Here is a 43153-nt window from a genome sequence, read left to right as displayed (position 1 = left end):
TGACCGCCTGCACGGCGAAGTCGAGCGCCTGCTGGCTCGAGCCGCACGCGCGGTTCACGGTGGTCCCGGGGATGGTCTCCGGCCAGCCGGCGGCCAGGACCGCGTAGCGGCCGATGTTGCTGGACTGGTCGCCGACCTGGGACACACATCCCCAGATCACGTCGTCGACCATCTCCGGGCCGACTCCCGTGCGTTCCAGCAGTTCGTTGAGGACGACGGCCGACAGGTCCGCGGCGTGCATCCCGGCCAGGCCGCCGTTGCGCTTGCCCACCGCGGTGCGCACGGCTTCGACGATGACTGTTTCCCGCATTTCCCTACTCCGCTTCCTTGGATTTCGATAGCGCCCACCGGCCAGTAAACGACGGCTCCCGCCGCTGCGCGAAGGCGGCATAGGCGGCGGACGCGTCGGCCGTCGCGAAATTGCCGACCTGGGCGCGGGCCTCGTTGGCCAGTGCGTCGCGCAACGTGCTGTCCGCACCCTCGTTCAGCAGGGCCTTGGTGTGGGCGAGGGCGATCGGCGGGCCGGCCGCCAGCCGGTGGGCGAGATCGTCGACGAAGGCGTCGATCTCCGCGGCCGGCACCAGCCACGTCACCAAGTTCAGCGCGTGCGCCTCCTCGGCGTCGATCGTCTCGGCGAGCAGCGCGAGCCGCTTGGCCTGTTGCAGGCCAACGAGTTTGGGCAGCAACCACGATCCGCCGAGGTCGATCGACAGACCACGCTTGGAAAAGATCTGGCAGAACTTCGATTCTGGCGTTGCCACGACGAAGTCGCATCCCAGCGCGAGGTTCCATCCCGCCCCGACGGCCACTCCGGCCACCTTGGCGATGGTCGGCATCGCAAGCTCGTGCAGGGCCAGCGCCACGTCGGTCAAACGCTGCAGCTTGTAGGTCGGATGAATGTCGTCGGGGACCGAGATGTCCGCGCCGGAGCAGAAGCTGCCGCCGGAGCCGGTGAGCACGAGCGCGCGCACGCCGCGGTCGTGGCCGGCGGCCTGCAGCGCGTCCCGCAACGCGATCCACAGTTCGGGGTTGATCGCATTCTTGCGGCGCGGGCGGTTGAGCGTGAGCGTGCGTACGCCGTCGCGGTCCTCGGACAGCAGCACGTGCTCGTCGGGCGCGGTCAATAGCTCCTCGGCAGTTTCAACACGTTAGATCCCAGGAAGTTCAGAATCATCTCCTGGCTGACCGGCGCGATCTTCATCAGCCGGGCCTCGCGGAAGTAGCGGGTGATGTGGTACTCCTCCGCGTAACCCATGCCGCCGTGGGTTTGCAACGCCCGGTCCGCGGCGGTGAAGCCGGCGTCGGCGCACAGGTATTTCGCGGTATTCGCCTCGCGCCCACAGGGTTTGCCGTTGTCGTACAGCCAGGTCGCCTTGCGCAGCATCAACTCGGCGGCGTCGAGGCGTGCCAGCGAGTCGGCGAGCGGGAATTGCAGGCCCTGGTTCATGCCGATGGGCCGGCCGAAGACCTCACGCTCGTTGCCGTATTTCACCGCCTTGTCCAGCGCCACCCGGCCGATGCCGAGCGCCTCGGCGGCGATCAGCATCCGCTCCGGGTTGAGGCCGTCCAAGATGTACTGAAATCCCTTGCCCTCCTCGCCGATTCGGTCCTCGACCGGAACCTCGAGATTGTCGATGAACAATTCGTTGGAGCTGACCGCGTTGCGGCCCATCTTGCGGATGGGGCGGACGTCGACCCTGCTGCGGTCGAGGTCGGTGATGAACAACGTCATCCCATCGGTCTTCTTGGACACTTCCTCGTAGCTCTGGGTGCGGGTGAGTAGCAGGATCTTGTCCGACTCCATGGCTTTGGAGATCCACACCTTGCGGCCGTTGACGATGTAGCGGTCGCCGTCGCGTTTGGCGAAGGTGGTGATGCGCGAGGTGTCCAGCCCCGCACCGGGTTCGGTCACGCCGAAGCAGACGTGCACCTCGCCGGTGGCGACCTTGGGCAGCGTGCGCGCCTTGAGTTCGTCGGAGCCGTGCACCACCACCGGTTGCATGCCGAAGATGGACAGGTGAATCGCGCTGGCGGCGTTCATGGCGCCGCCGGACTTCGCGACCTCTTCCAGCAGGATGGTGGCTTCGGTGATCCCGAGGCCGTGACCGCCGTACTCGGCGGGGATCGTCATGCCGAGCCAGCCGCCGTCGGCGATGGCCTGATAGAACTCGGAAGGGAATTCGTGGGCCTGGTCTTTTTCCATCCAGTACTGGTCGTCGAACTTGCGCGCCAGCTCGGCGACGGACCGGCGGATCAGCTCCTGATCATCGGTCAGCTCGAAGTTCATGCCATCGCTGGGCATTGGCGCACCTCCATCAAGCGCGAGCAGACGCAGAATCGCACGATCGCGGCCCGCGCAGTGCGATTCTGCGTCTGCTCGCCCGGGAACGGGACGGTTAATCCTTGTTGCCGCTGAGGGCCTTCGCGTTGGCCGCGAACTCCGCGAAGGACGAGCCGCCCCGGCTGTCCTTGTCGTGGCCCTTCGCCTTGATGGACACGTCGTGCCCCTCGGCGGCCTTACGCAGCGCACCGACCGTCGCCTGTTCGCGCGAAATGTGCGTGAACGGGTCGAACGAGTACCAGCGCATGGCGTTCTCGTGCGTCATCTTGTTGATCTCATCGTCGGGAACGTTGTTGATGCTCAGTACGTCCCACAGCTCTTCCGGCGCGCCCGGCCACATCGAGTCGCTGTGCGGATAGTCGGCTTCCCAGCAGATGTTGTCGATGCCGATCATGTTGCGTAGCGCCACGCCCACCTTGTCGCTGATGAAGCAGGTCAGGAAGTGGTCGCGGAAGACCTCGCTGGGCAGCTTGCCCTTGAAGTTCTGGTGCGTCCAGGCGGAGTGCATCTCGTAGGTCCGGTCGGCGCGCTCGAGGAAGTAGGGGATCCAGCCCGTTCCGCCCTCGGACAGCGCGATTTTCAGGTCCGGGTACTCCTTGATCGGCCGCGACCACAACAGGTCGGCGGCGGCCTGCACGATGTTCATCGGCTGCAGCGTGATCATCACGTCCATCGGCGCGTCCGGCGCGGTGATGGCCAACCGGCCCGAGGACCCGATGTGCACGTTCATCACGGTGTCGGTCTCCACCAACGCTTTCCACAGCGGGTTCCAGTACTCGTCGTGGAAACTGGGATAGCCCATCGCGGCCGGGTTTTCGGTGAAGGTCAGCGCGTGCACGCCCTTCTTCGACACCCGCCGTACCTCGGCGGCGCACGCCTCGGCATCCCAGATCACCGGGATCGCCATCGGGATGAAGCGCGCGGGATAGGCGCCGCACCACTCGTCGATGTGCCAGTCGTTGTAGGCCTGCACCAGCGCGATCGAGAAGTCGTTGTCGTCGGTGGCGAACAGCCGCCCGGCGAAACCCGGGAAGGACGGGAAGCAGATCGAGGCCAGGATGCCGCCGGCGTTCATGTCCTTGACGCGCTCGTCGACGTTGTAACAACCCGGCCGGATCTCGTCGAGCCCCGTCGGCTCGATGCCGTACTCCTCCTTCGGCCGACCGGCGACGGCGTTGAGCGCGACGTTGGGGATGACGGTGTCGCGGAACTTCCACATGTCCGAACCGTCGGCGTTGTGCACCAGCCGCGGCGCGTCGTCCTGATACTTCTTCGGCAGGTGGTTCTTGAACATGTCCGGCGGCTCAACGGTGTGGTCGTCGACGCTGATCAGGATCATGTCTTCTTTGTTCATGGCCGTTGCCCTTCCGTCGGGTCCGCCTATCCGGTTCCGCTCCCACGCAGCCTCGGCGAATCGCTGTCCCGTGCCAAGATCACTGAAATGAAAACTATCTTCTCGCCAAGCGAGAATCAACATCCAGCCGACGCCACGACCGGCTTTCGCCCGCCCCACCGGTGGCGGAACACGCCCATAAACCGCCCGCCCCGGGACGAGGACGCGCCGAGGTAGCTGGCCTCGTTGTCGGCGAGCCCAGCGCGGCCGCGGACATTTTCGCAGGAAGGGAGCCGTTTTGGACGCCGCGTGCGCGCGCGGCATCCCGGCCGGGCGAGACCCCTCCCGCCGGCATTGACCGGCCGCGCGATTCGTGCAACTCTATTGGTTGTAAATGAGAATCTGATTCTCCCTGGCCGAGAGGTGGCGGGGAGGATGGCGAGAGGAGAGCTCGGATGCGGTTGCCGCCGCTGCCGGCCGATCAGTGGGACGAAACCACCCACAAGGCGCTCTCGGCGATGCGTGACCCGGCTGCCAACAACGCGCTCAGCACCCTCGCCCGCCACCCGGCGCTGGCCAAGGCGTTTCTGCGGTTCAACGTTCATCTCTTGACCTCGTCCACGCTGCCGGCGCGCGTCCGCGAGCTGGCCATCCTGCGCGTGGCGCATCGTCGCGAATGCGCCTACGAGTGGTCTCACCACGCCCGCATGGCCAGGGACGAGGGAATCACCGACGATCAGATCGCCGCCGTAGTTGGTGATGCCGGCGAGAGCGCCGGCGACTTGGACGAGTTCGATCGCGCGGTGATCACCGCCGTCGACGAACTTGACGACAAATCGCGACTGTCCGACGAGACCTGGGCCGCGCTCGGCGAGCGCCTCGACGACCGGCAGCGGATGGATTTCGTCTTCACGGTCGGCTGCTACGCCACGCTGGCCATGGCCTTCAACACTTTTGGCGTACAGCTCGAAAACGCCGATCGGAACCACTGAGAGAGGTAGAAAGGTGCCCCACTTCCCCAAGCCGGCCGCAGGCAGCTGGACAGAGAACTACCCCGAACTCGGCACGGCGCCTGTCGATTACACCGACTCGATCGATCCGGCGTTCTTCGACGCCGAGCGCGACGCCGTCTTCAGGAAGACCTGGCTCAACGTCGGGCGGATCAATCGCCTCCCGCGCACCGGCAGCTACTTCACCCGGGAACTGCCGTCGGCGGGCAAGGGCACGTCGGTCATCATCGTCAAGACGAAGGACGGATCGGTCAAGGCGTATCACAACGTCTGCCGCCACCGCGGAAACAAGTTGGTGTGGAACGACTTCCCGAACGAGGAGACCTCCGGTACCTGCCGGCAGTTCACCTGCAAGTACCACGCCTGGCGCTACAGCCTCGACGGTGAGCTGACCTTCGTCCAGCAGGAAGACGAGTTCTTCAACCTCGACAAGGGCAACTTCGGCCTGGCGCCGGTCCGATGCGAGGTGTGGGAAGGTTTCATATTCATCAACTTCGACCAGAACGCGGCGCCGCTCGTCGACTACCTCGGGCCACTGGCCAAGAGCATCGAGGGCTACCCCTTCGGCGAGATGACCGAGACGTACTCCTACCGCGCCGAGGTCGGCAGCAACTGGAAGCTGTTCATCGACGCGTTCGTCGAGTTCTACCACGCGCCGATCCTGCACCAGGGCCAGTACACCAAGGAAGAAGCCGCCAAGATCCAGAAGTACGGTTATGAGGCGCTGCACTACGAGTTGGCCGGCCCGCACAATCTGCAGTCGACGTGGGGCGGCCAGGCGCCGCCCCCGGACATGTCCATGGTGAAGCCGATGGACCAGGTGTTGCGCAGCGGCCTGTTCGGCCCATGGGACAAGCCGGAGATCATCGAAAACCTCGACCTGCCACCGGGCGTCAACGTGAAGAGGGTGCCGCAGTGGGGCATCGATTCGTGGCTGTTCTACCCGAACTTCATGCTGCTGATCTGGGAGCCGGGCTGGTATTTGACCTACCACTACTGGCCGACCGCCGTGGACAAGCACATCTTCGAGTGCACGCTGTATTTCGTCCCGCCGCGCAATGCGCGGGAGCGGCTGGCCCAGGAGTTGGCCGCCGTGACCTTCAAGGAGTACGCGCTGCAGGACGCCAACACGCTGGAAGCGACCCAGACCATGATCGGCACGCGGGCCGTCACGGAATTCCTGCTGTGCGACCAGGAAGTCTTGATCCGTCATCTGCACAAGACGACCGGTGACTACGTCAAGGAGTATCAGAACAATGGCCACGTCGCTGCTGCCCGCTGAATTCGCCGACCTCGAGCCCTTTTTGGGCTGGGACCTGGCCACCGAACCCGAGCGCTACGCCAAGCGGCTGTCCTCGACGATGGCCGAGATGCAGGCCTTCTACGACGTGGCCTTCCCCCGCCTCGACGACGTGATCGCCTACTGTGACAGATACCCACTCGACGATCTCCCCGAGGACGCAAAGGCTCTCATGCACATGATGCAGTCGCTCGTCATGGTGTCGTTTCCGATCGAGGCCTGGAAACAGCCGAGGGTGCCCGACAGCGGCGCGGCCTGGGTGGAGTGCATTCGGGAGCCGGTGATCTGACCGGTGTTGACGCTCAAGGCCGCCGGGCTGCTCGATGTCGACGCCGGCGAGATCGTCTCCCCCGGCGTCGTCCAGGTGGAGGGCGACCGGATCGTGCGGGTCGGCGGCGAGCCGGAGGGCGAGCTCGTCGACCTCGGCGAGGCGATCCTGCTGCCGGGGCTGATGGACATGGAGGTCAACCTGTTGATGGGCGGCCGCGGCGAAAAGCCCGGCCTGTCCCAGGTTCAGGACGACCCGCCGACGCGGGTGTTGCGCGCGGTCGGCAACGCGCGGCGCACGCTGCGCGCCGGATTCACCACCGTGCGCAACCTCGGCCTGTTCGTCAAGACCGGCGGCTACCTGTTGGACGTCGCGCTGGGCAAGGCCATCGACGCGGGCTGGATCGACGGTCCGCGCATCGTGCCGGCCGGGCACGCCATCACCCCCACCGGCGGCCACCTGGACCCCACGATGTTCGCGGCGTTCGCGCCCCACGCGCTGGAGCTGACCGTCGAAGAGGGCATCGCCAACGGCATCGACGAAATCCGCAAGGCCGTGCGCTACCAGATCAAACACGGCGCCGAGCTGATCAAGGTCTGTTGCTCGGGCGGGGTGATGTCGCTGACCGGTCCGCCTGGCGCACAACACTATTCCGACGAGGAACTGCGCGCGATCGTTGACGAGGCGCACCGGCGCGGGCTGCGCGTCGCCGCGCACACGCACGGGGCCGAGGCGGTCAAGCATGCCGTCGACGCCGGCATCGACTGCATCGAGCACGGCTTCTTGATCGACGACGAGGCGATCGCGTCCCTGGTCGAGCACGGCACCTTCCTGGTCAGCACGCGGCGCCTCGCCGACGGGGACGCCATGGACGTTTCGCACGCCCCGCCCGAGCTGCAGGCCAAGGCGGCCGAGATGTTCCCGAAGGCGCGCACCTCGATCGTGGCGGCGTACGAGGCGGGCGTGAAGATCGCGGTGGGCACCGACGCGCCCGCGATCCCGCACGGCCGCAACGCCGACGAACTTGTCACCCTTGTCAACTGGGGGCTGCCGCCGCTGGCGGTGCTGCGGGCGGCCACGGTGACCGCGGCCGAGCTGATCAACTCGACCGATCGCGGCCGGCTCGCGGCGGGTCAGCTCGCCGACATCATCGCGGTGCCGGGAAACCCCTTGGAAGACATCACCGTCACCCAGCACGTGAGCTTTGTCATGAAAGGCGGCAAGGTCTATGTCGACAAATCAGCAAACTCGAATTGACGACCTGGTCGAGATCCAGCAGCTGCTCGCCCGCTACGCGGTCACCATCACTCAAGAGGACATCGACGGGCTGATCGGCGTCTTCACCCCAGACGGCACCTACAGCGCCTTCGGCTCAACCTACAAGCTGGACAGGTTCCCCGAATTGGTCGCCGCCGCCCCGAAGGGATTGTTCCTCACCGGAACCGCCTTGATCGAGAACTTCGATGGTGACTCCGCGAGCGGCACCCAGCCGCTGTGCTTCATCGACCACGCCACCCACGACATGCGGATCGGCTACTACCGCGACACCTACTCCCGCACCCCGGACGGGTGGCGGCTGAAAACCCGTGCCATGACGTTCATTCGCCGCAGCGGCGTGCACGACTCCGGGCGCCCGCACGCCGTCGGCCGCCCCGCGCCGTGAATGTCGAGGAGTTCCGGGCGGGCCTGCGATCGTGGCTTGACGACAACGACCTGACCCCGGGACCCGACCACTCGCTACAGGGCCACATGCGGCAGTTCGCCCGGGTCAGCCGCGCGCTCTACGACGCCGATTGGATGCGCTACGGCTGGCCCGCCGAGGTCGGTGGATTGGGTGGCCCCGCGGTGCTGCGTGCGATCGTGGGCGAGGAGGTGGTTGGTCGCCGCCTCGCCGAACCCGGCCCCTATTCGATGCTCGAGGTGCTCGCACCCACGATGATCGACTACGCCCCGCCGGAGCTCGCCGCCGAAATGGTGCCGCGGCTGCTGAGCGGCGAAGAGCAATGGTGTCAAGGCTTTTCCGAACCGGGGTCGGGCAGCGACCTGGCCTCGCTGACCACCCGTGCGACGCAGCAAGGCGACAACTGGATCGTCAACGGGCAGAAGGTGTGGACCAGCTTCGCGCAGTTCTCGTCGCGCTGCGTCCTGCTCACCCGCACCGGACCGGGCCACGACGGGATCACCGCCTTCTTCGTCGACCTCGACACGCCCGGCATCACCATCCGGCCGCTCCGGACGATGCACGGCGTGGACGAATTCTGCGAGGTCTACTACGACGACGTGGTGATCCCTGGCAGCCGGATGCTCGGCCGACCGGGCGACGGCTGGCGACTCGCCATGGACCTCCTCCCGTATGAGCGGTCCACCTGCTTCTGGCAGCGAATCGCCTACCTGTACTCCCGCTTCGACGAACTCATCGTGCAGGCGTCGGCCGCCAGCGATCCCAGCGAATCCGCCTTGGGCGCGGCGTATCTGGCGCTGCACACACTGCGCTGCCGGTCCCGCGACACCCAGTACCGGCTGCGCGACGGGGCACGCCTGGGACCGGACACGTCCATCGACAAGGTGCTGCTGGCCGGCGCGGAGCAACGGCTCTACGACACGGTCCGCGACCTGCTGCCCGGAGTGCTCGAACTCGACGACACACCGTGGCGCGCGGAATACCTGTACTCACGCGCGGCCACCATCTACGGCGGGACCGCCGAGATTCAGCGCAATATCATCGCCCGCCGGCTGCTCGACCTCGGGAAGGAGTGAACCGTGGACGGCATGACGGATCCCGAGTCGCTGCGCCTGCTGGAAGGTTCGCTACGGACGACGATGGCGGCCGCGTCGGGGGTCAAGCTCGATGCGGCGCTGACCGACCTGGGCTGGCGGGACATGCTGGACGAAATGCCCGATGTCGCCGTCCCTTTGGTATTCCGGCTGCTTGGCGAGACCGGCGCCCACGCCCCGGTCCTCAACGACGTGGTGTTACGCGAGTCCGGCGCCGCGCCCGGCGACACCATGCCGCTACCGTTCGCCGGCGGCTCCTGGGTGATTTGGGAGCGCGGCGAGGTCGCCGGTTCGGCGATCGACGAGTTGTTGCCGATACACCGCGTCGCACATGGGGACTCGTTGACCCGGCCGGCCCTGGACGCGGGCAGGCGGGCATTGGGCTGGTGGTTGGTCGGCGCCGGCCGGGCCATGCTGGCGCTGGCGCGCCGGCACGCTTTGGACCGCGTCCAGTTCGGCCGTCACATCAGCTCTTTCCAGGCGATCCGGCACCGGCTGGCCGAGACGCTGGTCGCGATCCAGGGTGCCGAAGCGACGCTGCATGTCGCCACGCATTCCGACGATCACGACGGCCTTGCCTCGCTGCTGGCGAAGGCCGCCGCCGGCCAGGCGGCGCTGACCGCCGCCCGGCACTGCCAGCAGGTGCTCGGCGGGGTCGGCTTCACCGCCGAGCACGCGCTGCACCACCACGTCAAACGGTCGCTGACGCTGGACGGTCTGCTGGGCAACACGCGGGAGCTGACCCGGGATGCCGGAAAGGCTCTGGTGGACAGGGGTTTTGCGCCACGGCTTGCCGAGCTTTAGCCGGCCCCGGAATCCTGATCGCCAGTAGTAGCCTCCCGTTGTCGCTGTGCGGCGAGCAGAATGGCGGGTCCTGAATCTGTGTGACGGATGTGATCTAACGGGTGCGCGTACACTTCGTCTGGCCACCGAGACGATGGGACGCGATGAGTCAGCCCGAGCCTCCTCGAAACGAGCTGGGCGTCGCCTCGCTGCTCGTCGGCGTGGTCGCGCTCCTCACATGCTGGATGCTGCTCGGGGTGCCTTTCGGGATCGCGGCGGTGATCACGGGGGACGCGGCGCGCAGACGGGTCCAGCGGGGCGAAGCGAGCAATCCCCGAACCGCACTGGCGGGCATGGTGTTAGGCGCCGTGTCGATCGCCGCCGGGCTGGTCGCGATCGGGTACTACGCCTGGCGGGACGCCCGCTAATTCCGGGGGAGGCCGAGCACGCGCTCGGCGATGATGTTCCGCTGAATCTCCGACGTGCCGCCGGCGATCGTCGCGGCGAAGGTGCGCGCGTATCGGTCGAACCAGCTGCGGTAATGGCTGTCGAGGTTGAGGGCGGCGAACGGAGCGGTCACCGCGCGGTGCACCAGCCCGTCCGTCTGCGCGGCATTCAACGCGTCCTCCGATGCCCGTTGCAGGGCTTCGGAGCCCAGCAACTTGAGGACCGATTGGGCCGGCACGTCCTCTTCCCCGCGCGCGGCGCGCGACAACGCCACGGACCCCAGTAGGCGCAACGCGTAGGCGTCCATCACCAGGGTGGCGTAGCGATCCCGCTCAAGTGAGCTCGCGGGAGCGAAATCGATGCTCAATTCGTGCAGCAGGTCGACGTACCCCATCCACAGCATCACGCGTTCGTGCCCCAGGGAACCGGTCGCCACCCGCCATCCGCCGTTGAGTTCGCCCACCAGATTCTCGGCCGGCACCCGCGCGTCGGTGAAAAACACCTCATTGAAGTCGACTTCGTCGCTGTCACACATCGACGCGAACGGGCGGCGCACCACCCCCGGCGTATCGGTCGGAATCAGCAGCACGCTAATACCCTTGTGCTTCGGCGCCTTTGGGTCGGTTCGCACGAAGGTCAGCAACACGTCGGCGTCGTGGGCGCCAGAAGTCCACACCTTCTGCCCGTTGACGACGAAGTGGTCGCCGTCAAGCACCGCGCGCGTTTTCAGCGACGCGAGGTCCGAGCCCGCCCCCGGTTCGCTCATTCCCAGCGACGCGGTGATCTCGGCCCGCAATATCGGCGCCGCCCACCTGTGCTGCTGTTCGGGCGTGCCGAAGGTCAACAGCGAGGCCGCGATGATGCCCACGCCCTGCGGGTTGAAGCTTTGATAGATGCGTCGCCGCCCGAGTTCCTCCAAGTACACGTATTGCTGCAGCAGCGTGGCGTTGCGTCCGCCGAACTCGGGCGGATTTCCGGGGAGCAGCCACCCGCTGTCGAACAGCAGCCGCTGCCAGCGGCGGGCCCAGTCCGGCACGTGCGAGCTGGAGCGTGGCCGTTCGAACGCCTCGGCGTCGGAGGGCAGATGCGCGTCCAGGAAGGCGATGAATTCGGAGCGGAACGCCTCCACGTCCGAGTCAAAGGTGAGCTGCACGCGACTCCCCGCAACGGTCGTGAGCACTCCCCCGCGTCGGTAGATCACGATTTCCGCCGACGGCGCGGTTCGCTCTTATGATTACGCTTCCATACACACGTCTAAGAGAATAGTATTCTCGTGACGAGAAAGTTACAATCTCCGACACATGATCCGTGAGGGGGTCGAGCGCAGCGATGTCACGGCGTTCTCCGGTAGAGTCCAATCATGTTCTCCCCTCGCGGCAATCAGCTGAGCCGGCCGTGACCAGTCCGAGCGAAGAGCCGGCCTGGAAGCAGCGCGCCGTCGAGAGGTCGATCAAGACGGCCAAACTGCGTGCCGCGCAACGCGTTCAGCGCTTCCTGGACGCGGCGCAGGCGATCATCATCGAAAAGGGCTCCACGGACTTTACCGTGCAGGAGGTCGTCGACCGGTCCCGCCAGTCGTTGCGCAGCTTCTACCTGCAGTTCGATGGCAAGCATGAACTGCTGCTGGCGCTGTTCGAAGACGCCTTGAGTCGGTCCGCCGACCAGATTCGCGCCGCCACCGAGAGCCAGGCCGATCCCCTGGAACGACTCAAGGTCGCCGTCCAACTCCTCTACGAGGCCTCTCGCCCGGATCCGACGGCCAAGCGGCCGCTGTTCACCGATTTTGCTCCGCGGTTGCTGGTCACACATCCGGCCGAGGTGAAGGTGGCCCATGCCCCCCTGCTGGCTTTGCTGACCGAGCTGATGGAAGCGGCCTACGACGCCGGAGAGCTGCGGGCGGGCGTGAACGCGAAGCGCATGGCCGCTATGACCATGCAAACGGTCATGTTCATCGCGCAATCCAGCGGGGGCTCCGACGACGCGACCATCCACCCCATCACCAGCGAAGAGGTATGGGATTTCTGCTCGCGCGGCTTCGTCGGCTAGCAGCGGCCCCGCCTTCCCGCGAGAACTGATCAAATACCGCACCTCATTTGCTTCGAGAATCGGATTCTCTAATATTTAGAACCACAAATAGCCAAAACGGATTCGGCGTTGACACCTATGACCGGTGGTGACAGAGTGCAAAAGGCGGCGAGACCCGCGAGCCCGGGGGACGCGGTCCCGGTTGCTCTGCGCCGAGGCGTGCGATCAATAGTCAGGAGTTGAGATAGCCATGACCGGACGTGTTGAGGGCAAGGTCGCTTTCGTCACTGGAGCGGCACGCGGTCAGGGCCGCAGCCACGCGGTGCGGTTGGCGCAAGAGGGTGCCGACATCATCGCCATCGACATCTGTAAGCCCATCCGCGAGGGCGTGACGGACACCGCGATCCCGGCCTCGACGCCCGAGGACCTCGCAGAGACGGCGGACCTGGTCAAGGGACACAACCGCAGGATTTTCACCGCCGAAGTCGACGTCCGTGACTTCGGCGCGCTGAAAGCAGCGGTGGACAGCGGTGTGGAACAACTCGGCCGGCTGGACATCATCGTGGCCAACGCCGGAATCGGTAACGGTGGCGACACTTTGGACAAGACCAGCGAAGAAGACTGGACCGAGATGATCGACATCAACTTGGCCGGCGTGTGGAAGACCGTGAAAGCCGGTGTGCCGCATCTATTGTCGGGCGGCAGAGGTGGTTCGATCATCCTGACCAGCTCGGTCGGCGGGCTGAAGGCCTACCCTCATACCGGCCACTACGTCGCCGCCAAGCACGGTGTCGTCGGGTTGATGCGTGCCTTCGGAGTCGAGTTGGGGCAACACATGATTCGGGTCAACTCGGTGCACCCGACCCACGTCAAGACGCCGATGTTGCACAACGATGGCACCTTCAAGATGTTCCGCCCGGACCTGGAGAACCCCGGTCCCGACGACATGGCGCCGATCTGCCAGATGTTCCACATCCTGCCGATTCCGTGGGTGGAGCCGGTCGACGTCAGCAATGCGGTGCTGTTCTTCGCCTCCGACGAATCCCGGTACATCACCGGCGTGACCCTGCCCATCGATGCGGGTAGCTGCTTGAAATAGAGTTCCGTCCCATGGACGGGTTTGAAGGTCGCGGAACGGTCGTCACCGGCGGGGCGAGTGGTATCGGCTTGGCCACCGCCACCGAATTCGCCCGCCGGGGCGCCCGCGTGGTGCTCTCCGATGTCGATAAACCAGGCCTGGAGCAGGCGGTAAACCACCTGCGCGCCCAGGGATTCGACGCGCACGGCGTGGTGTGCGACGTCCGGCATCTCCATGAGATGGTTCACCTCGCGAAAGAATCTTTCCGACTGCTCGGCCGCGTCGACGTCGTCTTCAGCAACGCCGGCATCGTGGTTGCCGGTCCGATCGCGCAGATGACCCACGACGACTGGCGATGGGTCATCGACATCGACCTGTGGGGCAACATCCACGCCGTCGAGGCGTTCTTGCCGAGGCTGCTCGAACAGGGCACGGGCGGACACATCGCCTTCACCGCATCCTTCGCCGGCCTGGTTCCCAACGCCGGCCTCGGGGCGTACGGCGTCGCCAAATACGGGGTGGTCGGCCTGGCCGAGACGCTCGCCCGCGAAGTAAAAGACAGTGGCATCGGCGTATCGGTGCTCTGCCCGATGGTCGTGGAGACGAAGCTGGTCTCCAACTCCGAACGGATCCGCGGCGCGGATTACGGGCTGTCGTCTTCGCCGAAGGCCGCGGACGGGACGTTACCAACTCAGGACGAGGGCGTCGGCGTTGAAGACGTCGCCCGACTGACGGCCGACGCGATCCTGGCCAACCGCCTGTATGTGCTGCCGCACGAGGCCGCCCGCGCGTCGGTCCGCCGCAGGTTCGAGCGCATCGACCGCACCTTCGAAGACCAAGCCGCCGAAGGGTGGAACCACTAACCGGACGGACCGAGCCGGTAATTCCCCGTCTGCGGGTCGTGGTACCAGCCGCTCGCCGCGTGGGTGCCGCCGTCGACGTGCAGGGTCTGCCCGGTCAGGTAGGCCGACATGTCGGAGGCCAGGAACACTGCGACACTGGCGATCTCGTCGACATGGCCGGCACGCCCCAGCGGCACGACGTGGCCGATTCCGGCCAGGGCCGCCTCGCCGCCCAGCTGTGCCAGCCCCTCGGTGAGCGTGATGTCGGGCGCGATCGCATTGACCCGGATGCCGTGTGGCGCCAGTTCCAGCGCCGCGGTCTGGGTGTAGTTGATGACCCCCGCCTTGGCCGCCGCGTAGGCCGCGTAGCCCGGCGCGGCGCGCACCCCCTCGATTGACGTCACCGAGATGATGCTGCCGCCCTGGCCCGCGGACACCAGCTGTCTCGCGACGCGCTGGGTGCACAGCAGCACGTGGCGCAGGTTGGCCCGGTACAGCGCATCCCAGCCGTTCTCACTCGTTTCCAGCAGCGGTGCGGAAAACACCCCTCCGGCGTTGTTCACCAGGATGGAAGGGACGCCGAGCTCTGCGTTCGTGCGCCGCAGCGCGTCGTCGACCTGGGCGCTGTCCCGTACGTCAATCGCGATGCCAAGGGCACCAATGGATTCCGCGGAGTCGACGCAGGTCTGCGGGTCACGTTCCCAGATCGCGACCGACGCGCCGAACGCGGTAAGCCCGGCCGCGACGCCACGGCCGATGCCCGCTCCCCCGCCGGTGACCACCGCCACGCGGCCGGTGAGCATGATGTCCGAGGGATCGATCGCCATCGCCGTGTCACATCGCCGGTTCGTGGCCGATGACGCCGTCGGCCGCCAACTGGGCGATCTCCGCGTCGCTCAATCCGAGTTCGGCCAGCAATTCGTGATTGTGCTGCCCGAGCAGCGGCGCGTGCTGGGTGTGGAACTTCGAGGGCCCGCCGGACGACCTGATCGGCACGGTGCTGAGCCTAGCCGGACCGTTGACCGGGTGGTCGACTTCCTCGAAGAACCCGCGGAATGTCAGCTGATCGAGTTCGGTCTGGCGGTGCGGTTGCATGACCTTGGCCACCGGAACGCCGGCGTCCCACAGGGTTGCGACGATCTCGTCACCGCCGCGGCACCCACACCACGCCGACAACCGCGCGTCGATGTCGGCGTGCCGCTCCTTGCGACCGCCGGCGGTGGCCAGCGTGGGGTCCGTTGCCCAGGAAGGAGACCCGATCGCCGCGCTCAGGGCCTCCCACTGCTCGTCGGTGTTCACCGCGATCGCTACCCAGCTGTCGGACCGGCCGAACTCATCGACATCGGCGCTGCGATAGAGGTTTTGCGGCGCGGCCCTGGGCCCCCGGTTGCCGTCGCGTTCCAGCAGCGCCCCGTAGGCGGAGTATTCGATGAGTTGCTCGGCGGCGATGCTGAGCGCGGCGTCGACCATCGCCGCTTCGACGAACACGCCCCGGCCGGTGCGCCGCCTGTGCGAGAGCGCCAGCAGCACCGCATTCGCGGCGTGCATGCCCGCATTGGGGTCACCGATCGAGTAGGGATCGTAGGGCGTGCGGTCGGCGTATCCCGTCAGCCACGTCAGTCCGGACGCCGCCTCGATGACATAGGCGAAGGCCGGGTTGTCGCGCCACGGCCCGTCCAGGCCGAACCCCGGCATCCGCACCAGCACCGCGTCGGGCTTGATGGCCTGCACGGCAGCGAAATCCAGCCCGATCTGCTCGAGGACGCGGGGCGTGAAATTCTCGACGACCACGTCGCAGGTCGCGATGAACCGGCGCAGTAGCTCCCGCCCGCGGGGGGTCTGCAGGTCCAGCGTCAAGTCTTTCTTGTTGGTGTTGAGCGCCGCGAAAATCGGCGACCGCTCCCACCACTGGGTTTCGGTGACGGGAACGCCGGCGATCAGCCGGGTCCCGTCGGGGCGGCGGACGGACTCGACGTGGATGACGTCGGCGCCCAGCATCGCCAGGAAATGCGTGCAGCATGGGCCGGCCCAGAACGTCGTCAAGTCGAGCACGCGAACCCCGTTCAGGGGCAGCGGGTTTGCCGGCCGGCTCGGCCCGGGGCGGAGGGTCAGGTTTGCGGTCCGATAATGCGCCGTATGCTCCCCCAGCCGCGGCGCCGGTTGGGGCCGGCACAGCAGTGGGGGATGCAGTCGATAAGGATGGCCCGGTTGGACAAACCGGTCGTCGGGGCTGCGCACGAACGAGCCGCGTTCGACGAAGTGGTCAAGGGATGCGACGTTGGCGCCGTTGGCAACCGGAGCGTTGGGTATCCGGAACGCCGTCGCGAGTTCTCGGATCTCCTCCACGGTGTGGTCTTCGAACCACGCGTAGATCTCGTCGGCGTTGAGGTTGGCCCGCTCGGTGATCGTCAGTTCGAGGTGTTCGTCGATCCATTCCGGACGGCCGATCATCGCGCACAGGTCGAACCACTGTTGCGCGGTCCCGCAGCCGACGTCGACGAGTCCGTCCTTGGCGCGGGCGACGCCCGGAACGGTAAGGCGCCGCGCGTCGCGCCACGGCCGCCCGAGCATCTCGAAATAGGTGACGGGATAATAGGTCAGCGACAAGATCTGGGTTTCCAGCATCGACAGGTCCAGGAGTTCGCCGGCGCCGCCGCAGGTTCGGCCGTAGCGCGATGCCAGCATCGCCGCGCTCGCGTGGACGCCGGCCATGTACTCGCCGACCTGTCCGCCGACGAACACCGGCGCCCGGCCCGGTTCGCCACGGCCGAGGCCGATGATGCCGCCCGACCATGCCTGCAGCGTGAATTCGGTGGCCGCACGGTCACGCCACGGCCCCTGGAGGCCGAAGGGCGTGATCGACATGACGGTGAGATGCGGGTAGCGGCGGTGCATTGCCGTAGGCGAAAAATCGTCGTGTTCGGCGACTTTCGAGCCGCCCGACCACACCACCGCATCGGCGGCCGAGAGCAGCCTGTCGACCAGCTCGACGTCGTCTTCGATGCCCGGATCCGCGACGACGCTGTGCTTTGCTCCGGCCAGAAAGCTGAACAGCGCGCCGTCACCGCCGGGTGGTATGCGGGTGCCGGAGGCGGACCATGAACGCAGTGGATCGCCCTTCGGCGGCTCGACTTTGACGACGTCGGCCCCGCCGTCGGCGAGCAACTTGGTGCAGTAGGCGCCCGCTATCCCGGTGGACAGGTCGACCACGGCATAGCCGGCCAACGGTGGTTCGGGGGTCGGTTCCGCCACTACCGCTTCCGCTTTCGGTCGGTGTCTTTCTTGGCGCCCTTGCGCCCCTTCTTGCTCGGCCGCCATTCCGGTGGCAACTTACCGTCGTTGTCTCTCACCGCCCCGCCCAGCCCGGCGATCGTGGGCGCATTCAGCTGATCCGGCCGATCGAACGTGATGGGGCGATGCGGGTCTCGCCATCCTTGTGGTACCTGACGATCTCCTCGGCGGAGGGTTCCGAGTTGCCGGACATGACTATTCGTGCCACGACGGGCTGCAAGTCAGCACCTCGGGTCCGTCGGCGGAGATGAGTACCGCCTCCCGCCCGAAGACGGCACCGGTTCCCTGCTCCCACACGTAGCCAGTCACGGCCAACACCATGCCGGCCTCGAGCCGTTCCCCCGCGGCGGTCGCCGGCAGGCGATTGGAGATGACGGGTGGGTCAAAGCCCATGCCCAGCCCGCGGGCGACCGGCATCGGCGGCGCGGCCTCCCCCGCGGCCTCGTAGGCGGACAACAACTCACCTGCTCCGGTTCCGGGTTGGCATGCGGCTAGCAGCCTGTCCCACAGGCTGTTCCAGCGCCGATACAGCGCCGCCGCACCGCGGGCCGCGCCGGCCGGCCAGGTGCGTCCAACCTCGCCGACGTAGCCACCGGCCAGCACACCGGCCGAGAACGCCACCAGGTCGCCATCTTTCACCCGGCCGTCGCTGGTGGCTAGCCGCCACGGGTGGTCTGGCGAGGTCACCCATGCGACATCCTGGTTCGACGGCGTGCTCACCCCGCCGGCCGCGACGGCCTCCAGCAGGACGCCGGCGAGCGCCTGTTCGGTTACCCCGGGCCGCAATTCGGACACGGCAGCGGCCAAGCCCGACTCGGCGACCGCGATTGCCTCGCGCAACGGGACCAGTTCCTCGGCCGTCTTGATGCGCCGGGCGGCGCGCATCGCCAGTTCGCCGTCCACGAGTTCCGCGTTGGGGAACGCCGTCGGCAACAACTGCGCGAACACAGGTGAGATCGCGTCGGTTCCGACGCGCCGGGCGGCGGCGGCCCCGTCGATGCGCTGCAGCGCCGACACGGTGTTCATCGGGTTCCACGTGATCCCGTAGAGGTTTTCGTGCGGGATGTCGTCGGGGACGCCCTCATCCCAGGTGCTGAGCAGATGGATCGCGCCGGTGTCGCGCACCAGCACACACGTCGGGCCGAACGGCCGGGTGCCGGCGACCCACAACTGCGGCGCGCCGGTGACGTATCGGACGTTGGCTTGGCGGCCGAGAACCAGGACGTCGAGGTCGCGCGCCGCCATCTGATCCAGCACACGCCGGCGGCGACCCGAGCGCAGCGCACGGTCGTCGGGGCAAACTTCAACTGACATGGGAGCCATAAGGGTCATAGGGGTAGTCGGTCAAGCGGATCCAGCCCTCCTCGGTGATTACCAAGACCTCTTCGCTGCGGTAACCGCCGGTGCCGTCCTCCCACACGACCGGCTCCAAGACCAGCACCATGCCGGGCCGCAGGACGAAGCTCTCGTCGAAGTCGGCGCCGAGATCGGTTCCGATCATGGGCATTTCGGCGGCGTTCACACCGATCCCGTGGCCCAGGTAGAAGTGCGGCAGCCACGGCTTGCTCCCGCCATTGGCTTCGATGGCGGCCCGGCCCAGATCGGCCGCCGTGACGCCGGCTTTGGCGACACCGAGAACGGCGGTCATGATCTCGAACCACCGGTCGAACTGCGCCCGCTGGCGTGGCGACGGGTCCCTGCCGACGATCCACGTGCGGCCGAAATCCGAGCAGTAGCCCCGGTAGGTGATGCTGACGTCGGTCCACAGCACGTCGCCCTCGGCGAGCACCCGCTCGGTGGTCAGCAGCGGCAACGCCAGGTCGCCGTGCGTGGTCCATACGCCGTCGGCCTTGCTCGGCGGCATCACCTGCCAGATCGGTTCGAGCATGCTGGCGGTGGCACCCAACTCGAAGGCCCGCCGCAAAAAGCTCGCCGACAACTCGATCTGGCGAATCCCCGGAGCCAGTCGCTTGTGCACCTCCACCATCGCCTCGTCGGTGATGCGGATGGCGGTGCGCATGCACGACAACTCGTCCGGCGTCTTCACCGACTTGGCGGCGCTCACAACGGCCGCGGCATCGACGGGCGGACCGCCGGGAAACAGCGACTTCGCGGCGCGCGACATGGCGCCGGTGCACTCGTCGACCGCGATCACCGCCTGGGCCGGGATCAAGCCGGCCAGCAGGCGCGCGAATTCTTGGACGCCCTCGTCGAATTCGAGATAGACCGGGCCGTGCACATGATCGGTGGGCAGGTCCGACTCCTGCGACGCGCCCTCACGGAACGGCAGGAACAGGTGCGGCCACTCGTCCCCGGCGAGCACGACGGCGACCGGCCGCTCCACATAGGACAGCCCGGCGTCGCCGAGCGGCCAACTCGTCCCGGTGGCATAGACCACCGCGCTGTTGCCCAGCAGGATCAGCGCGTCGACGCCGCGTTCGGCCATCGCCGAGCGGAGCCGGTCCCCTGTTTCGCGGCGCATGCGGCCCAGGTCTGGCGTCTCGGGGATCACCAGGCTGCTGGTGCCCGCGCCCGCTTGCGCGAACGTCGTCATCGGGTCTCCTACAGGCCCAGAAATGCGGTGATGTTGCCGCTCACGATCTTCGCGGCGTCGGCGGGGCCGACCGCGTCCACGACGGCGGCCAGCGACTTCTCGGAATACCCGTAGGTGCTTTCGTTGTGCGGGTAGTCGCTGGACCACATCACCTTGTCCACACCGATCTTGTCGATCAGCTGCAGGCCGAGCGGGTCGACCATGAACGACGCGCTCATATGGTTGTCCCAGTAGTACCGCACGTCGTGCTGCAACGGGCGGTTGAACATGTGCTGGTAGGAGGCGACCAGGTGCTCGGCGTCCTGCAACGCCCACGGAACCCAGGCGATGCCGCCCTCGAACCAGCCGATCCGCAGGCCGGGATGATCGTCGAGGATGCCGCCAAAGATGTACTTGGCGAACGTCTCCCGGAAGCCGTCGATGTTGATCATCATCCCGACCACGACGCTGTTGAACTCGGTCGGGCTCTTCGGCGGCGTCTCCCCGATGTGGTGGGTGACCGGAAGGCCGGCGGCTTCGATCTCATCCCACACCGGGCTCATCGACGTGCTGGAGTAGTCGATCGGGTTGCCGTCGTCATCCTTGCCCGGGTTCAGTGGCATCAAAAAAGTCTTGAGCCCCAGTGACTTCAGCTCGTCCAGCGTCCGTCGGGTCCCTTGGGGGTCCCACCAGTTGATCAGGCCGGCGCCGTAGAAGTGGCCATCCGAGCGTTCCTGGAGCTCGGCGATGTACTCGTTGTAGATGCGGAAGGCCAGTTCGCGAAGTTTCTTGTCCGGGTAATGGAACAGCGCCAGGATCGCGTTGGGGAACGCCAGTTCCTTTTCGACGCCGTCGTCGTGCAGCTCCTGGATGCGCGCCTCGATGTTGGTGCTTGCCGCGCCCGGAAGGTCGTCGTATTGCATCAGCACCGCACTGAAGTCACCCGGCAGGAACGACTGACCCTTGCGGCCGACTTGGTAGGCGCCGTCCTCGTACCAGATCCGCGGCGCTTTGTCCTTGAGGTCGTCGGGAAAGCGTTGGTAGAAAATGTCATCCGCCAGCGAGATGTGGTTGTCCGCGGAGAACACCACGGTTCCCGGCGGCAGGCCGACGTCCGCGCCCGAGGCGTGGCCGCGGCGATCCTTGGGGGCGCCGAAGCCGCCGGGCGGATAGAGCGAAACGGTGCTTGTTTGAGTCGTCATCGTTGACCCTCCATTCGGATCGGCGTTGTGAGCGTAGCGACCCGGGGGCTACCAGGTCACCGGAAGTTCGTAGACGCCGTAGGCGAGTCGGTCGTCTTTGAGGGGCACGTCCTCGACCGGGACGGCCAGTTCGAGCGTCGGGATGCGGCGGAGCAGGGTGCGGTACACGATTTGCAGCTCGGCGCGGGCGAGCTGCTGTCCCACGCACTGATGCCGGCCGTAGCCGAAAGCGACGTTGCGGTCGGCCCCCGAGCGGTGCAGGTACAACCGGTCGGGCTCGGGGAATGCGTGCGGATCCCAGTTGGCCGGGGCCAGGTCGATGATGATCCCTTCGCCGGCGCGGATCGTCTCGCCGGCGATGTGGATGTCTTCGAGCGCGACGCGACGCTGACCGTTCTGAATGATGCTGAGGTAGCGCAACAATTCCTCGACCGCGCTGGCAACGACCTTGGGGTCCTCGGCGTCGCGCAACACCGCCAACTGGTCCGGGTTCATCAGCAGCGCGAGCACCCCGAGGCCGATCATGTTCGAGGTGGTCTCGTGCCCGGCGATCAGCAACCCGGTACCCAGCTGCGCCGCCTCTTTCACGCTCAGCTCGCCGGCCTTCACCCGCTCGGCGAGATCGGACACCGCATCCTCGCCCGGATCCTCCATCTTGGCCTCGATGAGCTGCGCGAGATACCTGTTCAGGCTCATGGCGCCCTTGACGGTGTCTTCGCCCGTCGCGTACCGCGCGAGCCCGACATTCGCGTGGTGCTGGAACATGTCGGCGTCCTCGTACGGGACCCCGAGCAACTGGCTGATCACCAACGACGGAACCGGCAACGCCAGCGCGGTGATCACGTCGGCGGGCCGCGGGCCGGCCAGCATCGCATCGATGTGATCGTCGGTGATCTGCTGGATGGCCGGGCGCAGACCCTCAACGCGCTTGAACGTGAAGGGTTTCGACAGCATGCGCCGAAACCGGGTGTGCTCTTCCCCGTCGGCGGTGAAGACCGAACGCGGCCGCTTGTGCACCGTGGACAACATGCCCGCGTTCCAGTGCGGAAAACCGGCCAGCCGGTCGTCGACGCTGACCCGGGAATCCGAGAACAGCTCCCGCACCTGCTCGTACCCGGTGATGAGCCACGGTGTGCTGCCGTCCCAGATCCGGACCCGGGACAGCGGTCGCATCTTGGCCAGCGCCATCACACCAGGCGGCGGCGCGAACGGGCAGCCCACCTGCCTCGGCATCGGATAATCCGGGATCCCGGATGCCGCCTCGGCCGCGGAAGTGTTGGTCAGCGTTTCCGACATGTCATTCCTCGATGTGGATGGCGAGCGCGGGGCAGGCCGCGGCTGCCCGCCGGGCGCCGTCGGCCTGTTCGGGCGATGGACTGGGGTTGAGCAGAACCACGACGCCGTCATCGTCGCGCTGGTCGAACACCTCGGGCGCGTTCAACACGCAGTTCCCCGATGACGCGCAGACGTCTTGGTCGACAGCCACTTTCATCTGCAGACCTTTCACTCGTACGGCGTGACGGGCGCAAGCCACAAGCCCACGATGGCGTCGATGAGGCCCGATGCCGCGGCCCGCCAAGACCGCTGGGACGGTGAAGCACCCGCGGCCAGCGCTCGTTCCCGATCGGCGCACGTGTGCATCAACAGGTTGCGGGCCATGATGTTTCGTTCGAAGTGCACTTCGGCCGGCAGGTCGGGCAGGCAGCGGTTGATGCCGTCGACGACCTGGACCAGCGACGGTGAGCTCAGCGCGCCCTTGACGATGATGTTGTAGTACGCGGGATCGGTCATCGCCTGCGCCGCGAACCGCGCATACCAAGTGGGATTGCCGAGCTCCTCCAGGTGATCGGTCAGCGGGCGCACCAGGCAGGCGACCCAATCCCTCATCCCCGGGGATTTCTTCGAGTCGAGCAACTCGGCCACCATCTGCTCGCGCAACTGCTCGACCGGCCGGCGGTGCTTGTGTTCGATCGCCCGGACCAGATCGGCCTTGGTGCCGAAGTGGTAGCCCACCGCGGCGTTATTGCCCTGGCCGGCGGCCTCGCTCACCTGACGGTTCGACACCGCGAACATGCCGTGCTCGGCGTACAACCGCTCGGCCGCGACCAAGATCGCTTCCTGCGTGGAACTGGCCCGCTCGGTTCGCACGGTCCGGCCGATGGTGGTCACCCGGACAGTCAACCGCGGCCGCGCGATTAAGTCAAGCGATTGATTTAATTCGCCATTCGCCATTCGCCGTTCGCCGTGCGACGGCGTCGCTTCGGTGCCACATGGCGGACAGCGGGTGACAAAGGTCCCTCGCCCGGGTCGGCCCCACTGGGTCACGATGGCTTCTTGCGCGGCGGCGACGTGGCGGTGTCAGGACGGTGAACCATTGCGGGGGTAGGCATGTTGTCAGCCAGCCGGGTAGCGGCGATCGAGGAATCCGCGTGGTTCCAATCGAAGTGGTCGCCGTACCTGTTGGCCGACGCCGACTTGCGCATCCGCGCAGTGAATTCCGCCTGCGAACGCGTGTCGGGGCATCCGCGCGAAGAGCTGCTGGGCCACCAGCTGTTCGACGTCTTTCCGGACAACCCGGCTGATCCTGAAGCGGACGGGGTGGCCAACGTCTCCGCGTCGCTGGAGTGGGTCTTCCGCCGTGGGGTTCGGCACTGGATGGGGGTCCAGCGCTACGACCTTCCCGACCGGCGGAACCCGGGCGCGTTCGTCTACCGGGTCTGGACACCGATGAACGACCCGATCAAGGACGGCAAGAAGACCGTCGCCGTCCTGCAGCACGCCCAGGACGTCACCCGCGTCGTACCCCCGACGCCGGAGGAGCGCGCGTATCCGAAACTTTTCGAGTTGAGGCGCGCGGCCGAGGTGCTCGGGCGCCAATTTCCCGATCTCCCCAGCGAAGCGGTGCTCGGCGTGCTGACGCACTCGCACAGCGTGATCACGGAAAGCGCTGGCGCCGAGGACCTTGAGCGCGCGCAGGCACTCGCGAAGCTACGGCTGGAAACCCACGCCGGACATCCAGCGCAAGAGCCCTGACGCGGCGCCCTCACTCGCCCTTGCGGGGGCGGATCACCTTGCCGGCGGACGTCCCCCCGTCTACCGGCAGCACCGTACCGGTGACATAGCGCGACCGGTCGGTGGCGAAGTACAACGCCGCCTCGGCGACGTCCTCGGGCGTGCCCTCCCGCTTCAGTGGCCGGTCGTCGCGCATCCCCTGCCGAATTTTCGCCTCGAACCGCGCCAGCTCATCCGGATCCACGTCGACCGCCGACGACGCCAGGATAGGGGTGGGGATGCTGCCGGGGGCAATCGCGTTGACCCGAATCTCATGGCGCGCCAACTCGATTGCCGCCGACTTGGTGAACTGGACGACCGCGGCCTTCGAAGCACGGTAGATCATCACCCCGCCGCCCGCCTGGATTCCGCCGATCGACGTCAGGTTGATGATCGATCCGCCGCCGTTTTCGGCCATGTGGCGAGCGGCATCCCGGGTGCCGGCCATCACCCCCAGGACGTTGACCCCCATCACCCGGTGAAAGTCGGCGAGATCGTCGTCGAGCAGCCGGCGCAGGGGGCTGGAAATCCCGGCGTTGTTCACCATCACGTGCAGGCCGCCGAATCTCTCGACGGTGGTGGCGACCAAAGCCCCGACCTGTTCGGGATCGGAGACGTCCGTGCGCCGGAACAACGCCCCGGCGCCCAACGTGGCGGACAGCTCCTCGCCCCGGTCCGCCTCGACGTCGGCGATGACCACCCGCGACCCCTCGGCAACGAACCGTTCCGCTATCCCGCGACCGATTCCCGACGCGCCGCCGGTAACGATGGCAACCTTGCCAGCCAGTTCGTTGACCACCCGACGAGTTAATCCGCGTCGACCAGGTTAAGTCAAGCAGTTGATTTAAGCGGTCGGAGGGAGAGGGTACGGCCCGAGGGTTCCCCTTGTCCCGCGCACCGGCCATGCTGAGGGGACCAGTTCATCGGGAAACTCGGGAGGGCTCGACATGAAGGTATTGGTCATCGGGGGCAGCGGACTCATCGGGTCGCAGGTCATCGCCAATCTGACGGAGTTGGGGCACGAGGCGGTGTCAGCCTCGCCGCGGTCGGGGGTCGACTCCGTGACCGGCGAAGGTCTCGCCGAGGCCGTGGCGGGCGTGCACACGGTGGTAGACGTGTCGAATTCGCCGTCGTGGGCCGACGACGATGTGCTGAACTTCTTCACCACCTCCACCCGCAACCTGCTGGAGGCGGAGCGGGCCGCCGGCGTGCAGCACCATGTAGCCCTCTCGATCGTGGGCGCCGATCGCACCCAGGAGAGCGGCTACATGCGGGCCAAGGTCGCCCAGGAGAAGCTGATCAAGGAATCGGGACAGCCGTACTCGATCGTGCGGGCGACGCAGTTCTTCGAATTCGTCAGCGGCATCGCCGATTCGGCGACCGACGGCGACACTGTTCGCCTGCCGCATGCGGCGTTCCAGCCCATCGCCGCCAAGGACGTCGCCGCGGCCGTAAGCCGCGCAGCGGCCGGTGAGCCGACCAATGGGGTCACCAACATCGCGGGTCCCGAAAAGCTGGGCATGGACGACTTCGCCCGCGCCAGCCTGGCCGCGGACGGCGATGCACGCCAGGTCGTGACCGATCCGACGGCGCGCTACTACGGCGCCGAACTCGATGACCACAGCATCGTTCCCATCGACGGGGAAGACCCGACGATCTACTCCACCCGCTTCAGCGACTGGAAGGCCAGTCAAACTCCCAGCGGTGCGCGCTAGCCGGCCGCGGAAAGCCACCGGGGGGTGAGACCGATGCCACGAGTCGCATTGATCACCGGAGCAAGCCGGGGAATCGGGGCGGCGACCGCGCGGGTCCTGGCCGAGGCGGGCATGCGGGTGGTGGTCAACCACCGCGCGAGCGCGCCGGAAGCGGAGGAGGTGGTGGCCGGCATCACCGCGGCCGGCGGCGAAGCCGTCGCGATTCAGGCCGATGTCACCGTGCCCGGCGACGTGTCGGCGATGGTCGACGAAATCGCGCAGCGCTGGGGCGGGGCCGACGTGCTGGTCCACAATGCGCTGATCCCGTTCGTCGTCACCTCGTTCGCCGACCTCACCTGGGAACAACTGGGTGGCAAGGTGAACACCGAGCTGCACGCCGCATACCTGTTGACCAAATCTGTTGTACCGCACATGATTTCCCGCGAATATGGCCGGTTGATCTATCTGAGCACCGGACTTTCGCGTCGTCCGCGCGAAGGGATGATCGCGCTGGGCACGGCGAAGGCGGCGCTGGACCAGTTCGTCCGATACGTCGCACTCGAGCTGGCGCCGCACGGGATCACCGCGAATCTCGTCGCGCCCGCCACCGTGGGCGGCACGACGGTGACCGGGCAGCTCTCCTCCGAGCGGGTGCGTCAGCTCGGAGAGGCCGCGCCGATGGGTAGGCTCGTCACCCCCGAGGAGGTCGCCCACACGATCGCGTTCTTGGCCAGTGCGGACTCGGGTTTCACCACCGGGCACTATCTGCCGGTCAACGGCGGCCTGGCGATGGACTGAACACCGTGCACACCATCGATTTGGCCTACGTCGGGCGCGGCATTCACGAAGAACTGGTCGCGTATGTGGCCGATCAGGAGGGTTACTTCCACGATGAGGGGGTGCACGTGGCGGTGCGGGACGGAATAGGCTGGGACACAGAGCGTCTGCGCTCCTGCGCGACGATCGGCCTCGGACGTGCCGTGTTGTCGCGACTGACGCACGGCATCGAATGGACGGTCCTGAGCGTCAACACGCACCGTCCGCTGTTCTGGTTCCTGGGCGGCGCCGGGGTGAGATCCATGGCGGATCTTCGCGGGCGCCGGCTTGCGGTGCACGCACCGCACACCGCGCCGGGCTGCTTCGCCCGAATCGTGCTGCGTCGGCACGGCCTTGATCCCGATCACGACCTCGAGTGTGTGGTGCGCGCGCCCGGTGACTACCAGATGGATTTGAGGAAGCTGCGGGATAAGTCGATCGACGCCGCGTATGTCGGGAGCACTCTTGATCCCGAGCAGGTCGCCGAGGAGGAAGGCTTCCACGCGCTGGCCTGGGTGGGAGATCACTTCCAGATTCCCACCGTCGGAGTCGCTGTGGATCCGACCCGGCTTCCGATCGACAGCCCGGCTGTCCAAGCGGTGGTGCGGGCCAACCGACGTGCCCTGAAGACCATGGCGGAACGGCCCGATTTGGCGATCGGCCACATGGCGTCATTCTTGAACCGGCTGACGGTCGCCGAACTGCAACGCCACTACGAGCACTACATCGGTCCGTACTTCACCGCCGACGGCCGGGTGCACCTCGATACCGCCCAGCGCGCGCTCGACGCGGTCGCCGCCGAACTCGGCGTCACGCCGCTGCCGGCCCAGCGGATCTACCAGCCTGCCGTCTAGCCGGGCACTGAAAAACGAGGTCGGTTCATGTTCGCTTCGGCCGCGCGGCGCTGCTCGCCGCCCACGATCGGTGCTGCCCGTTGCGCTCCGCGGGCCGCCCGGACGCGGTATAAGACAGGGGGACGAGTCGAGCAAACGAGGAGCGATCGATGCGTGTGCAACCCGCAAGTGGTGCCCCCTTCGAGCAAACGCTCCTCACCAGGCGAGGATTCATCGCCGCCGGCATCGCCGGGGGGTTCGCGCTGACGGCGTGCAGTCAATCCAAGCCCGCGCTGTCGGGCGACGCCCAGATGGCCGCCGCCATTGACGCCGCCGAGGCCGCCCGGCCGCACAGCGGCCGCACCGTCACCGCCAGCCTGACCGCTCAATCGGTCCAGATCGACCTCGGCGGTCCCGTTGTCCGCACGCTGGCCTACGGGAACTCGATCCCCGGAGCGCCGATTCGGGCGCGAATCGGTGACGAGCTGGTGGTGAACGTGTCGAACCGGCTCGACCACCCGACGTCGGTGCACTGGCACGGCATCGCGCTGCGCAACGACATGGACGGCGCCGCGCCCGCCAGCCCGAACATCCCGGCCGGCCAGGACTTCACCTACCGCTTCTCCGTCCCGAATGCGGGCACCTACTGGGCCCATCCGCATACCGGCGGCCTGGACGCCGACACGGGTCTCTACCTGCCGGTCATCGTCGACGACCCGACGGAGGGCAATTACGATGCCGAATGGATTGTGGTACTTGATGACTGGACCGACGGCATCGGAAAGTCGCCTCAGCAGCTCTACACCGAACTGACCAGCCCGAACAAGCCCGCCCCGCCAAGCGCGCCCCCGACGACGACCACCACTTCCACCACGAGTGAGACGCCCACGACGACGTCGACGAGTGAGACCTCGGCAACGTCGACCAGCCCGACCAGCTCGACAAGCCCGCCGCCCCCGACGGCCGCGACCTCTGGCGGCAGCGTGGGCAGAAGCGATCTGATCGGCGGCGACGCCGGCGACATCGCTTACCCCTACTACCTGATCAACGGCCGAATCCCCGCCGCTCCCATGAGCTTCAGCGCGAAGCCGGGGCAGCGCATCCGGATCCGCTTCATCAACACCGGCTCCGACACCACGTTCCGCGTCGCGCTGGCCGGTCATTCGATGACGGTCACCCACACCGACGGTTACCCCGTGGTCCCCACCCAGGTCGACGCGCTGCTGATCGGGATGGCCGAGCGCTACGACGTCATCGTGACCGCCGCCGACGGCGTATTCCCCTTGGTCGCACTCGCGGAGGGAAAGAACGCTCTGGCCCGCGCGCTGCTGTCCACCGGCGCGGGCGGCCCGCCCGACCCCGGATTCCAACCGCCGGAGCTCAATCGACGGGTGGGCACGGTCGAGATGTTCACGGCCACAACGCCGGTGAACCTGGGCCGGCCGCAGCCGGGCCTGAACCTCCCGGTGGTGTTGGGCGGCAACATGGTCCAGTACAACTGGACTATCAATGGAAAGCCCTACAGCGACACCGAACCGTTGCACGTCCGGCAGGGTGAACGCCCCACGATCACGTTCGACAACACCACGATGATGTATCACCCGATTCACCTGCACGGCCACACTTTCCAACTGATCAAGGCCGACGGAAGCCCCGGACCCCGCAAGGACACCCTGATGGTGCTGCCCAACCAGAAACTGCTCGCCGTGCTGGTGGCCGACAATCCGGGTTTGTGGATGTTGCACTGCCACAACACCTATCACCAAGAGGCAGGCATGCAGACCCGGCTGGACTACGTGTTCTAAACGTTCGCGGCGAGGAAATCGAGCAGCAGACCGTTCACCGCTGCCGACTGCTCGATCTGTGGGCAGTGGCCGGCCCTGTCGACCACGACGGAGCGGGCACCGTCGATCTGCTTGGCGATCTGGGCGGACCAGCCGGCCGGCAGCAGCTTGTCGTCTCCCCCTTCGACGACCAACGTCGGCACGCTGATGCGCTGGTAGACCCGCGCGCTCGACGGGGTGGGGGGACGTGACGAGCCCGGGCGGCGAAAACGCGCCGCCGCCACCGCCTCCCACGCACCCGGCGCGGTACTCGACTCGTAGCGGCGTCCCACGTATTGCTCGTCGTCCGGATAGCCGGGGTCGTGGAACAGGGCTTCGACGATGCGCCGCATGGCCGGGAGCGTCGCGTCGTACTCCTGCAGCGCCGCAAAGTGTTTGTTCTGCTGGATGTCTCCGCCCCCGCAGATGATCGTCAGGCTGCGGACCGGTAGCAGCGACGTGTCCGCCGTGGCGTCGGTGAGCAGGTTGATGGCGCCCATCGAGTTGCCGACGAAGTGCGCCGAGTCGACGCCGAGCAGTTCACAGAACCGCGCCACGTGCCGGATCCGCATCCCGCGCCCGTCGACGAAATCGATGACCTTCGCCGAGGCCCCGAAGCCCAGCTGGTCCGGTGCGAGCACCCGGTATCGGCCGGCCAGCGCCGCGATGTTGCGTTCCCAGCCCAGCTCGGCGCTCGCGCCGAATTCACCGCCGTGCAGCAGCACCACCGGCTCGCCGTCGCCCGCCTCAAGGTAGCCGGTCGTCAGGCCGTCCACCAGCATGCTCTTGCGCGCGAAGGCCATCACTTGATCGCGATCGGGTTGACCGGAGAGCCGACCGCCCCGACCACCCGCAGGGGCGGCGCGACGAGCTGGAACTCGTACACGCCGTCGGCGGCGCAGTCCTCGGCGAGCGCGGTGAGGTCCCAGTATTCGCCGAAGATCATCCCCATGTCGCGCAGGCAGAGCAGGTGCAGGGGGAAGGTGATTCCGTCGATGCCGGACACCAGGTCTTCGACCTGAAGGTTGTCGGCGGCGACGGCCGCGATCTCGTGATCGTGCAGCCAGTGGGCGCACCGCCAGTCGAGCCCGGAGTAGCCTTCCGTCTTGTCTCCGGTCATGAGAAACCTTGTCCACCAGCCGGTCCGGATGAGCACGATGTCGCCCCGGCCGATGGTCACGCCCTGGGCGCGAACCACGTCGTCGAGTTCCTCCGGCGAGATCGGATTCCCGGCTTCGAGGAAGACCTCCGCCCCGCGGTGGCGAACCAGGTCCAGCAGCACGCCGCGGGAGGTGATGCCCTTGACGTCGACCTTGTCGATACCGCAGTGGTAGGCGCCCATGCTGGTCACCGAATCCGCCGCGAAACCGTTGTAGAGGTGGTCGTCGTAGTAGACGTGGGACAGCGCATCCCACTGGCTCGCCGCCTGCAACGGCATGATGATGATGTCGTCGTTGAACCGGAACGGGTTGTCGGCCGTCATGTAGCCACTCAGCTGGTGGGCCAACGGGTTACGCGGCCAGTTCGGCCCGTACTTGGCCAGCGTGTGCACGTCGCCGCCGTCGACGGTCATGATGTGGACCGGGTTGTGCCGGAACTCGAACGCGCCCTGCGGACCCGAGGCGCCGAAGTCCACGCCGAGCGGGAACACCTTGCCGTGCCTCACCAGACTCGCGGCCTGGGCTACCTTGTCCGCGGTGATGAAGTTGAGGGTGCCTAGCTCGTCGTCGTCGCCCCACCGTCCCCAGTTGGAGACGTCGCGCGCGGCCCGACGGAAGTCGGTCAAGTCGGTCACCGGGCTCCTTCCTGCCTTGGTAAGAGGTCACGCGCAATCGCGGCGCCCACGTTTCCGCCGTCGACCCAGATGACCTGGCCCGTGATGTAGCTGGCTGCACCACTATTCAAGAAGAGCAATACCGCGGCCTGCTCTTCGGGGTCGGAGACCCGACCCAACGGCTTGGGGATGTCGTCGAGGAATCCCTGCCCGTACGCAGTCCGGAGCTGGTCGAGGATCGGGGTCTCGGTGACCCCGGGGCCGGTGCAGTTGATGCGGATGCCCCTGGCACCCAGCGGTGTAGCGCTTCGCATGGTGTAGAAGATGATCGCCTCTTTGGACAGTTGGTAGCCGTTGCCGAGGCCCTGGGGATTGGCGTGGCACCACTCGATGCCCTCCCGCATCGTCGCGGTGTTCAGCAGGGGCGCGACCAGCGCCACGTGTTCGCGATAGGCGGCCGCCGCGAGCGAGGACACGCTCACGATCGACGATCCCGCGACCATCTTGGGAACCAGCGCCTCGGTGAAATGGCGCAGGCCCAGGAAGTTCACCGTGGCAACGAGGGCGGGGTCGCCGATCCCGGACGAGACGCCGGCGACGTTGAAAAGCGCGTCGACCGGCCCGCCGATCGAGGCGACGGCGTCATCGATCGAACCCTGGACAGCCAGGTCCACCTCACGAAAGTCGTTGAGCTGCACGTCCGGTCGCAGCCTGTCCAGCCCGACGACGTCGGCACCGAGTTCGGTGAGTTGGCGAACCAGCTGCCCCCCGATGCCCGAGGCGCACCCGGTCACCACCGCACGGCGGCCGTCGTAGCGCCAGAGCTCGTCGATCGATCCCAAGGCCGTCTCCTGTTTCAGCGACCTCCCGGAGTCACTTGTTCTGCTGTTGTTCCTTCAACCGCTGGGCCGCCTGCACCCGGCCCTCGTTGATCTCCGCCATCGCTTCGGGGATTTCGCTGGCGGTGAACTTACCGCCCCGGCCGGTGGGCAGCCCACCGAATGAGTACTTCTCGTCGAACTGCGGCGCGCTGGATTGCGGCCGCCGCGCCTCCACCTTCTCGATGACGGGCTCCAACCGCTTGGCCTTCTCGATTACCGCCTTGGCGTCGCGCTCGATGAATTCGGGCAGCACGTCGGAGCCCATCAACTCGATGGATTCCATCGTGCCCTCGTGGCTGCGCGGGTTGAGCAGCAGGATGATCTCGTCGACACCGCTTTCCTCGTAGCCGCGCAGGAATTCACGCACGGTGGCGGGCGATCCGATCGCGCCACGCCCGGGGCCGTAGGCCAGCGTCGGATCCTTCTCGACCTCTTCCAGGTACCGCTTCCATACCCCGGTCCGCCCGGGGGTGTGAACGCCCGTCATGTAGTAGTGCATGATGCCGAACGAGAAGAAGCCGCCGCCCTGTCCCAGCCGTTGCAGCGCCTGCTCGTCGGTCTTGGCGACCATCATCGACAGGTCGCCCCCGATGGCCAGGATGTTCGGATTGATGCGCGGCGTGACGGGCACGCCGTTCTCTTCGAACTCCTTGTAGTACCCGTTCACCCGCTCGGTCAGCGGGCCGGGACCGGTGTAGGCGAAACTCAAGGCGCCGATTGCCTTTTGGGCTGCCATTTGCACGCTCGCCGGCCGCGTGCAGGCCACCCAGACCGGCGGGTGGGGCTTTTGCAGCGGCTTGGGAACGACGTTGCGCGCCGGCATCTGGACGTGCTCGCCGTCGAAGCCGGAGAACGGCTCCTCGATCATGCAGCGGATCGAGACCTCGAGGGCCTCTTCCCACTGGGCCCGCTTGTCGGCGGGATCGATGTTGAACCCGCCGAGTTCGCCCACGGAGGACGATTCCCCGGTGCCGAACTCGACTCGGCCGTTGGAGAGCAGGTCGAGGGTGGCGATGCGTTCGGCGACCCGGGCAGGGTGATTGACCACCGGCGGCAGGTGCATGATGCCGAATCCGAGCCGGATGCTCTTGGTCCGCTGGCTGGCCGCGGCCAGGAAGATCTCCGGCGCCGTCGAGTGGCAGTACTCCTCGAGGAAGTGGTGCTCGGTGAGCCAGACGGTGGAGAAGCCGGCCTTGTCGGCCGCCTCGACCTCGTCGAGGCACTCCTGCATCATGACGTGTTCGTCGTCGGGTGCCCAGGGCCGTGGCAGGGCGAACTCGTAGAACAGCGAGACCTTCATTTGTTACCTCCTATGAGAATTAAGGGTTTTGGCGGCATGTGCGGCAATGTGATTCGCTGCGACGAAGCCGAACGTCATGGCGGGGCCGATGGTCGCCCCCGCGCCGGCGTAGCTGCGGCCCATCACCGGCGCGGAGGTGTTACCCACCGCGTACAGTCCCGGCACCACCGAGGCGTCGTCCCGCAGCACCCGCGCGTATTCGTCGGTGCTCAGGCCCCCGGACGTCCCGAGGTCACCGAGGACGATCCGGAACGCGTAATACGGCGGGTCGCCCAGCGGATGGAGGTTGGGATTGGGCAGTGTGGGATCGCCATAGTAGTTGTCGTAGACGCTGTCGCCGCGGTGGAAATCGTCGTCGTGACCATTGCGGGCGAGTTCGTTGAAACGGCGGGCGGTTTGGGAAAGATGGTCGACAGGCACGCCGATGCGGTCCGCCATCTCGTCCCAGCTCATCGCGGCCTTGACCACGCCCGATTCCAGCCACGCCGCGGGGACCTTGCGGCCGGTGGGCACCGGTGCACCCGGGATCTTGGGTATCGGGAGGTGGCCTCCGATGACGTAGCGATTCCACGACCTGTGGTCGGTGATCAGCCAACAGGGGATGTGGGTGACCCCGGTCCTTTGTCCGTCGATCATGGCGTGGCCGAAGTCCATGTAGGGCGCCGCCTCGTTGACGAAGCGCTTGCCGTCGCCGTTGACGATGAACTGCGCCGGCATCATGCGCTCGTTGAGCATGAACTGCATCCGGCCGTCCGGCCATTGGATGGCGGGAAACCACCACGCCTCGTCGAGCAACTCGACTGCGGCACCCAGCTTCTGGGCCGCGCGGATGCCGTCGCCCATGGCGGCGGGGTTGCCGAAGCTCCAGTCCTGATCCACCACGGGTAGCAGTTCCTTGCGCCAGGCCAGGTCATGGTCGAAGCCACCGGAGGCCAGGATGACGCCGAGACGCGCGCCGATGCGCCGCGCTTCGCCGTCCCTTTCCACCACCACACCGGTCACCGATCCGTCGGCGTCGGCGAGCAGCTCGGTCATCGGCGAGTCGAGCCACAGCGGGATGCCGCGCTCCCGCATGGTCAATCTGAGCCGAGCGGCCAAGGACTGCCCGATCGCCGCCATCCGCTCACCGAACACCCGTGCCCGGACCATCCGCCCGATCAGCTTCAGCAACACGCCCTTGCCGGCCCACGATTGCCGGATGCGGTAAAAGGTCCGAAGCTCCTTGGGCCCCAGCCAGATTCCTCTGGGCGCGAATGCCAGCGGCTTCAGCAGCAGTTGTTCGTCGGGCCCCAGCTCCCGCAGGTCTATGGGCGGGACGTTGATGGTGCTGCCGAGGTCCGATCCGCCGGGCAGCTCCGGATAGTAGTCGGCGTAGCCCGGCTTCCAGACGAACTCGCACCATCCGGAGAGCCGCTCCAGGAACCCGAGCATTTTCGGTGCGGACTCGACGTACTGCCGGATTCGCGACTCGCTCACCAGTCCTTCGGTGATCAGCCGCAGGTATTCGATGACGCGATCGGGTTCCGGGACGTAGCCCTCCCTGCGCTGCGCGGGCGCCCCCGGCACCCAGATGCCACCCCCGGACAGGGCGGTGGAGCCGCCGAAGCACGGTGACTTCTCCACCACCAGCGCGTCCAGACCCGCGGCCTGGGCGGTGAGCGCGGCCGTCATGCCGCCGCCACCCGACCCGACGACGAGAACGTCGACGACATGGTCGAAACCGTCTGTCGTGGCCGTCATTTCGGTACCGCCGTCCTGATGGCGAATCCGGCGATCAGTTCGGGGGCGGGCTTGTAGTAGCGCCCGACGGTTTCGTAGGGGCCCGCGCTCGCCAGCGCCCCGAATGCGGCGACCCACGTTCTGATCTCCTGGGCGGAGCTGCCGCCCTCGTGGGTCACGAACGAATTGGACCACTGGTCGAGTTCGGTGAGCCATCCGCCGTCGATGATCTCGAGGAACCGCTGATCCCACATCGGGTTCAGCGGTTGCAGGTCGCTGTCGCCGGCGGCGAAACTCTTGGCCGCATCGATCACGGCAGACTGCCGGGCCTGGCGCTGTTCGGGTGTCATCGGCCGACCGTGCACGATGCGCTCCCGCACGGGTGCCGGCGCGGTCGCCAGCGTGGGCACCGGCGGGCTGTGCGAGAGCCCACCCGAGCCCAGCACCAATACCCGCTTGTCCAGCGTGGCCAGGTAGCTGCCGACGGCGGTACCGAGTGCCCGGCAACGATGTAACGGCCCCAGCGGCACGCCGATCGCATTGATGAAGATGGGTATCACCGGGCGCGCGGTCGCCGCGCCGAACAGCTTTTCCAGCGGCTGGACGGTGCCGTGGTCCACGTCCATGCAGGCCGAGACCGCGACGTCGACCCCGGCGTCGAGCACGGCTTTCGCGCAGTCGGTCGCGAGCTTCTCGGGAACGTCGAGCGGACCGGCATGGGTGCCGTAGTCCCCAATCCCGTTGGCGCCCGTGCCGATGCAGAAGGGCGGCATCATCTTGTAGAAGAACCCGTTGTAGTGGTCCGGGGAGAAGCTGACGACGAGTTCGGGATCGTAGTCGTCGACGAAGCGGCGCGCGTCGGCGATCGCTCCCTCGATGTCGTCAAGCAGGTCCTGCGACGGCCCCGGAAGATTCAGGAGCGGGCTGTGCGACATACAGCACAGAGCCAGTGCCACTTTGCGGATCACCCCCTCGTGGCGTGAGGGTGAGCGCGGCGAGGAGTGCGGCGCTCAGGTCGGGGGCGCGCTGGGCGATGCAGGCGCCGGCGATACAGCGGTCCGGACGCAGGAACAGCACCGACTCCTGGTGGGTGTCGAACCAGGACTTGACGGCACCGGTGGGGTCCCCCACGACCACCACGTCGGGATGGTCGTGACCGGTCCAGTGCAGCTGGGTCACGGGCCGCAGCGCAATGAACTTCGCGCCCAGCGCTTTCCAGTTCGCGAAGGCGACGTCGCCGAGGATCTGGCGGGGGTCGTTGTTCCAGCACAGCACGGCGAACCAGTCACCGATGACGTCGTCCAACAGCACGTTGTCGTTTTCGCGGGTATCGACCCGCGGCTGGATGAACAGCGTGCCCACCGGCGAATCCGCCCGCCCCGGGGCGGCGTGCACGACGGCTCCTTGTTCGTAGCGCGGCATCGGCTTGAACCGCATCTCCAGCACATATCGCTTGAGCGACGGCACGATCGACGCCGACCGCACCAGCAGGTCTCGCGCACCGGCCACGCGCCGGTTGGTCGGCGAGATCACTCGACCCACCATCGTGGACAGGTCGATCATCGCCCGCGCGTGCTTGCGGCGCTCCACGTCATAGGTGTCCAGCAGCTTGTCGCCGGCCCGACCGCTCACCACCGCGGCCAGCTTCCAACCCAGGTTGGCCGCGTCGCGGATTCCGCTGTTGTAGCCCTGACCCTGCCAGACCGGCATCAGGTGCGCGGCGTCGCCGGCCAGCAGCAGCCGACCCTTGCGGAACGCCCCGGCGATCCGCGAGTGATGGGTGTAGACGCGCCGCCGGATCACGTCGACCCGCTCCGGGTGCGGCACCATCCGGGCCAGCATCTGCGTCAGGAACGCCGGATCTTCGGCCTGCTCGTCGGTCTCGTGGGCGTGGATCATGAACTCGAACCGCCGGATTCCGTGTGCGATCGAGATCGATGCGTACGGCCGTTCGGGATCGGCGCCGACCTCGCTGTTGGGGTGCCCGAGCGGGTCGTTGGCGATGTCGACCACCAGCCAGCGCGTCGACGATGTCGTCCCGTCGAACGACACGTCCATCATGCGGCGAGTCGTGCTTCGGCCCCCGTCGCAACCGACGACGTAACGCGCTCGCAGGCTGGACGTTTCGTGGTCGTGCCCGCCGAGCTCGACGGTCACCCCACCGGCGTCTTCACGGCACCCCGTCATCGGTCGCCCCCACCACACCTCGACGTGCTCGAACCGGTCCAGGCCGGTGAGCAATTCGGCGTCGACGAGGGGTTGCACGAAGCCGTTGCGCTTCGGCCACCCGAAACGCGCGTCGGGCGGGGCCATTTCGGCGAGCACGCGCCGTTTCGCGTCGACGAAACGCAGGATCTGGTTGGGCACCGTGTGGGGCACGACCCGGTCGGCCAGCCCGATCGACTGAAACGTCCGCAACGCCTCGTCGTCGAGCCCCACTCCGCGCGGATAGTCGATCAGCGTGTCGCGTTCTTCGACCAGCACCGTTCGGATGCCTTGCAGGCCAAGGATGTTGGCCAGCGTCAGGCCGACCGGTCCGGCGCCGACGACCACGACGTCGAAGTCGGGTTGCTGCCCGTCGCCGCTCATCACCGCCCCAGCAGGAAGTCGAGGTGCAAACGGTTGAAGGCCTTGGCGTCCTCGTACTGCGGCCAGTGACCGCAGCCAGGCATCACCTCGAAGCGTGCGTTGGGGATCATCGACGCAATCCGGCGGCCCTCGGTCACGTCGGCGGTCGGGTCGTCACTGGTCCACAACACCAGGGTCGGCGCGGTGATCGCACCGTATTCGTCCGGGCCGATGATGTTGCGCGCCCGAATCTCGGGGTCCTGCAATGCCATGATGTCGCGCATGGCGTCGACGAATCCCGGCTGACGGTAGACGCGTTGGCGGCTGGCGACCAGGTCGTCGTAGTCCTTGGATTTGTCGGCCATCAGCCACTTGATCCGCGCCTGCACCGTCTCCCAGGTCGGGTCTTCGGCGGCGGCCATGGACAGCGTGATGATCCGCTTCATCACGACCGGGTCGGCCTGCGAGCCGCCCGCGGTGTTCAGGACGAGCCGGTCCACCACGTCCGGATGGTCGATGGCGGCGCGGGCGGCCACCCAGCCGCCCAGCGATTCACCGCTGATGCAGGCGCGATCGACGCCGACCGCGCGCAGGACGGCCATCAGGTGTTCGACGTAGTGGCGGACCTCCAGCGGGTGGCCCGGCTTATCCGTGTAGCCGTGCCCCAGCATGTCGATCGACCAGGTCCAGAAGTGCCCGGCGTGCGCTGCGAGGTTGCGGACGTATGCCTCGGCGTGGCCGCCCGATCCGTGTAACAACACCAGCACCGGCTTGCCGGGGTCGCCGGCGCGCAGGTAGCGCGTCCGCACTCCGCCGGCGTCGAGGTAGCCCTGCTCAAACGCGACGCCCTGCAGATCGCTCCAGATGCTCTCGAACTCCGCCACGGTTCCTCTCTGGCCGATGAGTGGGAATCTCGTTCTCGTTTTCGGCGTATCGCGTGTGCTAATATCGCACACTAATGTGCGTTATATATAGAGCTTCGCTCTCCCGTCTGGGTCTGTCAAGGCTGTGACGGGTTCGGGAACGGGTTCGCAGACGCTGGCCAGGGGACTGACCGCGCTGCAACTGGTGGCGGATTCCCCCGGCGGCCTCACCGTGCAACAGCTCGCCGACCAGGTCGGAGTGCACCGCACCATCGCCTATCGATTGCTGACGACGCTGGCGGACTTTCGGTTGGTGGCCAAGGGCGAGGACGGCCGCTACCGTCCCGCAGCCGGCCTCGCAGTACTCGGCGCCGCGTTCGACCGCAACGTTCGCCAAGTCAGCCTTCCGACGCTGCGGGCCCTGGCCGACGAGCTCGGCACCACGGTCTCGTTGCTCATCGCGGAAGGCGACCAGCAGGTGGCCATCGCGGTAATCGTGCCGAGCCACGTGGCCTATCAGCTGTCCTTCCACGAGGGCAGCCGATATCCGCTGGACCGCGGCGCCGCCGGGATCGCGTTGCTCGCGAGCATGCCGCCGCGTCCGGGAGAGCGCGACCTGGTGACCCGCGCGCGTGAGCGCGGCTGGGTGAGCACGTACGGGGAGATCGAGCCCAACACTTATGGCCTCGCCGTGGCGGTGCGCCGCCCGCCGCCGTCGCCGCCAACCTGCATCAACCTCATCTCGCACCGGGAAGACGTCGTGATGCGCGGTAAGGACGCGGTCGTCAAAGCCGCGCAACAGTTGTCGGACCTGCTGAGCTGAAGGGGTAGCGATACATGCCGTGGGACATGCAGGTCGATGTCGTCGTGCTCGGCAGCGGGGGCGCCGGGCTCACCGCCGCACTCACCGCCGCCGCGTCCGGCGCGTCGGTGGAGGTTTTCGAAAAGGCGTCGACGGTCGGCGGAACGACCGCGGTGTCGGGCGGTGTGGTGTGGATCCCCGCCCACAACCGTTCTCCCGAAGGCGAATTGACCCCGGCCGACGCGCTGCGATACCTGCGCGCGCAGTCCCTGGGTTCGATGGACGACGAGCTGGTCGAGACTTTCGTGCACACCGGTCCCGCGATGCTCGACTTCATCGAGGCGCACAGCGCCCTGCGCTTCGAGGTCGCCACCGGCTTCCCGGACTACCGGCCCGAGCTGCCGGGGGGCCGTCCCGGCGGCGGGCGGTCGCTGAGCGCGGGGCCCTTCGATCTGAACCGGCTCGGCGAGTGGGGCGACCGGATCACCGCCTTCCCCGCCGACTGGTCCAACGTCGGTATCGATGCCGAAACGAGGGCCCGCCTGCACGTGACGGTCGGCGAAGGCAGCGACCTGTGCGTCGCAGGCACGGCGTTGATTGCGGGTCTGCTCAAGGGATTGCTGGACGCCGGGGTCACGCCCCGGACCGACGCCCGGGCCGAGGAGCTCATCGCCGAGGACGGCGAAATCGTCGGGGCGCGCATCGCGTTGCCCGGGCGAACCATTCGGGTGCGCGCGCGCCGCGGAGTCGTCCTGGGCGTCGGAGGCTTCGAATGGGATCCGGGTTTGGTGCGGGCATTCCTGCGCGGCCCGATGCACGGCGCGGTGTCCCCGCCCCATAACACCGGAGACGGCCTGCGCATGGCGATGGCGCACGGCGCCGACCTGGCCAACATGGGCGAGGCCTGGTGGGTGCCGATCGTCCAGATCCCGGGCGACACGATCGACGGCAGGCAACGCAGCCGCAGCGTGCGCCTGGAGCGGACTCGGCCGCGGAGCATCATCGTCAACTCGGCGGGGCGGCGCTTCGTCAACGAGGCGTGCGACTACAACTCCATGGCCGGCGCCTTTCACTACCTCGATCCCCGCGGCGGGTACGTCAACGACCGCGGATGGATGGTGTTCGATTCAATTCATTTGCAGCGCTATGGATTCCTGGGCGTCGAGCCGGGACAGCCCGTCCCGGACTGGTTTTGCGAGTCCGCCGACCTCACCGAGCTGGCCGCGAAGACCGGCATCGACGCGGACGGCTTGATCCGCACCATCGACGACTGGAACCGCCACGTGGCCGCCGGGGCCGACCCCGACTTCGGGCGCGGCTCCAGCGCCTACGACGGCTACTGGGGCGACGACAGCGCGACCACAGCCGCGGGCAAGACCCTCGGCCCGATCGACACCGCCCCGTTCTATGCGGTGCCGGTGTGCATCGGCGCGATGGGCACGAAGGGCGGTCCGCGCACCGACCGCGACGGGCGGGTGCTGCATGTCGGCGGCGAGCCGATCCCGGGCCTGTTCGCCGCCGGGAATGCGATGGGTGGGGTCACGGGACGCGCCTACGGTGGCGCCGGCGGGACATTGGGCCCGGCAATGGTTTTCGGATACCGCGCCGGTCACGCGGCCGCTACCGGGAAGTCCGTCGACCTCGAGTCGCGCTAACTGAAGGCGTTCGTGATGGCTGCCATGTCGAAATAGTCGCGCCACGCGGCTATCCGGTCGTCGTGCACTTCGAAAACGCCCATCACCGGCAACGGGATCGATCCACCGTCCTTGCGGCGCATGACATCGGTGCGCTCGTTCATCACCAACGACCCGTCGGCGACCTGCCGGTGCACGTTGAAGTCGATTCCGTCGAACGCGGCCAGGAATCCCGCGATGAATTCGCGTATGGCCTCGCGGCCATGCACAGGATCCATCGGGATGTTGTGGTAGACCGCGTCTTCGGTGAAATACGCGGCAATCTCGTCCGGGTCCGGCGATGCCCAACGCTCGCAGAATTCCGTCACCAATTCATCGGCAGAACGTGTCATGCCCCTCATGCAACACATCGCCGCGGAGCAAATCAAGACCGAAGACGCTGAGCGGCTCGCGGTTCAGTCTGGCACCGGTACCTCGACGCAGATGTGGGTGCCCACCGGAGTGTCGAGGAAGACGAACGTTCCCCCGGCGGCCTCCACGCGGGCGCGGTGCGACGCCAATCCGATGTGCCCCTCGCCGAGCCGGCGCGCCACCGTCTGGTCGTCGAACCCCACGCCGTCGTCGACCACGTGCAACACGCACGTTCCGTCCGTGAAGCCGAGCAACACCGAAGCGCTACGGGCCCGCGAATGCTGCACGATGTTGGACAGCAACTCGCGAAGCACGCCGAACACTATCGCGTCGATCTCAGTGCGGATCGGGTAATCGATGTCGGTCGAGATGTCGATGTTCGATCGCTGGGTGGTCAACGTCGCCAACTGCTGGACCGCCGCGGCCAACCCGACCTGCTCGAGGACGGCGGGGTGCAGCTCGAACGTGGCCTGCCGCAATCGCTCCGATGCCATCTGCAGACCGGCCATCGCGCGCGCCACCCGGTCGTCGCCCGGTAGCGCCGAGTCCAATTCGACCAGCTCTTGGCGCACCGCCAAGATGTCCTGCAGCGGTCCGTCGTGGATGGATTCCGAGATCCGTCGCTGCTCGACGTCGGAAGCGGTCATCGTCTGGGCGAGCAGCTCCTCGCGCAGGGTGCTGAGCCCGGCCACCGAGCGGGTGTGCCGTTCTTCCACCCGGACGGCGACAAACGCCGTGACACAAAGGAATCCGTAGAGCAGGAACCGGAACGTGGCTTCGGTCACGCCGATCGATCCGACCATTTCCGGGTCCTCGAGCACCGCGATCGCGAACCCCACCATCGAGAAGAGCAGCACCACGGCCGCCCGCCGAGACGAGACGTCGAGCCCGATCAGGACCGGCAGCGCCGTCATGATGAGCAGCGGATGGAGCCCGTTGGTCGACAACACCTGGAAGACGGTCAGCAGGACCACATCGATGACCGTGAACGCAAAGGGTTCCAGGCGGCCGACGCGGGCCAGCCGCCCCCGGGTGAGCCATCGCCGGCTCGGCGAGAAAGCCAGCGTCAGAGCAAAGAGCGCCACCACGCCGTACACCACGATCAGCACGGTTTGCTGGGTCCACTCGGACCGGCGGGTGCCGCTGAGCATCGCAGCGATCATCAAGCCCACCACGCCGACCCGGAGGACCGACGCAAGCCGATACGAACGCAGCTGATGAAGCCTGCGCACCCGACCCAGTTCCGCGTCGCTCGCGACCGCCACGCGAACACAGTACTCATCGGCGGCGGCTCTCTCGGGGCAAAGCGCCCAGGCGTGCATCAGAGTTTTCGCTGATTGCCGCGGACGCTTTGCGGGCTAGACTCATCGCCATGGCCGGCCCAGCAGCGCCCGACAAGGTGCGGGTGGTTGTCGGCGACGATCACCCCCTGTTTCGTGAGGGCGTCGTGCGCGCCCTGTCGTCGAGCGGTTCGGTGAACGTGGTCGGCGAGGCCGACGACGGTTCGGCGGCACTGGAACTGATCAAAGAACATCGGCCCGACGTCGCCCTGCTCGACTTCCGCATGCCCGGCATGGATGGCGGGCAGGTCGCCGCGGCGGTGCGGAGTCAGGAATTGCCGACCCGCGTGCTGCTGATTTCGGCGCACGACGAGCCGGCCATCGTGTACCAGGCATTGCAGCAGGGCGCCGCCGGGTTCGTGCTCAAGGACTCGACGCGCAGCGACATCGTCAAGGCCGTGCTCGACTGCGCGCAG

42 protein-coding genes and 2 pseudogenes are annotated in these 43153 nt (G+C 67.1%); 19 read left to right on the top strand and 25 right to left on the bottom strand.

Going from position 1 to position 43153, the window contains the following annotated elements; genetic code table 11:
• The 4 genes and pseudogenes from A5704_RS21990 to A5704_RS21975 all read right to left on the bottom strand — a co-directional run.
• A pseudogene (locus A5704_RS21990) lies at positions 1 to 310 on the bottom strand (acetyl-CoA C-acetyltransferase); the annotation flags it as partial.
• 4 nt (positions 311 to 314) lie between these two features.
• Positions 315 to 1124: an enoyl-CoA hydratase/isomerase family protein gene (locus A5704_RS21985; protein ID WP_067778513.1), complete on the bottom strand. Its 810-nt coding sequence runs from the start codon at positions 1122 to 1124 to the stop codon at positions 315 to 317.
• A complete protein-coding gene (locus A5704_RS21980) occupies positions 1121 to 2287 on the bottom strand; it encodes an acyl-CoA dehydrogenase family protein (RefSeq protein ID WP_067778515.1) in 1167 nt (388 codons plus the stop codon). The genes A5704_RS21985 and A5704_RS21980 overlap by 4 nt, the downstream gene beginning before the upstream one ends.
• 109 nt (positions 2288 to 2396) lie before the next feature.
• The gene (locus A5704_RS21975; protein ID WP_067778518.1) at positions 2397 to 3695 is read right to left on the bottom strand and encodes an amidohydrolase family protein; all 1299 of its coding nucleotides are present in this window, start codon (positions 3693 to 3695) and stop codon (positions 2397 to 2399) included.
• Between the two features lie 434 nt (positions 3696 to 4129).
• Here A5704_RS21975 and A5704_RS21970 point away from each other — a divergent pair, with 434 nt between their 5' ends.
• The 8 genes from A5704_RS21970 (at position 4130) to A5704_RS21935 (ending at position 10238) form a co-directional block, all read left to right on the top strand.
• Positions 4130 to 4666 (top strand): carboxymuconolactone decarboxylase family protein, encoded by a 537-nt coding sequence (locus tag A5704_RS21970; protein WP_067758393.1) that lies wholly within the window; start codon positions 4130 to 4132, stop codon positions 4664 to 4666.
• 13 nt (positions 4667 to 4679) lie between these two features.
• Positions 4680 to 5966 (top strand): aromatic ring-hydroxylating dioxygenase subunit alpha, encoded by a 1287-nt coding sequence (locus A5704_RS21965; RefSeq protein WP_067758390.1) that lies wholly within the window; start codon positions 4680 to 4682, stop codon positions 5964 to 5966.
• Positions 5941 to 6273 carry a hypothetical protein gene (locus tag A5704_RS21960; RefSeq protein WP_067758387.1) on the top strand — a complete coding sequence of 111 codons (333 nt, stop codon included), beginning with the start codon at positions 5941 to 5943 and terminating at the stop codon, positions 6271 to 6273. Before A5704_RS21965 ends, A5704_RS21960 begins: the two co-directional genes overlap by 26 nt.
• A 3-nt stretch (positions 6274 to 6276) precedes the next feature.
• Entirely contained in the window at positions 6277 to 7509 is a 1233-nt protein-coding gene (locus tag A5704_RS21955; RefSeq protein ID WP_067891051.1) for an amidohydrolase family protein, read from the top strand.
• The gene (locus tag A5704_RS21950; protein ID WP_067891048.1) at positions 7481 to 7915 is read left to right on the top strand and encodes a nuclear transport factor 2 family protein; all 435 of its coding nucleotides are present in this window, start codon (positions 7481 to 7483) and stop codon (positions 7913 to 7915) included. Before A5704_RS21955 ends, A5704_RS21950 begins: the two co-directional genes overlap by 29 nt.
• On the top strand, positions 7912 to 9009 hold the full coding sequence (locus tag A5704_RS21945; RefSeq protein WP_067891045.1) for an acyl-CoA dehydrogenase family protein: 1098 nt from the start codon (positions 7912 to 7914) through the stop codon (positions 9007 to 9009). Before A5704_RS21950 ends, A5704_RS21945 begins: the two co-directional genes overlap by 4 nt.
• Before the next feature lie 12 nt (positions 9010 to 9021).
• Positions 9022 to 9831: an acyl-CoA dehydrogenase family protein gene (locus A5704_RS21940; RefSeq protein WP_067891057.1), complete on the top strand. Its 810-nt coding sequence runs from the start codon at positions 9022 to 9024 to the stop codon at positions 9829 to 9831.
• Positions 9832 to 9974: 143 nt separating this feature from the next.
• Complete coding sequence (locus A5704_RS21935; protein WP_067759618.1) at positions 9975 to 10238, top strand: DUF4190 domain-containing protein; 264 nt, start codon at positions 9975 to 9977, stop codon at positions 10236 to 10238.
• Here the strand turns inward: A5704_RS21935 and A5704_RS21930 are convergent.
• Positions 10235 to 11410 carry an acyl-CoA dehydrogenase family protein gene (locus A5704_RS21930; RefSeq protein WP_067891041.1) on the bottom strand — a complete coding sequence of 392 codons (1176 nt, stop codon included), beginning with the start codon at positions 11408 to 11410 and terminating at the stop codon, positions 10235 to 10237. The two genes, A5704_RS21935 and A5704_RS21930, sit on opposite strands and share 4 nt — an antisense overlap.
• 242 nt (positions 11411 to 11652) lie before the next feature.
• On the opposite strand from A5704_RS21930, the gene A5704_RS21925 reads away from it, so the two are divergent.
• The 3 genes from A5704_RS21925 (at position 11653) to A5704_RS21915 (ending at position 14223) form a co-directional block, all read left to right on the top strand.
• Complete coding sequence (locus tag A5704_RS21925; RefSeq protein WP_067759625.1) at positions 11653 to 12303, top strand: TetR/AcrR family transcriptional regulator; 651 nt, start codon at positions 11653 to 11655, stop codon at positions 12301 to 12303.
• Positions 12304 to 12532: 229 nt separating this feature from the next.
• Entirely contained in the window at positions 12533 to 13381 is an 849-nt protein-coding gene (locus A5704_RS21920) for a mycofactocin-coupled SDR family oxidoreductase (protein ID WP_067781469.1), read from the top strand.
• A gap of 11 nt (positions 13382 to 13392) precedes the next feature.
• Complete coding sequence (locus A5704_RS21915; protein WP_067759635.1) at positions 13393 to 14223, top strand: SDR family NAD(P)-dependent oxidoreductase; 831 nt, start codon at positions 13393 to 13395, stop codon at positions 14221 to 14223.
• Here the strand turns inward: A5704_RS21915 and A5704_RS21910 are convergent.
• From A5704_RS21910 to A5704_RS21875, 9 genes and pseudogenes are all read right to left on the bottom strand, one after another.
• Entirely contained in the window at positions 14220 to 15029 is an 810-nt protein-coding gene (locus A5704_RS21910; protein ID WP_067891037.1) for an SDR family NAD(P)-dependent oxidoreductase, read from the bottom strand. The genes A5704_RS21915 and A5704_RS21910 overlap by 4 nt on opposite strands.
• A 7-nt stretch (positions 15030 to 15036) precedes the next feature.
• On the bottom strand, positions 15037 to 17454 hold the full coding sequence (locus tag A5704_RS21905; protein ID WP_231969199.1) for a CaiB/BaiF CoA-transferase family protein: 2418 nt from the start codon (positions 17452 to 17454) through the stop codon (positions 15037 to 15039).
• Between the two features lie 113 nt (positions 17455 to 17567).
• Positions 17568 to 17686: pseudogene (locus A5704_RS29865) on the bottom strand (enoyl-CoA hydratase/isomerase family protein); the annotation flags it as partial.
• Between the two features lie 2 nt (positions 17687 to 17688).
• Entirely contained in the window at positions 17689 to 18807 is a 1119-nt protein-coding gene (locus tag A5704_RS21900) for a Xaa-Pro peptidase family protein (RefSeq protein WP_067759643.1), read from the bottom strand.
• Positions 18797 to 20047: a Xaa-Pro peptidase family protein gene (locus tag A5704_RS21895; RefSeq protein WP_067759648.1), complete on the bottom strand. Its 1251-nt coding sequence runs from the start codon at positions 20045 to 20047 to the stop codon at positions 18797 to 18799. Before A5704_RS21895 ends, A5704_RS21900 begins: the two co-directional genes overlap by 11 nt.
• 8 nt (positions 20048 to 20055) lie before the next feature.
• Complete coding sequence (locus A5704_RS21890) at positions 20056 to 21117, bottom strand: amidohydrolase family protein (RefSeq protein WP_197505044.1); 1062 nt, start codon at positions 21115 to 21117, stop codon at positions 20056 to 20058.
• Positions 21118 to 21276: 159 nt separating this feature from the next.
• On the bottom strand, positions 21277 to 22524 hold the full coding sequence (locus tag A5704_RS21885; RefSeq protein WP_067891034.1) for a cytochrome P450: 1248 nt from the start codon (positions 22522 to 22524) through the stop codon (positions 21277 to 21279).
• Position 22525: 1 nt separating this feature from the next.
• Complete coding sequence (locus tag A5704_RS21880; RefSeq protein WP_067759844.1) at positions 22526 to 22720, bottom strand: ferredoxin; 195 nt, start codon at positions 22718 to 22720, stop codon at positions 22526 to 22528.
• An 11-nt stretch (positions 22721 to 22731) separates the two neighbouring features.
• A complete protein-coding gene (locus tag A5704_RS21875) occupies positions 22732 to 23397 on the bottom strand; it encodes a TetR family transcriptional regulator (RefSeq protein ID WP_067759664.1) in 666 nt (221 codons plus the stop codon).
• Between the two features lie 219 nt (positions 23398 to 23616).
• Between A5704_RS21875 and A5704_RS21870 the strand changes: the two genes are divergently transcribed.
• Complete coding sequence (locus A5704_RS21870; protein ID WP_067781453.1) at positions 23617 to 24261, top strand: PAS domain-containing protein; 645 nt, start codon at positions 23617 to 23619, stop codon at positions 24259 to 24261.
• Positions 24262 to 24271: 10 nt separating this feature from the next.
• Here the strand turns inward: A5704_RS21870 and A5704_RS21865 are convergent, their stop codons facing one another.
• Positions 24272 to 25078, bottom strand: a complete 807-nt coding sequence (locus tag A5704_RS21865; protein ID WP_067759673.1) for an SDR family NAD(P)-dependent oxidoreductase — start codon at positions 25076 to 25078, stop codon at positions 24272 to 24274.
• A 148-nt stretch (positions 25079 to 25226) separates the two neighbouring features.
• Between A5704_RS21865 and A5704_RS21860 the strand changes: the two genes are divergently transcribed.
• The 4 genes from A5704_RS21860 (at position 25227) to A5704_RS21845 (ending at position 29427) form a co-directional block, all read left to right on the top strand.
• Positions 25227 to 25994, top strand: coding sequence for an SDR family oxidoreductase (locus tag A5704_RS21860; protein ID WP_067759678.1), 768 nt, complete (start codon positions 25227 to 25229; stop codon positions 25992 to 25994).
• A 33-nt stretch (positions 25995 to 26027) separates the two neighbouring features.
• On the top strand, positions 26028 to 26771 hold the full coding sequence (locus tag A5704_RS21855) for an SDR family NAD(P)-dependent oxidoreductase (protein ID WP_067759683.1): 744 nt from the start codon (positions 26028 to 26030) through the stop codon (positions 26769 to 26771).
• Positions 26772 to 26776: 5 nt separating this feature from the next.
• Positions 26777 to 27643 carry an ABC transporter substrate-binding protein gene (locus tag A5704_RS21850; protein WP_067759688.1) on the top strand — a complete coding sequence of 289 codons (867 nt, stop codon included), beginning with the start codon at positions 26777 to 26779 and terminating at the stop codon, positions 27641 to 27643.
• 149 nt (positions 27644 to 27792) lie between these two features.
• Positions 27793 to 29427: a multicopper oxidase family protein gene (locus A5704_RS21845; RefSeq protein ID WP_067891031.1), complete on the top strand. Its 1635-nt coding sequence runs from the start codon at positions 27793 to 27795 to the stop codon at positions 29425 to 29427.
• Here the strand turns inward: A5704_RS21845 and A5704_RS21840 are convergent.
• The 8 genes from A5704_RS21840 to A5704_RS21805 are packed head-to-tail and all read right to left on the bottom strand — an operon-like array spanning position 29424 to position 38571.
• Positions 29424 to 30248 carry an alpha/beta fold hydrolase gene (locus A5704_RS21840; protein ID WP_067891028.1) on the bottom strand — a complete coding sequence of 275 codons (825 nt, stop codon included), beginning with the start codon at positions 30246 to 30248 and terminating at the stop codon, positions 29424 to 29426. The genes A5704_RS21845 and A5704_RS21840 overlap by 4 nt on opposite strands.
• Complete coding sequence (locus A5704_RS21835; protein ID WP_067891025.1) at positions 30248 to 31240, bottom strand: cyclase family protein; 993 nt, start codon at positions 31238 to 31240, stop codon at positions 30248 to 30250. The genes A5704_RS21840 and A5704_RS21835 overlap by 1 nt, the downstream gene beginning before the upstream one ends.
• A complete protein-coding gene (locus tag A5704_RS21830) occupies positions 31237 to 32061 on the bottom strand; it encodes a coniferyl-alcohol dehydrogenase (protein ID WP_067759707.1) in 825 nt (274 codons plus the stop codon). Before A5704_RS21830 ends, A5704_RS21835 begins: the two co-directional genes overlap by 4 nt.
• 31 nt (positions 32062 to 32092) lie before the next feature.
• Complete coding sequence (locus A5704_RS21825; protein WP_067759710.1) at positions 32093 to 33400, bottom strand: LLM class flavin-dependent oxidoreductase; 1308 nt, start codon at positions 33398 to 33400, stop codon at positions 32093 to 32095.
• Positions 33401 to 33403: 3 nt separating this feature from the next.
• On the bottom strand, positions 33404 to 35140 hold the full coding sequence (locus A5704_RS21820) for an FAD-binding protein (protein ID WP_067759718.1): 1737 nt from the start codon (positions 35138 to 35140) through the stop codon (positions 33404 to 33406).
• Positions 35137 to 36054 (bottom strand): 3-carboxyethylcatechol 2,3-dioxygenase, encoded by a 918-nt coding sequence (locus tag A5704_RS21815; protein WP_067759723.1) that lies wholly within the window; start codon positions 36052 to 36054, stop codon positions 35137 to 35139. Before A5704_RS21815 ends, A5704_RS21820 begins: the two co-directional genes overlap by 4 nt.
• Positions 36002 to 37708, bottom strand: coding sequence for a bifunctional 3-(3-hydroxy-phenyl)propionate/3-hydroxycinnamic acid hydroxylase (locus tag A5704_RS21810; RefSeq protein WP_067759727.1), 1707 nt, complete (start codon positions 37706 to 37708; stop codon positions 36002 to 36004). The genes A5704_RS21815 and A5704_RS21810 overlap by 53 nt, the downstream gene beginning before the upstream one ends.
• The gene (locus tag A5704_RS21805) at positions 37708 to 38571 is read right to left on the bottom strand and encodes an alpha/beta fold hydrolase (protein ID WP_067759732.1); all 864 of its coding nucleotides are present in this window, start codon (positions 38569 to 38571) and stop codon (positions 37708 to 37710) included. Before A5704_RS21805 ends, A5704_RS21810 begins: the two co-directional genes overlap by 1 nt.
• Positions 38572 to 38695: 124 nt before the next feature.
• On the opposite strand from A5704_RS21805, the gene A5704_RS21800 reads away from it, so the two are divergent.
• A complete protein-coding gene (locus A5704_RS21800) occupies positions 38696 to 39373 on the top strand; it encodes an IclR family transcriptional regulator (protein ID WP_067759737.1) in 678 nt (225 codons plus the stop codon).
• A gap of 14 nt (positions 39374 to 39387) precedes the next feature.
• A complete protein-coding gene (locus A5704_RS21795) occupies positions 39388 to 41007 on the top strand; it encodes an FAD-dependent oxidoreductase (protein ID WP_067759743.1) in 1620 nt (539 codons plus the stop codon).
• Here the strand turns inward: A5704_RS21795 and A5704_RS21790 are convergent.
• Together A5704_RS21790 and A5704_RS21785 are read right to left on the bottom strand one after the other, a co-directional pair.
• Positions 41004 to 41378 (bottom strand): limonene-1,2-epoxide hydrolase family protein, encoded by a 375-nt coding sequence (locus A5704_RS21790; RefSeq protein WP_067759748.1) that lies wholly within the window; start codon positions 41376 to 41378, stop codon positions 41004 to 41006. The genes A5704_RS21795 and A5704_RS21790 overlap by 4 nt on opposite strands.
• A 63-nt stretch (positions 41379 to 41441) precedes the next feature.
• Positions 41442 to 42662, bottom strand: coding sequence for a sensor histidine kinase (locus tag A5704_RS21785; RefSeq protein WP_067759754.1), 1221 nt, complete (start codon positions 42660 to 42662; stop codon positions 41442 to 41444).
• Positions 42663 to 42769: 107 nt separating this feature from the next.
• Here A5704_RS21785 and A5704_RS21780 point away from each other — a divergent pair.
• A partial coding sequence (locus A5704_RS21780; protein ID WP_156737729.1) for a response regulator transcription factor occupies positions 42770 to 43153 on the top strand: 384 nt, incomplete at its 3' end.

The organism is Mycobacterium sp. E735, assembly GCF_001666955.1.
Classification (GTDB): Bacteria; Actinomycetota; Actinomycetes; order Mycobacteriales; family Mycobacteriaceae; genus Mycobacterium.
Note: the sequence above shows the minus strand (reverse complement) of the source record. Positions and strands in the feature narration are given on the sequence as shown.

Bases quoted from the DNA above. Each gene is read 5' to 3' on its own strand.
- A5704_RS21920 (WP_067781469.1), top strand. From the start codon at position 12,533: ATGACCGGACGTGTTGAGGGCAAGGTCGCTTTCGTCACTGGAGCGGCA.
- A5704_RS21815 (WP_067759723.1), bottom strand. From the start codon at position 36,054: ATGTCGCACAGCCCGCTCCTGAATCTTCCGGGGCCGTCGCAGGACCTG.
- A5704_RS21895 (WP_067759648.1), bottom strand. From the start codon at position 20,047: ATGACGACGTTCGCGCAAGCGGGCGCGGGCACCAGCAGCCTGGTGATC.
- A5704_RS21915 (WP_067759635.1), top strand. From the start codon at position 13,393: ATGGACGGGTTTGAAGGTCGCGGAACGGTCGTCACCGGCGGGGCGAGT.
- A5704_RS21860 (WP_067759678.1), top strand. From the start codon at position 25,227: ATGAAGGTATTGGTCATCGGGGGCAGCGGACTCATCGGGTCGCAGGTC.
- A5704_RS21870 (WP_067781453.1), top strand. From the start codon at position 23,617: ATGTTGTCAGCCAGCCGGGTAGCGGCGATCGAGGAATCCGCGTGGTTC.
- A5704_RS21845 (WP_067891031.1), top strand. From the start codon at position 27,793: ATGCGTGTGCAACCCGCAAGTGGTGCCCCCTTCGAGCAAACGCTCCTC.
- A5704_RS21980 (WP_067778515.1), bottom strand. From the start codon at position 2,287: ATGAACTTCGAGCTGACCGATGATCAGGAGCTGATCCGCCGGTCCGTC.
- A5704_RS21900 (WP_067759643.1), bottom strand. From the start codon at position 18,807: ATGTCAGTTGAAGTTTGCCCCGACGACCGTGCGCTGCGCTCGGGTCGC.
- A5704_RS21825 (WP_067759710.1), bottom strand. From the start codon at position 33,400: ATGAAGGTCTCGCTGTTCTACGAGTTCGCCCTGCCACGGCCCTGGGCA.
- A5704_RS21820 (WP_067759718.1), bottom strand. From the start codon at position 35,140: ATGACGGCCACGACAGACGGTTTCGACCATGTCGTCGACGTTCTCGTC.
- A5704_RS21795 (WP_067759743.1), top strand. From the start codon at position 39,388: ATGCCGTGGGACATGCAGGTCGATGTCGTCGTGCTCGGCAGCGGGGGC.
- A5704_RS21910 (WP_067891037.1), bottom strand. From the start codon at position 15,029: ATGGCGATCGATCCCTCGGACATCATGCTCACCGGCCGCGTGGCGGTG.
- A5704_RS21950 (WP_067891048.1), top strand. From the start codon at position 7,481: ATGTCGACAAATCAGCAAACTCGAATTGACGACCTGGTCGAGATCCAG.
- A5704_RS21885 (WP_067891034.1), bottom strand. From the start codon at position 22,524: ATGTCGGAAACGCTGACCAACACTTCCGCGGCCGAGGCGGCATCCGGG.
- A5704_RS21790 (WP_067759748.1), bottom strand. From the start codon at position 41,378: ATGACACGTTCTGCCGATGAATTGGTGACGGAATTCTGCGAGCGTTGG.
- A5704_RS21935 (WP_067759618.1), top strand. From the start codon at position 9,975: ATGAGTCAGCCCGAGCCTCCTCGAAACGAGCTGGGCGTCGCCTCGCTG.
- A5704_RS21855 (WP_067759683.1), top strand. From the start codon at position 26,028: ATGCCACGAGTCGCATTGATCACCGGAGCAAGCCGGGGAATCGGGGCG.
- A5704_RS21840 (WP_067891028.1), bottom strand. From the start codon at position 30,248: ATGGCCTTCGCGCGCAAGAGCATGCTGGTGGACGGCCTGACGACCGGC.
- A5704_RS21970 (WP_067758393.1), top strand. From the start codon at position 4,130: ATGCGGTTGCCGCCGCTGCCGGCCGATCAGTGGGACGAAACCACCCAC.
- A5704_RS21940 (WP_067891057.1), top strand. From the start codon at position 9,022: ATGACGGATCCCGAGTCGCTGCGCCTGCTGGAAGGTTCGCTACGGACG.
- A5704_RS21960 (WP_067758387.1), top strand. From the start codon at position 5,941: ATGGCCACGTCGCTGCTGCCCGCTGAATTCGCCGACCTCGAGCCCTTT.
- A5704_RS21810 (WP_067759727.1), bottom strand. From the start codon at position 37,708: ATGAGCGGCGACGGGCAGCAACCCGACTTCGACGTCGTGGTCGTCGGC.
- A5704_RS21975 (WP_067778518.1), bottom strand. From the start codon at position 3,695: ATGAACAAAGAAGACATGATCCTGATCAGCGTCGACGACCACACCGTT.
- A5704_RS21880 (WP_067759844.1), bottom strand. From the start codon at position 22,720: ATGAAAGTGGCTGTCGACCAAGACGTCTGCGCGTCATCGGGGAACTGC.